The sequence below is a fragment of the Variovorax sp. Root473 genome, from assembly GCF_001426505.1.
Lineage (GTDB): Bacteria > Pseudomonadota > Gammaproteobacteria > Burkholderiales > Burkholderiaceae_C > Variovorax.
The window spans coordinates 516414-563338 of record NZ_LMEV01000017.1; the positions used below are offsets into that span (position 1 = coordinate 516414).

The window sequence follows — 46925 nt, forward strand, 5'->3', positions numbered from 1 at the left end:
CTTGGCGCCGCGTTTCGACGCGAACCTGAAGCGGTGCCGCGAGCTGGCCGCGCAAAAATAGGCCTCCGGCCTTTCGTCCTTCCTCTCATCGAACGAAGTCCCCGCGCCATGGCCGTGCGTGCGGGGCGGAGACACACGCATGGACTACACCCGCTACCAGACCCTCGCCCTCACGCGCCGCGGCGCGAACGGCGCGGTGCTCGACATCCAGATGCGCGCCGCCAACGGCAAGCTGCCCACGGCCGGGCATGACGGCCACCGCGAGCTGGCCGAGATCTGGCGCGACATCGCGGCCGACGACACGGTGCGCTGCGCCGTGCTGCGCGGCGAGGGCATGGGCTTTTCGGGCGGCGGCGACCTGGGCATGGTGCAGGACATGACCACCGACGACGCCGTGCGCCAGCGCGTCTGGAAGGAGGCGCGCGACCTGGTCTACAACCTCATCAACTGCGACAAGCCCATCGTGAGCGCCATGCACGGCCCGGCCGTGGGTGCGGGGCTGGTGGCGGGCCTGCTGGCCGACATTTCCATCGCGAGCAAGAACGCGAAGATCGTCGACGGCCACACGCGCCTGGGCGTGGCGGCGGGCGACCATGCGGCCATCGTGTGGCCGCTGTTGTGCGGCATGGCCAAGGCCAAGTACCACCTGCTGCTGTGCGAGCCGGTGAGCGGCGAGGAGGCCGAGCGCATCGGCCTGGTGTCGCTGGCCGTGGACGAGGCCGACCTGCTGCCGCGCGCCTACGAGATCGCCGACCGCCTCGCGGCCTGCAGCCAGAGCGCGATCCGCTACACCAAGTACGCGCTGAACAACTGGCTGCGCCAGGCCGGGCCGACCTTCGACGCCTCGCTGGCGCTGGAGTTCATGGGCTTCGCGGGCGCCGACGTGCGCGAAGGCGTGGCCTCGCTGCGCGAGAAGCGCGCGCCGAACTTCGGCTGAGCCGAAGCCCGCCGTCTCAGGCCTTGCTCAGCCCCTGCAACGTCTGAAGGAGCACGACGCGCGTCTGCCCCAGCACCATGCCTTTCCACTCGTCGTTGTCGCAGTAGAACGCGTCGCGCAGGCGGCGACGGATCTCGCGTTTCTGCGCTTCGGGCGCCTCGGGATGACGGCGCAGCCAGGTGTCGGCGCGCAGGCGCTCGAGCACTTCCAGGTCGGGCAGCGTGCCGAACTCCAGGCCCATGGGCGCGACGCGCGCGTTCGGGCATTCGTCGTACGCGGTCGAGATCACGGGGCCCGACACGTCGGCCGAGGCCGAGTCGCCCGCGAAGGGCGCGAACACGTCGGCGCCCCACCAGGCATGGGCCAGCGCGAGGTCTTCGGGCGTGTTGCGGCCCGGGTAGATCTTTTCGCCGTGGCCGTAGGGGCCCAGGCCCGTGTGCACGTCGATCCAGCCCAGGTGCGTGGCCGAGGCTGCATAGCCGCGCAAGATGGCGCGGATGGTGCGGTTGCTCCACGACGGCGCCGTGCCGCCGTAGAACAGGCCGTCGGGCGAGGTGTACTGCCCGCGCGTGACGGCCGCGCGGAAGGCGGTCATGCCGTGCGTGGCGATGTAGGCGGCCACCGCCGCGTCGTCGGCAGGCGTCGGCGGCCAGCTGGCGGGCAGCACCAGCGGCTCCACGTCGGCGTACTCGGCGTTCACTGGCAGCGGTGCGCTGAAGTCGATGTGGTTGCGGTTCAGGTCGATGTTGTCTTCGTTGGTGCGGTGCAGGTGCGAGAAGCCGTGCGGGTTCACCGCATGCACCAGCAGCAGCGCGACGCCCGCGCGTTCGAGGCGCGCGAGCAGGTCGGCGTCGTTCAGCGTGGCGACCTGCGTGCCCGAGCCGCAGAAGCCCTCGGGGCCGTGTGTGCCCGAGGTGACGAGCAGCACCTTCCTGGCATCGGCCGCGCCGATCAGCGCGACGTCGGTGGCGAGTTCTTCGCCGAGCGCGCCGCGGTGCGTCGGGTGCACGAACGACTCGATGGTGGCGCCGCGCGCCGCGGCGGCTTCGAGGAACTTGGCGCGGGCTTCGACGTACGTGCCCGAGAAATGGCGCGTGGCGGCGGTGGCAGGCTGGGACATGGCGGGAAGATTCCTGTGCATGAAGGCGGGAAGGAGGAAGACGGTATCAGGCCGGCGCGTGCGCGTTGGCCGCGTCAATGTCGCGGCCGGTGTGGTCGCGCAACCAAAGCAGGCCGAGCAGCGACACCAGCGTCATCGCCACCAGGTACCAGGCCGGCGCGAGCTTGCTGCCGGTGGCGTTGACCAGCCAGGTGCTGATGAAGGGCGCGAAGCCGCCGAAGAGCGCCACGCCGACGCTGTAGACCAGCGACATGCCACTCGCGCGCACGCGCTTGGGAAACATCTCCGGCAGCATCGTGATGCCCGGCACCGTCTGCACCACCAGGCCGATGCTCAGCACGCCGAGCACGGTGAACAGCACCCCGGGCGTCGGCGAGGCGTTGAGCCACAGGAAGCCTGGGTAGATCAGGATCGCCATCACGATGCGGCTCCACAGGATGAGCGTCTTGCGGCCCACGATGTCCGACCACTTGCCCACGAGCGGCGCGAGCGCGAACGACAGCAGGCCCGTGAGCGCCGCGCCGAACAGCGCCACCGAGGGCGTCAGGCCGAGTTCGCGCACCGCGTAGGTCGGCATATAGAAGGTGACCACGTACGCCGCCGTGGTGCCGCCCACCAGCGCGAGGATGGCGGCCAGCACCGTCCTGCCGTGCTGTGTGCAGACGATCTTCAGGCTGCTTTCGCGCGGCGCCTTCGCGTCTTCGGGCGCGATGTGCAGCGACTCTTCCAGGTGGCGGCGGATGTACATGCCCACCGGCGCGATCAGCATGCCGAGCACGAAGGGCACGCGCCAGCCCCAGCTTTGCATCGCCTCGGGCGTGAGCGAGAAGGTGAGCGCGCCCACCACCACGGCGCCGAGCATCACGCCCAGGCCCTGGCTCGCGAACTGCCAGCTCGCCATGTAGCCGCGGTTGGCCGGCGTGGCGTGCTCTACCAGCAGCGTGGTCGAGGCGCCCACCTCGCCGCCGGCAGAGAAGCCCTGGATCAGGCGCGCCAGCACGATCACGACCGGCGCTGCGACGCCGATGCTCGCGTAGGTCGGCGTGAAGGCGATCAGCGCGCAGCCCAGCGCCATCAGGAAGATCGTGAGCGTCATGGCCTTCTTGCGGCCCGCGCGGTCGGCGTACGCGCCGATCACGATGCCGCCGAGCGGCCGCATGATGAAGCCCACGCCGAAGCTCGCCACCGTCAGCAGCAGCTGGCCGTAGGAACTGAAGGTCGGGAAGAACAGCTTGCCGATCACCAGCGCGAGAAAGCCGTAGACCGTGAAATCGAAGAACTCCAGGCCGTTGCCGATGGTCGTGGCCACGATGGTCTGGCGCCGGCGTGCGGGCGATGAAGGCGCCAAGGCCGATGGGGCCGAGGGCTGGGAAGCGCGGGTGTTCATGTGTCTCCTGGGTGTGGCTCGATAGCGCAGGCCGTCGGGCCTGGACCGCGGCGGATGCTAGAGACTCGGTGCTGTCATGAAAAGACAATAATTGGGCGTTAACGATAACTTTTGGTTGTCACTCCAGCGATGAAGCCCAATCAGTTGCATGCCTTCGTGGCCGTGGTCGAGCAGATGAGCATCCGCGCCGCCGCGCGCGTGCTCGGCATCTCGCAACCGGCCGTGACCAAGATCGTGCGCGAGCTGGAGCGCGAGGTCGGCGCGCCGCTGGTGGAGCGCAGTGTGAAAGGCGTGCGGCTCACGCAGTTCGGCCTGGCCTTTGCGCCGCGCGCGCGGCTGCTGCTGGCCGACATGGAACGCGCCCGCGACGAGATCGCGCAGATCCGCGACGGCGCCACCGGCTCCGTCTCGCTGGCCGTGAGCGCCTCGTTCGCGCTGACGGTGCTGCCTGCCGCCTTCAAGGACTTCCACACGCGCCTGCCCGCGGTCGACGTGCAGTTCAGCGAGGCCGTGCTGCCATGGATGCTCGCGCGGCTGCGCGACGGGTACCTCGACTTTGCGGTGGCGCACATCGTGCCCGGCACGCTCGATCCGCAGTTCGAGGCGCTGGCGCTGTTTCCGGTGCAGCTCGTGGTCGGCCTGCGCGAGCGCCATCCGCTGCGCAATGCGCGCTCGCTGCAGGACCTCTATGCCGCCGAGTGGGTCCTGCCGGGCGACGACCATGGCGGCACCAACGCCGTGGCGCCGCTGTTCACGCCGCTCGGCTTGTCGCCGCCCGCGCGCGTGCTGCAGGGCCACTCGGTCACCGTGGCGCTCGCGCTGGTGGGCCACATGGACCTGATCGGCCTCTTCGTCGAGCCACTCGCAGGGCTCAGCTTCAAGCGCCACGGCATCCGGCGTGTCGAGGTGCGCGAGACGCTGCCGGTGCTGAACGTGTGCGTGGTGCGCCGGCGAGGGCAGCCGTCGACGCCGGCGGCGCAGCATTTCATTGAGTGCATCCAGCGGGCGTCGGCTGCGACGATGAAGGGATAGCGGAGGCGGAGGGGGCGGCTCGTGTTGGCAGACGACAAGAGCCTTCTCGGGAAACGTCAGCTCATCGCAGGAAAATCAGCATCGTCACGACGACGCTGACGCTCGCCAACAGCAACACAAAGCCCACGAGCCGCCGCTTTCTCATGGGCAGTCATGAATTTCCTCCCTCATTGGCGTTTCGAAATGGAACGCTCTGGAGGCGATGCCAGGGGCGTGCGCGACTGGAAACTGCTATCAAATGAGAATTTCTCTCATTGATAATCCCTGCTGCAGCCGTGATCGACGCCGAGCGCTCCGGACTTCGTTTCTTTTTCTTCTTCCTTTCGTTCCTCGTTTTCCATGGCCTTGTTGCGTCGCGTCTGGTTCCAGATCCATTGGTTCATCGGCATCACGGCGGGCAGCGTGCTGGTCGTCATCGGCCTGAGCGGCGCGACGCTGTCGTTCCGCGCCGAGATCACCGACCTGCTGAACCCGATCCCGGCGGCCTTGGCCGCGCCGCTGGCGCCGCCTGCGCTGCTCGAGCGCCTGCAGGCACAGTCGCCGGGGCGCCGCATCGCGTCGCTCACCGTGTTCACCGAGCCCGGGCGCCCCGCGCGCGTCGGCTTTGCGCCGCCGCCCGGCGAACGGCGCGGCGAGACGCGCTTCGTCGATGCCGCCACCGGCGCGCTGCTGCCCGATCCCGTGGGCGAGCACTTCTTCGAGTTCGTCGAAGAACTGCACCGCTGGCTGCTGTTGCCGCGCGACGACGGCAAGCCCATCACCGGTTCGCTGGCGGGCCTGTTGCTGCTGCTCGCGCTGTCGGGCCTGTACCTGCGCTGGCCGCGCCGACCCTTCGCGTGGCGCCAGTGGCTGCGCATCGACTTCGCGCTGCGCGGACGCGCCTTCCTGTGGAACCTGCATGCGGTGGTCGGCACGATCGCACTGCTGGCCTACGTGGTGTCGACCAGCACCGGCATGTACTGGGCCTTCGACGCGCTGCGCCAGGTGGTCGACGGCGCGGCCGGCGAGGCGCGCGTGGTGCGCACCGAACGCGCGCCGGCCGATTCCCCGGCGACGCTCGAGCTGGCGCGCGTCTGGCAAGCATTCACCGACACCACGCGCGGCGACTGGACGCAGGTCACGCTGCGGCTGCCCGCGCGCAACGGCGCGCAGGTCGAGGCCAACTACCTGCGCACGAACCCCGAGCACGAGCGCGCGCGCAACCGCCTGTACCTGCATGCCGCGACCGGCGAGACGCTGCGCCACGAACGCTACGCCGACAAGCCGCTCGCGGGCCGGCTCGTGAACAGCATCTACCCGCTGCACATGGGCACCTACTGGGGCCTGCCGGGGCGCATCGTGATGATGCTCACCAGCCTGGGGCTCGCGCTGTTCGCGGTCAGCGGCTGGATGATGTACCTTGGCCGCCGCCGCACCGCGAAGGCCGTGCGCGCCGAGCGCGCGTTGCTCGATGCGGCCGCCGTGCCCGCCACGGCGGGCGATGCGGGCCAGGTGCTGGTCGCCTTCGCGAGCCAGACCGGCCATGCCGAGCGCCTCGCGCTGCAGACGGCCAGCGCGCTGCAGGCCGCCGGTGTCGCGGCGGTGGTGCGGCCCGTGTCCGCGTTGAATGTCGATGCGCTGCTGCATTTCCGGCAGGTGCTGTGGGTGGCGAGCAGCTTCGGCGAAGGCGAGCCGCCCGACAGCGCGCGTGCCTTCGCCCGTGCGTTCGCGCGGCAAGGCGGCCCGGGCTTGCGCCATCTGCGCTACGGCCTGCTCGCGCTCGGCGACAGCCACTACGCGACCTTCTGCGGCTTCGGTCGCAAGCTCGACCACGACCTGCACAACCAGGGCGCGCAACCGCTGTTCCCGATGATCGAGGTGGACGGCGAAGACCCGCTGGCGCTCGCACGTTGGCACGACGCGCTGGGCGAGACCTTCGGGGTGCGCGAGGCCGCGTGGCCTGCGTCGATCGCACCGGCTTTCGAAGCCTGGCGGCTCGACGGCCGACGCCTGCTCAATGCGGGCAGCCAGGGCGATCCGCTGTTCGAGATTGAACTGCGGCGTGCTGAAGGTAGCGATGCGATGAACTGGGCGCCCGGCGCACTGGTCGAGATCGTACCGCGCCAGATGCACGACGACGGCGCGCCGGCGCCCGCGCCGCGCAGCTACTCGGTCGCGTCGATTCCGTCCGATGGCGCGGTCCAGTTGCTGGTGCGGCAGGCACGGCACGACAACGGCCTGGGCGTGGCCTCGGGCTGGCTCACGGTGGGCGCACCGATGGGCGCGGAACTCGCGCTGCGCCTTGTCGCCAACCCGGGCTTCGCGCTGCCCGACGATGCGCGGCCCTGCATCTTCATCGGCAACGGCTCGGGCTTCGCGGGCCTGCGCGCGCTGCTGCGCGAACGCGCACGCCGCGGGCACGGCCGCAACTGGCTGGTGTTCGGTGAGCGGCAGGCCGCGCACGACGGTTTCGGGGTGGACGAGGTCGCCGCATGGCAGGCCGGCGGCCTCGTGGCGCGCGCCGATTTCGTCTACTCGCGCGACCAGGCCCAGCGCGTGTACGTGCAGGACCGCCTGCGCGAGGCCGCCGAAGCGCTGAAGCAGTGGGTGGACGAGGACGGCGCGATCGTCTTCGTCTGCGGCAGCCTCGAAGGCATGGCCCCGGGCGTGGATGCGGCGCTGACCGAGGTGCTGGGCGAGAGCGGCATGGACGCGCTCATCGCCGAGGGCCGCTACCGGCGCGACGTGTACTGATCAGTCGGGCGGAAAGCGCACGCCCGGCTCACCCGCCTGCCAGGGCGCGTACTTGGGCATGGCGCGCGTGAACAGTTCCGACGCAGTCCAGCCCGCCAGCCAGGCCTGAAGGCGTGGCCAGGGCTGCGCGTCGAACCAGACTTGATCGACCATCGCGAACTGGCGCACGAAGGGCATGAGCGCCGCGTCGGCCAGCGTGGCGTGGGCGCCGGCCAGTTGCGCCGACATCGCCAGCCTGTCTTCGAGCCCTTGCAGGAAGCGCGCCCCGTCGTCGCGCGCCGATCCTTCCGATGCAGGGTGGCGCGCCGGGTACTTGTAGCGGTCGAGCAGCGGCTTGAAGTCGTTGTCGCAGGCGGCGACCAGTGTGAGCAGGTCGTCGAGCGTGCCGCGCTCCGGCGCGAGCCAGCGCAGCGGATCGTGGCGGTGCAGCGCCCACAGCATCACGTCCAGGCTCTGCTCCAGCACCGCCGCGCCGCCGTCGAGCACCAGCACGGGCACCGTGCCCTTGGGCGAGGCCGCGAGCATCTCGGCGGGCTTGCGCTTGAGTTCGACCTCGCGCAGTTCGCAGCGCTGTTCGCCCGCCACCAGCGCGAGCCGGGCCCGCATCGCATAGGGGCAGCGACGGAACGAATAGAGCACGGGGAGGGCGGAATCGAGCATGGGAGCGACAGGTGAGCAGGGGGAGCCGGCCGATTGTCGGCCCGTGCCCGCCGGGTCGCGCGGCGGCGGGTTTTTCCTCACAATCGACCGCCATGGCCGAACGTCTTTTCCTCCGGCTTCACGACGACCCGCTGCACGGGCCGGAGTCGGGCGTGCCCGACGGCACGCTGCAGGTGCTTCCGATCGCGCCGGCACTGCAGTCGCATGTGTCGCACCTGATGATGTACCGCGAGACCTTCGCGCCCGGCCATGAGATGCGCGAGCGGGTGCTGCCCGACGGCGCGATCCGGCTGGTCTTCAACTTCGGCGACGCGCCCTCGGCCGACGATGCGCCGGGGCAGGCGGTCGAAGCCATCGGCGCCTTCGCCGCGCCCGCCGTGGTGCGGATGCGCGACACGGTCGAAGGCCTGTCGGTGACGCTGCGCCCTGGCGCGGCGGCGGCGCTGCTCGGCGTGCCGGCCGGCGAGATCGCGGGCCGCGCGGTGCACCTCGATGAACTCTGGGGCGGCGAGGGCTCGACGCTGCTCGCGCGCATGGCCGAAGCGCGCGGCGATGTTGCACGTGCCGACCTGCTGCAGCAGGCGCTGATGAAGCGGCTGCACAAAGCCAGGGACGGCACGCCGCCGGCCGCCGCGATGCACGCCGCGCGGCTCATCGCCGCCGCCGATGGGCGCCGGGCCTTGCGCGAGGTGGCGCAGGCGGTCGGTGTGGGCGAGCGTCGGCTGCAGCAGCTTTTTCATGCGCACGTCGGGCTGTCTCCGCGCGCCTGGGGCCGGCTCGCGCGGCTGCATGCCTGCCTGCGAGCACTGCGCCAGCACAGCGCGCCGGCCTGGGCCGACATGGCGCTGGACCACGGGTTCTACGACCAGTCGCACCTCGTCAACGAGTTCCGCGCCCTGTGCGGCGTGACGCCCAGCGAGTTCCTCGGGCGCCGGGTTTCGGTTTCTTCCAAGACGGCGCGCTGAGGCCGGCCTATCGTGGCGGCTTGTCCTCGCGCTGGAAGGAGGACTCTCACCGAACGAAGGAGCAACGACACATGACAGCAGCCCCCTCCACCCCTGACGCCGCGCACCGCCCGCTGGCAGGCCGCGTGGCCGTGGTGACCGGCGCCAGCCGCGGCGCGGGCCACGGCATCGCGCAGGAACTGGGCGTGGCCGGCGCCACCGTGTACGTGACGGGACGCAGCACCCGCGCGCAGCCGGCCGATACCTACGGCCAGCTGCTCGCGCTGTCCGAGCTGGCCGCCTTGCCCGGCACCATCGACGACACCGCCGACGAGGTCACGCGGCTCGGGGGACACGGCATTGCCGTGGCCTGCGATCACACGAAGGAAGACGAGGTGGCGGCGCTGTTCGCGCGCGTCGAACGCGAGCAGGGCCGGCTCGACCTGCTCGTGAACAACGCCTGGGGCGGCCACGAAACCTTCACGGGCGTCTTCGAGGCGCCGTTCTGGGAACACCCGCTCGCCCACTGGGATTCGATGTTCGATCGCGGCGTGCGCAACCACCTCGTGGCCAGCCGCTGCGCCGCGCCGTTCATGGTGGCGCGCAAGCAGGGCCTGATCGTCACCACTACCTTCTGGGACCGCGGCCATTACCTGCGCGGCAACCTGTTCTACGACCTCGCCAAGGCCTCGATGACGCGGCTGGCTTTCGGCATCGCGCAGGAACTGCAGCCGCATGGCGTGACTTCGGTGGCCGTGTCGCCGGGCTGGATGCGCACCGAGTTCGTGCTCGCGGGCCACAAGACCGACGAGGCGCACTGGCAGGAACGTCCTGCGCTGGCACGTACTGAATCGCCGCGCTACCTGGGCCGCGCCGTGGCCGCACTGGCGGGCGATGCGCAGGTGCTCGACAAGACCGGCCAGGTGCTGCGCGTGGGCGACCTGGCGCGTGCCTACGGCTTCACCGACATCGACGGTCGGCAGGTTGCGCCGTTCGAGCTGTAGGGCGCGCTACGACAGGTCGCGCACGTCGATGCGAAAGCGCAGCTCGGGCGCGCCGCCGAGCCCGGGCTCGGTGATGAACTCTTCGAGCAGCACGCCGCCGTTGGCGCGGATCACGCGCTGCGAGGCCAGGTTGTCGGGGCTGGTCGTGATCTCGACGTGGTCCAGGCCGATGGCACGCGCATCGGGCAGCAGCGCGCGCAGCGCGGCGGTGGCATAGCCCCGGCCGCTTTTCCACGGCACCACGCCGTAGCCGATGTGGCCGAGGCAGTAGGGCGGCAGGGCGTGGGTGCCCGGCTGCCAGCGCAGCTGGATGCTGCCGCAGAACTCGCCGTCCCACAGCCAGCGCCGGTAGCCCGGCAACCGCGGCACGGTGCCGCCGTCGGGCAGCGCGATGGGCGGGCCCTTGGTTTCGCGATCGACGAGGCCGGCAAGAAAACCTTCGGGGTCGGTGCGAATCAGCGCCAGCTCTTCGCGGCCGGCTTCGGCCCGCAGGTTGTTCGGCGACCAACCGCGCTCCAGTGCGGCGATGTAGCCGGGCAAATGTTCAGGCGAGGGCCAGACGAGTTGCAGGGCGGAAAGGGACATGGGAAACGGTCCTTGTTTTCTTTGAGATCAGTACGAGCGCAAGGCGATGCCCCAGCGCCCCTCGGCCTGCACGACGATCCAGAGGTTGGCGTGTGTGCTGAGCACCGCACCGGCCGCATCGCGCCGCGTGTAGTGCACGAAGAAGTGCACCTTGTCGTGGCTCACGAGCACGGGCTCCTTCTGCTCGTACTGCGTGCGCGCCCAGCCACCGGCCTTGAGCGTGTCGAAGAAATCGGCCGGGTGCTGGCCGGGCGCGGGCCAGTCGAGCCGCTGCGCGCCCGAGAGCATCGTGTGCGGAAAGTGCAGTTCGGCGTCCATGCCGCGCGTGTCCGAGGCGTTGAAGGCGGCCGTGAAGCGGTCGAGGCAGGCCGATGCGGCGGCGACGACCGCAGCGTGCGGCGCGTCGGAGGGCGGCGGGGCGACGAAGGCGGAAAAGTCGGTCATGCGCCGGATGGTAAGGCGAGCGCGCGGCCGACAGGCGATGGCGATATAAATGCAACTCGGTTGCGACGATCCATATAATGCAACTCCATTGCATTTGAAGAACGAGTCTCCCATGGCCGATCGCCTTCCCGTCACCGTGCTGTCCGGCTTCCTGGGCGCCGGCAAGACCACGCTGCTCAACCACATCCTGCACAACCGCGAGGGCCGCCGCGTGGCGGTGATCGTCAACGACATGAGCGAGGTGAACATCGACGCCGCGCTGGTGCGCGAAGGCGGCGCCGCGCTGTCGCGCACCGACGAGAAGCTGGTCGAGATGAGCAACGGCTGCATCTGCTGCACGCTGCGCGAAGACCTGCTGATCGAGGTGAAGCGGCTCGCCCAGGAAGGGCGCTTCGATCAGCTCGTGATCGAGTCGACCGGCATCTCCGAGCCGCTGCCCGTGGCCGAGACCTTCACCTTCGCGGGCGAAGACGGCCAGAGCCTGGCCGACGTGGCGCGACTGGACACCATGGTCACGGTGGTCGATGCCTTCAACTTTCTGCGCGACTACGGCTCGCCCGACAGCCTGGGCCAGCGCGGCCAGTCGCTGGGCGACGAAGACACGCGCACGGTGGTCGACCTGCTGATCGAGCAGATCGAGTTCTGCGATGTGCTCGTGGTCAACAAGACCGACCTCGTGACGGCGGAAGAACGCGAGCGGTTGATGGCGATCCTGCGCAGCCTCAACCCGCGTGCGTGCATCGAGGAGTCGGAGTTCGGCCGCGTTGCGCTCGACCGCGTGCTGGACACGGGCCTGTTCGACTTCGAGCAGGCCGAGCAGGCACCGGGCTGGCTGGCCGAGCTGCGCGGCGAGCACGTGCCCGAGAGCGAGGCCTACGGCATCCGCAGCTTCGTCTACCGGTCGCGCCTGCCATTCCATCCGAAGCGCTTCTGGGATTTGGTGCAGAGCGAGTGGGAGGGCGTGGTGCGCTCCAAGGGCTTCTTCTGGCTCGCGAGCCGCCCGACCCGCGCGGGTGCGTGGTCGCAGGCCGGGGGCGCCTGCCGCTACGGCGTGGCGGGCCTGTGGTGGGCGGCCGTGCCGCGCGAACACTGGCCGAGCGATCCCGACGGGCTCGAACTCATCCGCAAGAACTGGGACGACGCCACCGGCGACGCGCGCCAGGAATTGGTGCTGATCGGCATCGGCATGGACGAAGCGGCGCTGCGTGCGCGGCTCGATGCCTGCCTGCTGACGCCGAACGAGATGCGCTTCGGCCCTTCGTGGTGGCAGAACCTGCCCGATCCGTTTCCGTCGTGGAACGCGTGAGCGCGCGGGCGATTCAGTCGCCGGCGCTGCCGGACTGCATCGCCTGCTGCACCAGCCGGGCCATGGCCGACGCGTTCTCGTTGCCGACAGCGGCCAGCCCCTGCACCGTGCCTTGACGGTCCTGCAAGGCTTCGTCCTGGCTGGCCTTGAGCTTGCCTACGAGGCGGTCGATGGGGATCTCGATGCCCACCACGGCGCGCGCCAGCTTGCGGATGAAGGTCTCGGGCGCGTCCGTGGTTTGCCAGGGCACGGGTTGGCCGGCCTCGTTCGCCGCGGTCAGCCGCGCGAGCAGGTCGAGCAGCCAGGCTTCGTCGTCGATGGCGCGCGCGATGCCGTGCGCATGGGCGACGGCGTAGTTCCAGGTCGGCACCACCTGGCCGTGCTCGGCCTTGCCGGGGTACCAGCCGGGCGTGATGTAGGCCTGCGGCCCCAGGAACATCACGACCGAAGGGGCCGCGGCATCGAGCTGGCGCCACACGGGATTGGCACGCGACACGTGGCCGAGCAGCGTGCCGAACGGGCCGCGCGAGCGGTCGAGCAGAAAGGGCAGGTGGTTGGCGACCAGCCCGTCGGCGCCCTGAACGACCCAGGCGCCCAGCGGATGCGCGTCGATCAGCGCGTGGCTCGCGCCGAGGTCGGGCTGGCGGTGGTGCCGGGAGACGTACACGGGCGGCCTGGTCGGCTCGGCGGCCTATCGGGCGCAGTCGCCGCACATGCCGTGCAGCGTGAGCGCCGTGTGCCGCGTGTCGATGCCCTGCTTGCGCAGCGCCTTGCCGAGCCGGCCCATCACCTTGGGCAGTTCGGGGTCGGAGGGCAGCGCCAGCACCTTGTGGCACTGGTCGCATTCGAAGGTGTTGCCCGAGGCGGTGTCGACGTGCCGTGCGAAGCGGTTGACCCGGTCGGCGGCCACGCGGCGGTCGCACAGGCCGGCTTCGACCAGCCGGTCGAGCACACGGTAGAGCGTGACGCGGTCGGGCGGCTCGCCCGTGGCGGCGGTGTAGGCGGCGGCCACTTCCTCGTGGGTCAGCGGCTGCGAGCCGTGTTCGAGCAGTTCGAGCACGGTCTGGGCGGCGCGCGTCACGCGCAGCCCGCTGCCGCGCAGCAGCGCCTCGCTGTCGAAGGCGGGGGCAGGCGACGATGTCTTCGGGGGCGGGGTGGGGGTCTTCATGCGAAACGCCATTGTGTTGCATCCGGCGCGCCCTTGCGACGGCAAGGGCGCGCAGGGAAACCCGAAGGCCCGGATGTTGCGAGGTGCAAGTCAGCCAACCGGCCGTTTCGCGGCGGCCCGGGGTGCCCGAATGCGCTAAGGTCCGGGCATTCGCATTCCTGAATACCTTCGTTGACCATGTCCCGTCCCCCCATCGAAATCGAAACCGCCCCGAACCCCACCGCCTCGGTGATCCTGATGCACGGCCTGGGTGCCGACGGCAACGACTTCGTGCCGATTGCCGGCGAACTCGACCTGTCGGCCGTGGGCCCGGTGCGCTTCGTGTTCCCCAATGCGCCGGTGATTCCGGTCACGCTGAACAACGGCTACCAGATGCCCGCGTGGTTCGACATTGCCGGGGCCGATTTCAATGTGCAGGAAGACGCCGCGGGCCTGCGCCGCTCGCAGACCGCCATCGAGACGCTGATCGCGAATGAGAAGGCCCGCGGCATTGCCGCCAGCCGCATCGTGGTGGCCGGTTTTTCGCAGGGCTGCGCCATGGCGCTGCTGACCGGGCTGCGCCATGCCGAGCGCCTGGGCGGCATCGTCGGCCTGTCGGGCTGGCTGCCGCTGGCGGCGGCCACCGCGGCCGAGCGCCATGCGGCCAACCACGGCACGCCCGTGTTCCTCGGCCATGGCCGGCAGGACCCGATGGTGCCGCTGGCACGCGCCATGCAATCGCGCGACGCGCTCGCCGCCCTGGGCTACACCGTCGAATGGCACGAGTACGCGATGGCGCATTCGGTCTGCATGGAAGAAGTGGCCGACCTGAACGCCTTTTTGCTGCGCGTGCTGCGCTGACGCACAAGCGGGCCGCTGCGGCACACCCACGAGACAGACAGAGAGAGACACAGAAGGAGACCGCCATGATCCTCGTCATCGGACACGCGCTCGCCAAGGCCGACACCCTGCAGGCGATGCTGGCCATCAGCGTGGAGCACGTGCTGCGCTCGCGCGGCGAGCCGGGCTGCATTTCGCACGACGTCACGACCGATGTGCAAGACCCGCTGCGGCTCACCTTCGTCGAGCGCTGGAGCGACATGGCGGCGCTGCAAGCGCACTTTCGCGTCGATGCGTCGCGTGCGTTCGGCAAGGCGCTCGCGGCCATGGCCGACGGCATGCCGTCGATCCATGTCTACCAGTCGGATGAGGTCGACCTGTCGGCGGGCCGCGCCCAAGTCTGAATTTCGCTGGGCCTTCCGCGCTGGAATGCGCGTGGCATTTGAGAGTGTAGCTATGGAAAAAGTAGCAAAAAACAGCATAGCCGGATGCGGGATTCCCTGCTTCAGCAGTGCCTGTCCGCCCGTGCTACCTTCCAGCCCCACAGAAGATTGATGGGTCATAAGAACATGAGCAACAGATTGCAGGAGAGGTTGGGTGCACTCCCGGCCGCGCGGTTGAAGGGCATGCGTCGCGGCATCGAGAAGGAGAGCCTGCGCGCATTGCCCGACGGCAAGCTGGCCCTCACGCCGCATCCGCTGGCACTGGGCTCCGCGCTCACGCATCCGCACATCACGACCGACTTCAGCGAGTCGCAGCTCGAACTCATCACGGGCGTGCACGCGGGCGTGGAGTCGGCGCTCGAAGAGCTCACGCGCGTGCACCAGTTCACCTACCGCGTGCTCGACCAGCTCGGCGACGAGCGCCTGTGGGTGTCGAGCATGCCCTGCGGCCTGCCGACCGACGAGACCATTCCGATCGGCCGCTACGGCTCGTCGAACGTGGGCCGCGCCAAGAGCGTGTACCGCATGGGCCTGAGCCACCGCTATGGCCGCCGCATGCAGACCATTTCGGGCATCCACTACAACTGGTCGCTGCCCGATGTGTCGAGCGAAGAATATTTCGCGCTCATCCGCAACTTCCGCCGCCACGCCTTCCTGCTGCTGTACCTGTTCGGCGCCTCGCCGACCCTGTGTTCGAGCTTTGTCGCGAGCCGCCCGCACGAACTGCAGCCACTGGGCGACGGCAGCATGTACATGCCGCACGGCACCTCGCTGCGCATGGGCCCCCTGGGCTACCAGAGCGAGGCGCAGGCGTCGCTGGCCGTGAGCTACAACAGCCTGGAAGGCTACGGCGCCTCGCTGCAGGACGCGCTCACACGTCCGTGGCCGGCCTACGAGGCCATCGGCATCCGCAACCTGGGCGGCGACTACAACCAGCTGGGCACCAGCTTGCTGCAGATCGAGAACGAGTTCTACGGCACCATCCGCCCCAAGCGCGTCATTCACCCCGGCGAGCGCCCGCTGCATGCGCTGCGCGAGCGCGGCGTGGAGTACGTCGAAGTACGCCTGATGGACCTCGACCCCTTCGAGACTGTCGGCATCAACGCGCAGACCATGCGCTTCATCGACGTGTTCCTGCTGCACTGCCTGCTGAGCGACAGCCCCGATGACACGCCGCAGGAAATCGCCGACCTGGCGCAGAACCAGCACCTCACGGCCGCGCGCGGCCGCGAGCCGGGCCTGAAGCTGCGCCGCGACGCGCGCGAGGTCGGCCTGGCCGACTGGGGCATGGAACTCATCGAGCAGTGCCTGCCCATCGCCGCCGCGCTCGACGCGGCGCAAGGCAGTACGCAGCACGTCGACGCGGTGCGCGCCGCCAAGGCTGGCCTCGAGAACCCCGACAGCCTGCCGTCGGCGCGCGTGCTCGCGGCCATCGAGCAGCAGCACGCCAACTCGTTCGTCGGCTTCGTGCGCGCCCAGTCGGAGCAGACCCGCGCCGCGCTGCTCGCGCTGCCGTTCTCCGCCGCGCAACAGGCAGCGTTCGAACGCATGACGGCCGAATCGATCCAGGAACAGAAGCGCATCGAGGCGGCCGACACCATGCCCTTCGAGATCTACCGCGAGCAGTACGTCTCGCCCGCGCGCCTGGGCATGGCGCAGGGCCGGCAGCCGGTCGCGGCCTGAGCCCGCCCCGGCCGGCGCGCGCCGACAGCGCCGCTGGCCGATGGCCTACAGGCATTGGCCTGTCCGGCTCACCGTGGCCCTGGAGGCTGCCCGGAAGATGGCGTCATGCGCAGTCAAGCTTCGGACCGGGGACATTCACGATGACGCTCAACGCCTACCTGGTCGAGGACAGTCCGGTGATTCGCGAGAACCTCGTCGGCTTTCTCGAGGACGTGGCCGATGCGCACGTCGTGGCCTCGGCGAGCACGGCCGATGAGGCGCTCAACTGGCTGAGCCATCACCAGCGCGACTGGGACCTTGCCATCGTTGATCTGTTCCTGCAGCGAGGCAATGGCCTGGCCGTGATCCATGCCTGCCGCCACCGCGCGCCGCACCAGAAGGTCGTGGTGCTCAGCAACTACGCCACCGCCGACATGCGCCTGCGCTCGCAGCAACTGGGCGCAGACGCCTTCTTCGACAAATCGGCCGAACTCGACCAGCTGGTCGCGTACTGCGCCACGGTCCAGCCGTCGCATGGGTGACTGGCGCCGGGGCTGCGCAGCGCCGGGCAGGGCAGGGAACTGAGGTAAAACGCCGGGTGGCCGCCCGCCGGCACCCCTCTTTCCAACCCCCTACAGACAGCGAGCAGAGACCTCATGAGCAACAGCACCTCCATCGACTTCCAGGGCCGTGTGGCCATCGTGACCGGCGCGGGTGGCGGCCTGGGCCGCCAGCACGCGCTGGCGCTGGCGGCGCGTGGCGCCAAAGTGGTGGTCAACGACCTGGGCGGGGCGCGCGACGGCTCGGGTGGCTCGGCGAGCGCCGCGCAGGCGGTGGTCGACGAGATCAAGGCGGCCGGGGGCGAAGCGATCGCCAACGGCGCCTCGGTGACCGACTTCGAGGCCGTGCAGGCCATGGTCCAGCAGGCGGTCGACGCCTGGGGCCGCGTCGACATCCTGATCAACAACGCCGGCATCCTGCGCGACAAGAGCTTCGCCAAGATGGAGCTGGCCGACTTCAAGCTCGTGGTCGACGTGCACCTGATGGGCGCCGTGAACTGCACCAAGGCCGTCTGGGCGCTGATGAACGAGCAAAAGTACGGCCGCATCGTGATGACCACGTCGTCGTCCGGTCTGTATGGCAACTTCGGCCAGAGCAACTACGGCGCCGCGAAGCTGGCGCTGGTCGGCCTCATGCAGACGCTGAGCATCGAAGGCGCCAAGAACGACATCCGCGTGAATTGCCTGGCGCCCACCGCTGCCACGCGCATGACGGAAGACCTGTTCCCCAAGGAAATGCTCGAAGCCTTCCGCCCCGAAGCCGTGGTGCCCGCGATGCTGGTGCTGGCCGCGCAGGACGCGCCCAACCGCACCATCCTCTGTGCCGGCGCCGGCACCTTCGAGGCCGCGCACATCACGCTCACGCAGGGCGCCTGGCTGGGCATTGCCGCCGACACGCCCGAACAGCTCGCTGCGCGCCTGTCGGAAGTGACCGCGCGCGAGGGCGAGGCCGTGCCGCAGAGCGGTGCCGCCCAGGGTGCGAACGAAGTGGCGAAGGGCATGGCCAACGCCGGCCGGGGCTGAGCCGCGCTGTGGGCCTGAAAGGGCCCGCGCTGCACGGCGGGCCCTGACGGAAGGGCCTGGCTATTCGGCGACGAAGCCTTCGCCGTCCCGGCGGATCGAGCCGCGGTCGCGGTGGTTGTTGAGGCGCCCCAGCGTGTTGTCGAGCAGTCGCTTGAGCTTGTCGGCCGCGCCGCGGAAGGCCTCGTCGAGGCTGGCTGCGTGCTGTGTCACCACGAGCGGCTGGTGGTGCGCCAGGCGCGCTTCCATCACGCAGCACTTGTCGCCGGCGCCGGCCTTGTCGTGGTTCTCGTCGCTCAGGTGTACTTCGACGCGCGTCACGTCTTCGACGAAACGGCTCAGGTGCTGCTTGATTTCGGTGTCGGCCCAGCGCTCCAGCGTGTCCTTGTTGGTGATGCCATTGCTCGTGTTGACCTGGATCTGCATTGCGTATGCCCCTGCTGGATGGTGAACGAGCCTTCACTTTGCACCCGAACGGGTGCCCCTGTACGTAGGTGCGATGCCCTTATCGGCCGAGGCATCGGACTGGCGCGTCAACTTTGGATGTACGAGGTCAGCTGTGTGATGGTCTGTTCGTGCTCGGAAATGATGTCGTCCATCAGGTCCTGAATGGAGATCATGCCGACCACCTTGTCGCCGTCGACGACGGGCAGGTGGCGGAACTTGCGCTGGCTCATGAGCGCCATGCAGGCGTGGGTCTGGGTCTGCGGGGTGACGGTCATCACGTCGGGCGTCATGATCTCGGCAACCTTCACCTCCTTGGAGTTCTTGCCCTGCAGGGCCACCTTGCGCGTGTAGTCGCGTTCGGAGAGAAAGCCCACGAGCTTCTCGCCGTCCATCACCATGAGTGCGCCCACTTCGAAGTGCGCCAGCGTGGCCAGCGCGTCGAACACGCTGGTGTGAGGCGAGGTGCGCCAGGCGGCGGAATCGTGGCGCTTGAGCAGTTCGGAGACGGGTTTCATCGCGGGCACTCCATTCAGGGGTTTCGATCCGGCCGCCGCACGCGGTGCCGTGCTTCGGACAAATCATAGGGGCGGAATCGCCCGTCGCGATGCAAAAACCTGCGGGGTGTTGCGCGTGTCACGCAGCGCACACGAACCCCGCCGGCTTTCAGAGAGTGCTCAGGGTGCGGTGGCGAGCACGCGGCTCAGCGCCACGGCGTTGCCCGCGACGGTTTTCACGAGGCCCTTCTCGTCGAAGTTCACCTGGAACTCCGACCAGCTGTCGCGCCAGTAGCGCCAGATGGGCGCGTCCAGGCTCGGGTTCTCGCTGGCCACCGGGTAGCCGATGGCCATGAGCACCTGTTCGCGCGTCATGCCGGGCATCACCTTGCCCGCGACGATGGCCGCGCCCACCGCGGGCGGGAAGCTCGCGATCTTGCGCTTCGGGTCTTCGGTGACGACATAGCGTTGGGCGAAGTCGATCAGCGTGATGTTGCGGCTGTAGTCGTTCTTGATGCGCTGCGGCTTGCCCGCGAGATCGACGTTGAAGAAGCGGAAGTCGTAGGCCGTGATGCGCGCCGGCGTGCCCACGGCCACGACGCTCGTGCCCTGCTCGTCGTAGTTGATGTCGCTGATCGAATCGCCGTACGTGCGCATGTTGCAGCACAGGAAACCGTCGGTCAGCGGGCCGGGCGGCGGCGACGGGCGCTGGGCTTGCGCCACGGTGGCGGACAGGATGCTGGTGGCCGCCAGCAGGGCGGCGGCAAGGCGCTGGACCATGAAAGGAATCTCCCTTGTTGTGACTTCTTGAAACAGCTGCGTGGCGCAGCGCGCGGATTCTAGGGGTGATCCAGGCGCCCCCAGCCGGTGAATACGCCAGTTGTTGCTATCAAAAGCGCAGCAACGAGAAATCGGTCCGCTTCCCGGTTCACAATGCGCACCCGGCCTGCGAGGCCGGCCCCCTTCCAGACAGCGCGAAAGAAAGAGCATCCATCGATGGCGATCCAGTGGTTCCCCGGTCACATGTATTCGACCCAGAAGGCCATCACCGAGCGGGTGAAGGACATCGACGTGGTGATCGAACTGCTCGACGCGCGCCTGCCCGGCTCCAGCGCCAACCCGATGCTGGCCGAGCTCACGGCCGGGCGGCCCACGCTCAAGGTGCTCAACAAGCAGGACCTGGCCGACCCCGCACGCACCGAGGCCTGGCTGGCGCACTACAACGCGCTGCCCGACACCCGCGCCATTGCGCTCGACGCCAGCCTGACCATGCCCGCGCAGCGCATCGTGCGCGCCTGCCACGAGCTGTCGCCCCACCGCGGTGGCATGGCCAAGCCGATGCGCGTGCTGATCTGCGGCATTCCGAACGTGGGCAAGTCCACCCTCATCAACACGCTCACGGGCGGGCGCAAGGCCAAGACCGGCGACGAGGCCGGCATCACCAAGCTCGAACAGCGCATCACGCTGGCCGATGACTTCTACCTGTGGGACACGCCCGGCATGCTGTGGCCGCGCATCATCGTGCCCAAGAGCGGCTACAACCTCGCGGCAAGCGGCGCGGTGGGACGCAACGCTTTCGATGAAGAAGAAGTGGCGCTGGAGCTGCTCGACTACCTCAAGTCGAACTACGCCGAGGGCCTCGTCGCGCGCTTCAAGCTCACCGAACTCGACGCGGCCACGCTGGCCGAGATGAAAGACGAGGACGTGCTCGACACCATCGGCCGCAAGCGCGGCGCGCTGCTGGGCAAGGGCAAGGTCAACCTGCAGAAGGCAGCTGAAATCGTGATGCACGAGTTCCGCGCCGGCAACCTGGGGCGCATCACGCTCGAGACGCCCGAAGAATTCGCGCAATGGCTGGCCGCCGGTCAGCGCGCCGACGCCGAGCGCGCCGCGAAGAAGGCGGCGCGGGGCAAGAAGGGCAAGCAAAAGCCCGCAACGCCAGAGGCCACGGACGCAGACAGCAACCCCACGGCGCGCGAGTGAAGGTCTTGCGCGCGGCGCGCTGAGCGCCGCGCGGGCCGCACCTATCATCGAAACATGCAACGTCTCACGCGCCAGCGCAACGCCGTTTTCTCCGCCTTCAGCGACGCCGGTCGCGTGCTGACCGCTCCCCAAATCCTTGAACACGCCCGGGCCATCGTGCCCGAGATCAGCCTGTCGACGGTGTACCGCCAGGTCTCGCTGCTGCTGGCCGACGGCGAGATCGCCAAGGTCGAGCTGCCCGGTGAACCGGCGCGCTACGAAGTGGCCTGCAAGACCGATTCGCACGACCACCCTTCGCACGAGGCAGGCGAGGGCGGCCAGGCAGGGCACCACCATCACTACTTTCATTGTTCGCACTGCGGGCAGGTGTTCCTGCTGCACGCCTGCCCGGGGCCGATGCATGACCTGGCCCCCAAGGGCTTCCAGGTGACGCACCACGAAGTCACGCTGCATGGCCTGTGCGCAGCCTGCGTCGAGGCCGGTGCGAAAGCGCCCAAGGCGCACCCGCCGCACTGACGGCAGTGCGACCCCGGAGGGCCGGGGAAGGTTGACAAAGTTATTGAGAATGAATTCGCAATAACGTATATTCGCGTGTCCGAACGAACTCCCTGGTCACGTCCATGCAAGTCCTGTCCTCGCTCAAAGAAGCCAAGAAGCGCCACCGCGATTGCCAGGTGGTGACGCGGCGCGGCCGCACGTACGTCATCTGCAAGTCCAACCCGCGCTTCAAGGCGCGGCAGGGCGGCGCGAAAAACAAGAACAAGCGCTGAGCATTCGGCGGCTCTGTCGCCGTCGCCTTCATTCCCCATTCGATGACCGCATCGGCGTGCCCACGCCGGGGCGTGCCTGCGCGCGTCTTTCCTTTCCTTCTTCCTTCCATCGGAATCCCTCCGCCATGCTCCGAGCCTCCGGCCTCACCAAACGCTACGGCGCGCACACCGCGCTCGACCGCCTCGACCTCGACATCCGCGGCGGCGATATCTACTGCCTGCTGGGCGCCAACGGCGCAGGCAAGACGACGACCATCAACCTGTTCCTGAACTTCATCGCACCGACCGACGGCACGGTGCAGATCAACGGCACCGACGTCACGCGCCATCCCGTCGCGACCAAGCAGGACGTGGCGTACATCCCCGAGCAGGTCACGCTGTACGGCACGCTCTCGGGCCTGGAAAACCTGCGCTTCTTCGCCGGCCTGGCGCTGGGCCACGAACTGCCGCGCGAACGCCTGCTCGCGCTGATGACCGAGGTGGGGCTGGACCACGCCGCCGCCGACAAGCGCGTCAGCATGTACTCGAAGGGCATGCGCCAGAAGGTGTGGATCGCGGTGGCGCTGGCCAAGCAGGCCAAGGCGCTGCTGCTCGACGAGCCCACCTCGGGGCTCGACCCGCATGCCGCGGCCGAGTTCTCCGACCTGCTGCGCCGCGCGGCCGACCGCGGCGTGGCCGTGCTCACCACCACGCACGACCTGTTCCATGCGCAGCAGACCGCCACGCGCGTCGGGATCATGAAGCGCGGCCGGCTGGTCGAGAGCCTCGACGGCGCGCAGATCGGCCAGACCGACCTGCAGTCCCTCTACCTGCAACACATGAGGGCATGACCCGATGACGATGCGCTGGATCGCCCGACGCGAATTCACCGAACGCCTGCGCGACGGCCGCCTGTACTGGGCCGGCGGGCTCGTGGCCGTGTTGCTCTTCACCGCGCTGGCCGTCGGCTGGGCGCACCAGCGCGGCGCGCATGCCGAGCAGGTCGCCGCGCAGGCCATGGACTACCGCGACTGGCTGCACCAGGACAAGCGCCACCCGCACGACGCCGCGCACCAGGGCATGCATGCCTTCAAGCCCGAGCCGCCGCTGTCGATGGTCGATGCGGGCATCAACCCCTACATCGGCAGCACCGTGTGGCTGCAGGCGCACCGCCAGAGCGAGGTCAAGTTCAATGCCGCACAAGACGCGACCGGCCTGCAGCGCTTCGGCAACCTGTCGGTGGGCTGGATCCTGCAGGTGCTCGGCCCGCTGCTGGTGATCGTGCTGGGCTTCAACGCCTTCGCGGGCGAGCGCGAGCAGGGCATCCTGCGCCAGACGCTGAGCCTGGGCGTGGCGCCGCTGCGCCTGCTGGCCGGCAAGGCGCTGGCGCTGTCGGCCTTGCTCGCGGTGCTGCTGGTGCCGGCGGCGCTCGTGGCAGTCGTTGCCGTGGCGGTGGGGGCGGAGCCGGGCGGGCGCATCGATGCGTTGCTGCGCCTGGGCGCGTGGTCGCTGGGCTACGCGGTGTACCTGGGCATCTTCGTGTGCCTGGTGCTGGGTGTGTCGGCGCTGTCGTCCACCTCGCGCATGGCGATCACCGTGCTGCTCGCGTTGTGGATCGGGCAGGCCGTGATGGCGCCGCGCGTGCTCTCCGAACTCTCGCGCACGTGGTTCCCGAGCCCGACGCGGCTCGAGTTCAACCAGGCGCTGGGCGCGGAACTCAAGGCCGTGTCGAACCAGGTCTGGCAGCAGAACTTCGGCACCACCGAGCGCTGGGGGCGCGACGTGCCGCTGAGCAAGTGGGGCATTGCGCTGCGCCTGGACGACCAGGCCTCGTACCCCGTGTACGACCGCCACTACGGCCGCCTGTGGGACACCTGGGAACAGCAGCAGAAAGTGCAGGAGTGGAGCGGCCTGCTGCTGCCGCTGCTCGCGGTGCGCAGCTTCTCGATGGGCATGGCGGGCACGGACTTCTCGCACCACCGGCGCTTCACCACGGCGGCCGAGCAGCACCGCCGCCACATCCAGGACCTGATGAGCAAGGACCTCGTCGCGCATGCCGATCCGCTCGGTGACCGTCACTTCTCTTACCAGGCCACGGCCGAGCTCTGGGCCACCGTGCCGCCCTTCGACTACCACCCGCCCGGTGCGGGATGGGCGCTGCGGCACCAGGCGCGCAGCTTCATCGTGCTGTGCGTGGGCCTGCTGCTCGCGGCGGCGTTCGCGGCCTTCGCCACCTTGCGCCAGCGCGCGCTCTGAGAGGGGATGCCACCCATGTCCATCCCTCCTCCCCAAGGCCGCCGCCTGCTGGCCGTGATGCGCCAGGAAGTCCGTTTGATGCTTGCCGAGCGCGGCCTGTGGGTCGTCGGCGCGTTGTTCCTCCTGCTCGTGGCCTATGCGCTGGGCAACGGCCTTTTGCAGACCGCCCAGCGCGACCGCGCGCAGGCAGCCGTCGCGCAGGCCGATCGCGACACCCGCACCGCGCAACGCACCTTGCTCGAAGCCATCGGGGTCGGCACCGCGCAGCCCACGCCCTTTGAAAACCCGGCCGACCCCTCGCGCATGGCGAGCAGCTACGGCGGGCAGCACGTGCTGCTGCCGACTGCGCCGCTGGGCCCGGTCGCGCTGGGGCAGAGCGACCTGTTCCCGAGCCAGTACCAGGTCACGAACCAGAGCCGCGTGGTGTTCATGAATCCGAGCGACATCGAGAACCCGTGGCACCTGCTGAGCGGGCATTTCGACCTGGCCTTCGTCATCGTCTACCTGCTGCCGCTGCTGATCTTTGCGCTCAGCTACAACCTGCTGTCGGCGGAGCGCGAGAACGGCACCTTGCGCCTGCTGCTGTCGCAACCGCTGCGGCTGCGCACGCTGCTCGCGGGCAAGCTCACGGTGCGCGCAGCCGTGCTGCTGGGGCCGGCGGTGCTGCTGCCGGTGGCGGTGCTGTGGATCGCGCGCCATGCGGGGCTCACGGCGGGCGGCGCGGGCAGCGCCACGCTGTGGTGGGCGTTGCTGGTCGGCGCCTACGCGCTGTTCTGGTTCGCGCTGGTGGTGGCGGTGAACGCCTTCGGCGCCTCGTCGGCTACGAACGCGATGGTGCTTGTCATCGCCTGGGTGCTGCTGGTGCTGGTGGCGCCCGTGCTGCTCAACCTGGCCGTCACGCAGGCGAGTCCTGCGCCCTCGCGTACCGAGCTCGCCACGCGCCAGCGCGTGGTCACGGCCGAGGCGATGAAGCGCCACCAGGACCTGCTGGGCACCGAGTACCAGCACGTCGGGCAGGGCGCGATCCTCGTGCCGCGCGACGGCAAGATCGAGATCGCCGGCCGCTCGCTGGCCAACTACCGCATCCAGCGCGAGGTCGACGAAGCGATCCGCCCCGCGCTCGCGCGCTTCGATGCACAGCAGGCGCAACAGCAGGCGCTTCTGGGCCGCTTCGGCGCGGTGTCGCCGGCGGCCGTGGCCTACGAAGGCATGACCGCGCTGGCCGGCAACGGCGCGCGCCGCCATGCGCGCTTCGACGCGCAGACCGTGGCGCACCACGAGGCCTGGAAGGCCTTCTTCTTCCCGCGCATCGACGCGCGCGATGCGCTCGTGCCGGCCGACTTCGACCGCATGCCCACCTTCGCCTGGCACGAGGAACCCGCCGACCTCGTGCGTGGGCAGGCCGCACTGGCCGTGCTGCAACTGCTGGTGCCGAGCCTGCTGCTGCTCGGCCTCGCGGCCTGGCGGCTTCGGCGCTTCTCGGTGGCTTGACGCTTTCTTCATTTCTTCTACGCACCATGACCCCGTTCACCCGCACCGCCGCCGCGCTGGCCGCGCTCACCGTCTTCCAGGTCGCATCCGCACAAGACAGCAGCAACGCCGAACTCGGCACCGTCACCATCGAAGGCAGCCGCGACGCGAACAGCCTGCACTTCGACGACACGAGCGGCACGGCCTCGCGCCTGGGCCTGTCGGTGCGCGAGACGCCGGCCTCGGTCGAGATCCTGTCGCAGGACGCGATCGCGCAGCGCGGCGCGCGCACGTTCAGCGAAGCGTTGCGCGGCATGGCGGGCCTGTCGGGCGGCGGCCCGCCGTCGTCGCCGACCACGCTGTCGCTGCGCGGCTTCACCAGCCTCATGTACCTGTACGACGGCGTGCGCAGCTCGGGCGCGGGCGTCACCAACCGCGTGCAGGACACCTGGAACTACGAGCGCATCGAAGTGCTCAAGGGCCCGGCCTCGGTGCTCGACGGCGAGGGCGCTATCGGCGGCATCGTCAACTTCGTGACCAAGCGGCCCGACCGCAGCAACCCGCACAAGGAGGCGTTGCTCTCGTACGGAAGCTATGGTTCCACGCGCGCGGCCTTCGGCTTCGGCGGCGCGCTGGACGAGGCCAGCGCCTACCGGCTCGACTACAGCCGCAACGACACGAAGGTGGGCACCATCGACCGCAACGGCGAGCGCATCGACCACTTCACGAGCGGCCTCTTGGTGGACCTGGGCGGCTCGGTGAAGCTGGACCTGTCGTTCGACTACCTGCGCGACGACAACGACGCCTACTGGGGCACGCCGCTCGTGCCGCGCAGCTTCGCCACGCAGCCGACGAACGTGGTCAGCACGCCCGACGGCCGCGTGATCGACCGGCGCATGGCGCGCACCAACTACAACGTCCACGACGACGAGAACTCTTCAGAAACCTACTGGCTGCGCGCACGCCTGACGGGGCAGGCGGGCGGCGGCTGGTCGTGGCGCAACGAGTTCTCGGCCAACCAATCGAAGCGCATGTTCCGCAATTCCGAAAGCGCGACCTTCGTGCCGCCCGCCAGCATCGCGCGCGACCAGACGCTCATCACGCACGACCAGGACTTCTGGCTCGACCGCTTCGACGCCACGCACAAGGGAAAGATCGCTGGCCTGGACAACCGCTTCGTCGTCGGCGGCGAGTACAGCGAAACACGCTTCGGCAGCCAGCGCCGCTTTTCCAACAGCAGCCCCGCCACCGCCGCGCAGCTGCGCGTGCCCGTGTTCGACCCGTACACCGGCTACTTCGACGACAACCCCGCGCTGACCACCGGCGCGGGCAACCGCGCCGACACCTTCTCGCGCGTGAAGGTCACCTCGGTCTTCGTGGAAGACGCGCTCAAGCCGATGCGCGACCTCACGCTGGTCGGCGGCCTGCGCCACGACCGCACCGAGGTCGACCGCCGCATCTGGGACCTGAACGCAGGCAGTGTCTCGCGCTTCGGTGCGAGCTACCGCGCCACCTCGGGGCGCCTCGGCGCGGTGTACGACCTGTCGCCGCAATCGAGTGTCTACGCGCAGTACACCAACGCCACGCTGCCGGTGGGTTCGCTCTTCCTTCTGTCGGCTTCCAACGCGGCGTTTCCGATGTCGCGCGGCAAGCAGGCCGAGGTGGGCTTCAAGCAGAGCCTGCCCGCGGCCAACCTGGAGTGGACCGCCGCGCTGTACAAGATCGAACTCGACAACGTGCTCTCGCGCGACCCGAACAACGCCGCCACCACCGTGAACAACGGCCGCCAGTCGTCGCGCGGCCTCGAGCTGTCGGCCGTGTGGAGGCCCACGCGCGAATGGACGCTGGCGGGCAACCTGGCGGCACTCGATGCGCGCTTCGACACGCTGGTCGAAGCCGGCAACGTCTCGCGCGTGGGCAAGACCCCGCCGAACGTGCCCGAGCGCATGGCCAATGTCTTCGCCACCTACCGGCCCGACGGCTCGAAGTTCGAGTACTTCGCCTCGCTCAATCACACCGGGCCGATGTACACCGACAACGCCAACCAGATCCGCATCAACGGCTTCACCACGGTCGACGCGGCCGTGAGCTACCGCCTGAAGAACGCGCTGCTGAGCTTTCGCGTGCGCAACCTGACGGACCGGCTCTACGCCACCTGGACCGGCCGCGCCCCGAGCCAGGTGCTGCTGGCACCGCGGCGGACCTTCGAGGTGTCGGCGAAGTTCGATTTCTAACGACGACGCCGCTGCGGTGCGCGCTCAGCGCATCTGCAGCCGGGCGTCCTTCGGATAGCCGATCGTGTAGTCCGCCGACACGCGCGCCGTCTGCCCCGCGTCCAGGTCGAAGCGCCACATCGCCAGCCCCGGCTGCTTGTTCCACGCCTGCTCGGCCGGCTGCGGCGAGAAGCGCGTGGTCACGCGCACCTGCTCGTCGACCGACACCGGCGCGGCCTCCAGCACCTGCACCGCGATCGGCGTGCGGTGGCGGTTCTCGACCACGTAGGCGCGCTGCACCTGGCGCTCGGCGCGCGAACCGGCGAAGCCGCCCGAGCCCTGGTTGTCGCGCTCCGGCTCGACCTGCACGCGCACCAGTTCGTCGCGGCCGAACGAGAGCGTGAGCTTCGCGTCGCTCGGCGCGTTCCAGCGGCCCTGGCCGACGAAGTTGCCGTCGCGGTACAGCTGCATCGGGCCGGTCGGCCAGACGCCCGAGGGCTGCGCCATCTCGGCGACCAGGAAGGCGCTCGGGTCCACGCGCGGGCTGGTGCGCGCGGCGAGCTGCGCCGTGTCTTCATGCTGGCCCAGTGCCAGGGTCACGCGCTGTCCGTTGGAAGGCACGTCGATGCTTTGCGGCACGGCGAATTCGGTGGCGAAGCTGTTGTCGAACACGCTCACGTCGAACAGCGGCTCGCGTGCGCGCTCCATGGCCATCTTGCGGTCGGCGGCAATGGGCGAGGGGGCGGCGGCCATCGGCGCGGCCATGTACGCCGACTCGGCGTTCGCGCGCGGCGGCGGCTCGATGCCGATGCGCCACGCGCCCGGCGTGCGCCCCGTGGTCTCGCGGCGCGGCTGGCCAGTGGACAGCACCAGCTTCACGCCGCGCCAGTCCTCGCCCGTGGCTTGCGCCACCAGCGCCTGGCGCTCGATGCGCACCTTGCGCGTCGTGGTGTCGAGCAGCGCGCGGTAGCTCGGCGTCCAGCCCGGGCCGGCGACCTGGTAGCTGAGCTTCACGTCGGCGTCGGCACTCGCGGCCAGCGTGACGGTGACGGCCCTCACCTGCGCGCCCTGGCCCTGCGTGCGGCCACGTTCGGCCAGCAGTGGCTTGAGTTGGCGGTCGAGGTCGGTCTGCTGGCGCTGGATCTGGTGCTGCTTGAGCAGCGCGTCCTGGCCCGAGCGGCGCATCGCCTCGGTCATGGCCGCGAGGTTGCGCGCGTCCGTCGGCGCACGCGCGCCGGGGCCCGACTCGCCGCCCGACAGCCCCTTGAGATACCCCGTGACCATGCCCAGCGCATCGGTCTCGGCCTGCAGCGCGGCCTTCTGGTCTTCGAGCTCGCGGATGCGGCCGTCGAGCGCGCTGGTCGCGCAGTGGGCCGAGAGCTCGCGCGCCTCGCTGAGCACCGAGGTCTCGCCCACGCGCACCGCCGCGCCGGCCGACACCTGCAGGCTCTGCACGTCGAGCCCGGCCGGCAGGCAGGCGAAGGTGACCGAGCGGCTGCCCGCCGCGACGCGCGCCACGCGCTCCACCGTGGCGCTGCCGGGGTAGACCTTGACCTGGGTGATGCGCGAGGCATCGGCCTGCAGCTGCGCGTGGGCGCCAGCGCCCGCGGTCAGCCAGAAAGCGGCGAGGGCTGTGGCGCGCAGGAGGGGACGGGCGGTGAACGGTATGTGCATGGAAAGCCTTCCGGAAGAAAGTCGGTGACGAATCTCCGCTTCTACGGACCAGGCAGGCGAACGGGGTTAAGGCGTTGCGAAGTTTTTTTCATGACGCCGATGTGACGCGGGTGCGCTGCTGTCGCGCAGGCATCTGCCGGCGGCGAACCGGTCTCCCAAGAGACGGTGCGCGGCGGCTCCGCTTCCTAGAGTGGGTCTCGCCTTCCATCCATTGATTCACCCTGAAAGGACACCCCCCCATGCTCGACACGATCCAGGCCATCAACCGTTCGGCCGCCTTCAATCGCTGGGCCGGCTTCGACGTCACCCAGGCCGCCGACGGGCAGGCCGAACTGCGCATGAAATGGCGCGAGGAAGACATGGGCCAGTACACCGGCTTCCTGCACGCGGGCATGATCGCCGCGCTGCTCGATACCGTGAGCGGCTTCGCGGCCGCCACCGTGGCGGGCCGCGTGCTGGCCTCGCACTTTTCGATCAACTGCATTTCGCCCGCGATAGGCGAAGCCTTCGTGGCGCGCGGGCGCGTGGTGAAGGCGGGGCGCAAGCAGGTGTTCGTCGGCGCCGAACTGTTCGCGCAACCCGAGGGCCAGGGCGAAGACAAGCTCAAGCTCGTGGCGACGGCGAACGCCATCCTGGTGCCGGTGGACGAGGCAGCGACGACGCCGAAGCCGAAGCAGGCGGCGTGACCACCGCGGGCTCGGCGTCGAACTTGCGCTTCAGCCCGAAGAGCGGCCGCAGCCAGCCGACGCGGCGGATCAGCCCATCGGTCAGCAGCCAGCAGCCGGCCATCGTCACGGCGATCAGCGCCATCGGTTCCCACACCGGACCGAGCGCGAGCGGTGCGAGCAGCGCCACGCCGGCGACGATCAGCGTCTGGTGCAGCATGTACCAGGGGTAGACCGACGCGTTGGCCCAGCGCAACCACGGCCAGGGGCGGTTCAGGTGGCGATGGCCATGGCCCAGGATCGTGGCGACCGCGAGCCACAGGTAGGCATTGCGCAGCACGTCCATCAGCAGCCCCGTGGGCGGAGCCTTGGCGCCGACGCGCAAGGCGATGAACGCGCCGATCGCCGCCACGGCCAGCAGCAGCGACATGCGGCGCAGCCGTTCGAGTTCGCGCCAGATGCCCGTGTCCACACCCATCCAGTAGCCGTAGAGGAAGACGGTGAAGTAGATGCTGTGCAGGTGGAAGTCCCACACCAGGTTGTGCGTGGCCGGAAAGTGCCGCGCCAGCAGCACCGTCCACGCCAGCAGCGGCAGTGCCGGCAGCACCAGCAGCTGCCAGCCGCGCAGCCCGTTGAAGCGCCGCCGCACCCACTGGCCGGCCGCCGAGCGCCACAGCGGCAGCGTCAGCGCGACCCCCGCCGTGTAGAGAAACAGGTAGGGCAGGTACCAGAGGTGGTTCCAGGTGATGCCGAACTCCGCCCCCGCGAACGCGCCCTTGGACCACGGTGCGCCCATCGACAGGTAGCGCAGCAGAAAGGTGCCCAAGCCCGGCGCCACCAGCCCGCGCGCCACGCCCTCGGCATACGCCTGGTAGGGCACGACCACCGCCATGCCGAAGGCCAGCGGCAGCATCAGCCGCAGGCCCCGGCCGCGCAGCAGGCCCCAGGTGCCCTGGCCGCGGCTCAGGAAGCCGAGCGACACGCCCGAGATCAGGAACACCAGGTCCATGCGCCACAGGTTCAGCACCCGCATCGGCCACGGCAGCCACTCGGCCGCGTGCGGACTCTTGAGGTGCCAGGGCCAGTCGGCCACGTAGTACATGCCCACGTGATAGAGGATGACGAGCAGGAAGGCGAGGGCGCGCAGGGCGTCGATGTCGTGGCGGCGCTGCGTCGTGGGAACGGAATCGGAGGGCATGGCGGGCTCCCGGAATGAAGAAACGGCGGTCATCGTGGCCCCCGCGCCCGCCCCCCGGGCCGTCGCGGGGACGGATCGCCCCGGATTTGTGACGAACGGTGGCCCCCGGGGATGAAATGCGGCCCCGGTTCGCGAGAATCCCCGCATGAGCGAGCCGCGCAAGAACCTCTACGAGCGCTACGAACCGATCCGGCGGTATGTCGAGGTCGGCTTCTGGATCGTGCTGATGGCGGTGCAGGCCGCGATCGGCACCGTGGTCGCGCTCATCGACGCCCGCGGCCGCGCTGTGCCGCGTGCGAACTGGGAGGTTGTGACCTGGGAGGTGTCGAGCCACGTCGCGCTGCTGGCCCTGGTGCCGGTGCTGGTGGCCGTGGAGCGCCGACTGTCGCCGCTGGCGCGCGATCACTGGGTGCGCTTTCTCGCCGGGCATCTGGTGGCCAGCGTGCTCCTGAGCCTGGCGCACGTGACGGCGATGTTCGGCCTGCGCGCCGCGGTGTACACGGCGGCCGCAGAGCCCTACGACTTCGTCGCCGCCATGGGGCGATGGGGCTACGAGTACCTGAAGGACGTGCGCGTCTACGCCACGATGGTCTTCGGCGTCTGGGCCTACCGGCTCTTCATGCTGCGGCTGCAGGGCGAGGCGCGCGTGCTCGATCCGCCGGAAGAGGGCGTGGCGCCGGTGCCCGAGGCTTTGGAGGAGAGGGAGGGAGTCGAGCCCTCGGTACAGGAACCGCCAACGCCGGTAGCGCCGCCACCGGCCCGCCCCGAGCGCTTCCTCGTGCGCAAGCTGCGCCGCGAATTCCTCATCGCCGCCACCGACATCGACTGGCTGCAGGCCGAGGGCAACTACGTCGGCCTGCACGTCAACGGCCACGACTACCTGCTGCGCGCCACGCTCACCGACTTCCTGACCCAGCTCGACCCCGCCACCTTCGTGCGCGTGCACCGCAGCCACGCGGTGAACCTGGGCCGCATCAAGGAGATCGAGCCGCTCGACGGCGGTGACGCCCGGCTGCACATGCGCGACGGCACGAGCGTGCCCTGCAGCCGGCGCTACCGAGACGCGCTGCGCGGCGGCGCCGGCTGATCGCTGCGGCCTCGCGTTCCGATCCGGTGCGCGCCCTGCGAAAACGGCCCATTCCTGGGTCGTTCTGCACCATCAAAGAGCCCTCAGGCACCATTTTTGCTTTCTTGCGCCGACGCCCCGAGCCGTTCGGGTGCGACGCACCAAATCAAACCAAAAACCTGCAAGAAGCTCTCATGGACGCACTCAAACAGGGCGCTGATGCGCTGTTCATCCTTCTCGGCGCCATCATGGTCCTGGCCATGCATGCCGGTTTTGCCTTTCTGGAACTGGGCACCGTGCGCAAGAAGAACCAGGTCAATGCGCTGGTCAAGATCCTGGTCGACTTCTCGGTGTCGACCATCGTGTACTTCCTGGTGGGCTACGGCGTGGCCTACGGCACGCATTTCTTCGTCAGCGCCACCGAACTGTCGGCAAGAAGCGGCTACGAGCTGGTGAAGTTCTTCTTCCTGCTGACCTTCGCTGCCGCCATTCCGGCCATCATCTCGGGCGGCATCGCCGAGCGCGCCAAGTTCTGGCCCCAGCTGATCGCCACGGCGGTGATCGTCGGTTTCGTCTACCCGCTGTACGAGGGCATCGCCTGGAACAAGGCTTTCGGCATCCAGGCCTGGATCGCCTCGGTCACGGGCCACGAGTTCCACGACTTCGCCGGCTCGATCGTGGTGCATGCCGTGGGCGGCTGGCTCGCGCTGCCGGCCGTGCTGCTGCTGGGCGCGCGCCGCAACCGCTACCGAGGCGACGGCTCGCTCAGCGCGCACCCGCCGTCGAACATTCCGTTCCTGGCGCTGGGCGCATGGGTGCTGTGCGTGGGCTGGTTCGGCTTCAACGTGATGAGCGCGCAGAGCATCGACAAGATCTCGGGCCTCGTCGCCGTCAACTCGCTGATGGCCATGGTCGGCGGCACGCTGGTGGCGCTGGCCATGGGCAAGAACGACCCCGGCTTTGTCTACAACGGCCCGCTCGCCGGCCTCGTGGCCGTGTGCGCCGGCTCCGACCTGATGCATCCGCTGGGCGCGCTCGTGACGGGCGGCGTGGCCGGCGCCATCTTCGTCTTCATGTTCACGCGCACCCAGAACAAATGGAAGATCGACGACGTGCTCGGCGTGTGGCCGCTGCACGGCCTGTGCGGCACCTGGGGCGGCATCGCGGCCGGCATCTTCGGCACGCAGGCGCTGGGCGGCATCGGCGGCGTGAACCTGTGGGCGCAGCTCATCGGCACCCTGATCGGCGTGGTCTGGGCGTTGATCGGCGGTGCCGTGGTGTACGGCGCGCTCAAGGCGACCATGGGGCTGCGGCTGTCGCAGGAGGAGGAATACGACGGGGCGGACCTGTCGATCCACCACATTTCGGCGACGCCGGAGCGGGAAGTGAACTGGTGAGGGCGTTGCGGCTCAGGACATGAGCCGCATCGGGGGATTTGCGGCGCACGGCACGAATTTGCCAGCTGTAGCAAACTTGCCGGCGGCCTCCGATCCCACCTGTTCACCGCCCCATGACCCAATTGCCCCCCGCCCTCGAAGTCCTCCCCCGCGACCTGTCCGCCTACCGCGAGGGCAACGTCGGCATCGACTACGTGCACCGCTTCGAGTCGGGCAAGCCCGGCCCGCACGTGCTGATCAATGCGCTGACGCACGGCAACGAGATCTGCGGCATGACCGCCGCCACGCACCTGCTCGACACCGGCGTGCGCCCGAAGATCGGCACGCTCACCATCAGCTTTGCCAATGTGGCGGCGTACGAGTCCTTCAACGAGGCGCTGCCTTTCGACAGCCGCCAGCTGGTGCACAACCTCAACCGCGTGTGGTCGCCCGAGTGGCTCGACGGCAGCGAGGACAGCCCCGAGCTGCGCCGCGCCCGCGAGCTGCGCCCGGTGGTGAGCGCGGCCGACCACATCCTCGACATCCATTCCACGAGCCAGCCGGTGATCCCGTTCTGGGTCTACCCGGCCTTCGACCGCAACGCCGAGGCCGCCATGGCCATCGGCCGCCCGTCGGTGCACCTGGTGATGCCCGACGGCCTGGGCTCCGGCACGCCGCTGATCCAGCACGGCCAGCATGGCAAGGCCGACGGCAAGGGCGTGGCACTGGTGGCCGAATGCGGCCAGCACTTCCTGCGCTCGGCCTCGGACCTGGCCACCGCCATCTCGCTCGACTTCCTGGCGCACTTCGGCCTCATCGACAAGGACCCCGCCGTGCCCGCGCCCGGCCCGCAGCGCCGCTTCGAGCTGCTGAAGACCTACGTCATCCAGTCGGAAGACTTCGCCTTCGTGCGCCCGCTGATCGGCTTCGAGACCTTTGCCCAGGGCGAACTGATCGCCACCAACGGCGACGAGGAAATCCGCGCGCTGTGCGATGACTGCACGATCTTCATGCCCGCGCAGCGCGCGATCGTGGGGCGCGAGGCGGTGTACCTGACCCGGCCGCTCTGACTCTGAGGACGGCGTCCTTCAGCAGATCAGCAGGTGCCGCGGTTTGTCCGCGGTGCTGTAGTCGGCGTGCCAGTAGTGCGGGTCGTCGCAGAGGCTGAATGCGGCTTCCTTGCCGGCGTGCCGGCCGGTGAAATGCCTGTGGAGCGTGACGTGGACCGAGCCTGCATCGGGCCAGTCGATGCCGACGTCGACCACGCGGTTGCCCGCGGCGACCTCGGCGGCGACGATCCGCTGCAGGGCGGGGTGCAAGAGGGTGTTGAGGCGGGTGAGGGCTTCGCGGCGTTCGGTGAGGGCGAACGAGGAGGCGAGGCAGGCTTCGGTGAAGAGGGGCGGCGCTTTGTCACGCATGACGGCGTTCCGGCTGGGTGCCTCAACCCGCAACGAACAACGCCGGGTCCACCATCGTCCGATTCAGCATCACGCCCCAATGCAGGTGCGGCCCCGTCACCCGCCCGGTCGCGCCCACGGCGGCCAGCGTGTCGCCGACTTTCAGCACGTCGCCCACCTTCACGTCCCAGCGGCTCAGGTGGCAGTACATCGTCAACAGGCCGCCGCCGTGGTCGAGCCAGACGGTGCCGCCGTTGAAGAAGTAGTCGCCGGTGTCGATCACCTTGCCGGCCAGCGGGGCGCGCACGGGCGTGCCGGTGCCGGCGGCAATGTCCATGCCGCTGTGCGGGTTGCGCGACTGGCCGTTGAACACGCGGCGCAGGCCGAACGAGCTGGAGCGGCGGCCGGGCACGGGCACGCGCATCTGCAGCGCGGCGTCGGGGCGCAGGTCGGTGAGCGTGGCCATCACGCCGGTCAGGTGGTCGCGCTCCTTCGTGTAGCGGGCCTCGTCTTCGGGCGACAGGTCGACCGTGCGCGGCGCCACTGTCAGGCGTTGTTCGCGGTACTGCTTCGGGGCGACGGTATAGGCGATCTGGCGCTCGGGCTTGCCCTCTGCGCGCACGCTGATGCTGGCCTCGCCGGGGGCGGTGGCGAGCGGAATGCCGACGAGCGCGGTCCATTCGATCGGATCGCCGAGCACCAGCAGGCGCACGTCGCCGGCGAAGGCCTGGGGGCGCTTGGCCGCGGGGCCGAGCGACAGGCGGGCGACGCCGCCGGGCACCAGCGAGGCGTGCGGCCAGACGTCGGGCGCTTGCGGCTTGCTGTTTTTCTTGGCCGGTGCCGCGGCCCCGGCCGGCAGGGCCAGCAAACCGAGCGCGCCGAGCACGGCGCTGCGACGGTTCAATGCCGCAAAGGGAGCGTCGGAGAAAGGGAGGTTCGTGGGCATGGACAGAATTCGAATGAAGAGTTGGTTGTGCAACGGCTCAGCCGTCGCGCTGTGCCTGCCAGGTTCCGGGTGCCAGCCCGTCGAGCGTGTAGGGCCCGATGGCGGCGCGGATGAGGCGCAGCGTTGGCAGCCCCACGGCCGCCGTCATGCGCCGCACTTGGCGGTTGCGGCCTTCGCTGATTGCCAGCTCCAGCCACGCGGTAGGAATGAGCTTGCGCTCGCGGATGGGGGGCTCGCGATGCCACACGGCGGGCGGTGGGTCGAGCAGGCGCGCCCGTGCGGGACGCGTGGGCCCGTCGTTGAGCTGCACGCCGTTGCGCAGCGCCGCCAGCGCTTCGTCGGTCGGCACGCCCTCCACCTGCACCCAGTAGGTCTTCTCCATCTTGAAGCGCGGATCGGCGATGCGCGCCTGCAGCTTGCCGTCGTCGGTGAGCAGCAGCAGGCCTTCGCTGTCGGCATCCAGGCGGCCGGCAACGTAAACACCGGGAAGGTCGATGAAGTCCTTCAGCCCGCGCCAACGGCCCTCGGGTGTGAACTGGCTGAGGACGCCGTAGGGTTTGTTGAAGCGGATCAGGCGGGAAGAAGGGCTCGGGGCGTTCATGAACCGACAGGATAGCCGGGGTCTGCAAGCGGCCGGCGCATGAAAAAAGCCGGAGCCACGACGGCCCCGGCTTTGCGCAGAGCGATAAACCGGGGCTTACTTCGCCCAGCTGTCCCGCATCCCCGCTGCGCGGTTGAACACCACCGCCTGCCCACCGGCAGCAGTGGCTTTCGCGTCGCGCACGAAGTACCCATGGCGTTCGAACTGGATGCCCACGCCGGGTTCGGCCTTGGCGAGCGACGGCTCGACGAACGCGGTGCATACCTCGAGGCTGTGCTTGTTCAGCTCTTCCAGCAGCTCGCCGCTGCCCGGGTTGGCTTCGGCAAACAGCCGCTCGTACAGCCGCACCTCGGCCTGCAAGGCATCGGCCGCGGCCACCCAGGTGATGTTGCCCTTGACCTTGATCGCGTCTGCACCCGGCGTGCCGCTCTTGGTGTCGGGCACGAGCGTGGCCTGCACTTCGACGAGCTTGCCGTCCGCATCGCGCGTGGCGCCGGTGCATTCGATGACGTGGCCGTATTTCAGGCGCACCTTGTTGCCCGGGAACAGGCGGAAGAAGCCCTTGGGCTGTACGTCCTCGTAGTCGGTGCGCTCGATCCAGACGTCGCGGCCGAGCTTGAACTCGCGCTTGCCCATTTCGGGGTGGTGCGGATGCACGGGTGCCGAGCAGTCGTCGAGTACGTTGTCGCCGCCCATCAGGTCGCCCCAGTTCGTGATGACCAGCTTCACCGGGTCGAGCACGGCCATGGCGCGCGGCGCGATCGGGTCGAGGATGTCACGCAGCGCGGCTTCGAGGCTGGCGTACTCGATCCAGCCGCCCGATTTGGTGGTGCCGCTGCGTTCACAGAACAGCTGCAGCGCGGCGGGCGTGTAGCCGCGGCGGCGCAGGCCGGCGATGGTGGGCATGCGGGGGTCGTCCCAGCCGTCGACGTGCTTTTCCTCGACGAGCTGGCGCAGCTTGCGCTTGCTGGTCATCACGTGGGTCACGTTCAGGCGGGCGAACTCGTACTGGCGCGGGTGCGGGCTGGCGACGAGGCCGCCTTCGGCCAGGCGGTCGAGCAGCCAGTCGTAGAAGGGGCGCTGGTCTTCGAATTCGAGCGTGCAGATGGAGTGGGTGATCTGCTCCAGCGCGTCTTCGATGGGGTGCGCGTAGGTGTACATCGGGTAGATGCACCACTTGTCGCCCGTGTTGTGGTGCGTGGCCCGGCGGATGCGGTACAGCGCGGGGTCGCGCATGTTGATGTTGGGGCTCGCCATGTCGATCTTCGCGCGCAGGACGGCGGCGCCGTCGTCGAGCTTGCCGTCGCGCATCTCGCGAAAGCGCGCGAGGTTTTCTTCGGGCGTGCGGGTGCGAAAGCGGCTGTCGGTACCGGGCGTGTTGAAGTCGCCGCGGTTGGCGCGCATTTCGTCGGGCGTCTGCTCGTCGACATACGCCAGGCCGGCGCCGATGAGGTACTCGGCGGCTTCGTACATGAAGTCGAAGTAGTTGCTGGCGAAGTACTCGTGCTCCTGCAAGGTGCCGGGCGCACTGGGACGGTCGGCCAGGCAGGTTTCGTAGCCGAGCCACTTCACGGCGTCGCGGATGGAGTCGACGTACTCCTGCTCTTCCTTTTCGGGGTTGGTGTCGTCGAAGCGCAGGTGGCACACGCCGCCGTATTCCTTGGCCAGCTCGAAGTTCAGCCAGATGCTCTTGGCGTGGCCGATGTGCAGGTAGCCGTTGGGCTCGGGCGGAAAGCGCATGCGCACCTTGGCGGGGTCGGGCATGCCCTGGGCATGGTGGGCGGCGTCGCCCGGGGAGCCGCCCCAGGTGCGGCCTGCGTAGGCACCCTGTGCGAGGTCGTTCTCGATCACGTGGCGCAGGAAATTGCTCGGTGCAGCGGTCGTTTTGGTGCCGCTTTTGTCGGTCGGGGAGGTCATCGTGTCATTCTAGAGGGGGGTCTGCCGGGGTTACTTTTGGCAACGCTCTTCACATTGCAGCGTCCACCCGCTTTGCAATTGGGGCGTTCAATACACACATGGGCGCACAACGCCCTCTCAACAAGGAGATCCACATCATGAGCGTCACACGTTCTACCTTCTTCAAATGGGCCGCTGCCGGTGCGGTGGCCTTCGGTGCCCTGTTTGCGGCCACCTCGGCAAGCGCCCGGGGCGACGTGAGCTGGTCGATCGGCGTCGGCGTGCCCGGCGTGGCGGTCGGCGTGGGCGGCCCGGCCTACTACCCGGCGCCGGTCTATGCACCGCCGGCCCCGGTGTACTACGCGCCGCCGCCCCCGGTTTACTACCGTCCGCCGCCGCCGGTGTACTACCGTCCGGCACCCGTGTACTACGCACCGCCGGCCTATTACGGTCCGCGCTACTACGGTCGCGGCTATCACCGCGGTCATGGCCACGGGCACTGGCGCTGATTCGCAACGCCATTCGTGACTGAATGAAAAAAGCCGGCCCCGAAAAGGCCGGCTTTTTGCTGCGCGCGGCGCGCAGATTTCACATGGCGCGAAACAGGTGGGCGTAGAGCCGGCTGACCGGGATCTTCTCGGTCCGCCCGCGCAGCGCGAGATGCAGCTTGCCGGCTTCGTCGCGGTGCACCGCCTCGATGGCCTCGCTGCGCACCACCACCGCGCGGTGCACCTGCCAGAAGGCGCCGGGGTCCAGCTGGGGCAGCAGTTGCTTGAGCGGCGTGCGGATCAGGTACTCCTGCGTGGCGGTGAGCACGCGCAGGTATTTGTCGGCCGCCTCGAAATACAGCACTTCGTCGATCGGCACCATGCGCACGGTGGCGCCGCCCGCATCGCTGGCGGCAATCATGCGCAGGGGCGTTGACGACGACGATGCCGTCGGGGCCGCACTGGCCGCACCGGCGGCGCCCAGCACCTGCCGCCACTGGGCAAGGGTGCGCTCCAGCACCTCCTCGGGCGGGACGGGCGGCGTCATCGACGGCGCGGCCGCCGCCAATGCCTGCTGCAGCCGCGCCACGGTCTTGCGCAGGCGCTCGGACTGCACGGGCTTGAGCACGTAGTCGATGGCTTCGGCCTCGAAGGCGCGCGCGGCGTACTCGTCGTAGGCGGTCACGAACACCAGCTGCGGCATGGGCGCTTCGTCGGTGGGCCAGCTGTCGGCCAATTCGGCGGCGGCGCCCAGGCCGTCGAGGCCGGGCATGCGGATGTCGAAGAACAGCACCTGCGGCAGCAGCCGCAACGCCTCGCGCACGGCGCTGTGGCCGTCGCGGGCGGTGGCGACCACGCGCAGTTCGGGCCAGGCGGCGGCCAGTTCGGCCTGCAGGGCCTGGGCGAGCAGCGGTTCGTCTTCGGCGATGAGGGCGGTGAGTGGCATCGTCTTCCTGTCGTCGTCGTTGGGCCTGTTCAGGCGGGCAGCGGAAGGTGCAGCGTGACGCGCGTACCGCCGCCCGTGACCGCGGGGCGCAGGCTCAGCCGGCCTTGTTCACCGTACACGGTGGCCAGCCGTTCGCGCACCTGTTCGAGCCCGAAACCGCCGCCTTCTTGCGAGGGCTGGCGAGGTGCCGCATCGAGCCCGACACCGGTGTCGCTCACCTCGATGACCAACTGGTCGGCCTCCTTGCGCGCGCGCACGGCGATCTCGCCGCCTTCGACCTGGGGCTCGAGCCCGTGGCGGATGCTGTTCTCGACCAGCGGCTGCAGCAGCAGCGGCGGCACCGGCGTGTCGCGCAGGTCGTCGGGCAGGTCGAGCGTGTAGTGCAGGCGCTCGCCCATGCGCACCGACATCAGTTCGAGGTAGTCGCCGAGCCGGTCGAACTCCGCCGACAGCGGATGCGACAGCGCGCGCGAGCCGCTGAGCGTCATGCGCAGGTAGCTGTTGAGCCGGTCGAGCATGGCCACGGCGCGCGGCGGGTCGACGGTGATGAGTGCGCGCAGGTTGGCCAGCGTGTTGAAGAGCATGTGCGGCTCGAGCTGGGTTTCGAGCAGCTTCAGGCGCGCCTCGGTGGCGTTGCGCTGTGCCAGGTCGATCTGGCGTTGCATGTGCTTGCTGCGCCCCAGGCTGTAGAAGAGGTAGCACATGCCGATGGTGGCCGCCAGCGTGATGACGATGGTGGAGGCCATCCGGTGCCGGGCGAAGCCGCTGAAGTCGAACAGCGGCCGGCCGACCCAGGCATCGCCGATGGCGCCGCCGCCGAGGAAGCCCAGCACGACGCCGAAGGCCACCAGCACGAAGCCCCAGGGGCCGTGCGGCCAGAGCACGTTCTGGTGGCCGCTGATGAACAGGCGCCCGGTGTCGATGACCAGCCAGCTGATCGTTCCGATCGACAGCGAATACACCATCTGCGAACTCCAGCTGCCCACGCCCGAGACCGCCAGCGCCGCCGCGATGACGCAGCAGAAGGTGACCGTGATCAGGCCGTGCCGCAGGATGTCCCGCAGGTTCTCGGCGCGAAAGCGCGAGGGGCGGGCGGTGTCCGCCGCTGCCGTCATCAACGGTCCTCGGCGCCCAGGGTGCGGCGCTCGCGCGCCACCAGCCGGTCGTAGAAGCCGCCGCCGGGTGCCAGGAACCAGACCACCGCGCCGTGAATCAGCAGGCCCAGACCCCAGCCCATCAGCGGGTAGACGGCCCACGTGTGGCCGCGCGAGGCGGCCAGACCGACCAGGCCGAGGTTGACGATCACGTAGACGAAGGCGTGGATGTACCAGCCCATCTTGGCGCCGGCGCGGCGACGGGCGCGCTTTTCGAGGTCGGCGTCGGCAGGGTTCGAAGGGGTGGATGTGTTCATGGCAGTTCTCCTTGGACAGGCAGGTCAGGATGGGTGGATGGGGGATGCGTTCGAACTCGGTCCTGACTGTTCTGGCCGCAAGGGTCGGAACGGGACCGGAATCTTAGGCCGCGCGGGCGCCACTGACCATCGCGCCCGACGCGGCGGCCAGCCGCCACAGGCGCGCGGCACGGGCCGCGAAGACGCCGCTGAAGGCGCCGTACAGCGCCGGCACGCCCAGGGCGAAGGCCGCGTGGTGGCGCAGCTGCGGGTGCAGGGCCAGCGACACGCCCACCACGTACTTGGTGAAGAAGATGCCCATCATGAGCATCAGCGGCACGGCGGTGCCGGCCACCTCGAACTGGCGCGCCGCCGCGTCGTAGCGCGTGGTCGGCGGCAGCGGACGGCGCAGCACCAGCACCATGAGCACCAGCGCGGCCACGGCCCAGCCGAGCAGCGCGCCGGCCGAGTCGCCGAACACCGACACCACGCCCCAGAACGAGAGGCCGGCCATCGCGACCGGCATCACCAGCACGCGGTTCAGGCCGATGCGGTTGGCCACGAGCTGGCGGCCGCCGAGCCAGGCCAGCAGGACGAACACGGCGAACACCCACTTCGGGGTGTGAAGAAGGATCTGCATCAGCATGGGAGGCTCCGTTCGGTTGGAAGAAGAAGGCAAAGAGGACAGCGAATCGATGGAGCGGACTGTGCCGATGCCGTCCGGCCCCCGCCACCGCCCTGCGACGAAATGCGGATGGGCGGCGTGAAGTGCCGGCCGCCGGCGTGAATGGCGGGCGGGCGGGGGGCGCGGCGGATGTCGCTCGGAAGCTTTACCGTCGCTTTACGGCACGTAAAACTTGGGGAGTGATATTTCGCGCTGTACTCTAGGCCGCCTCCCTTCAGGTCGCTCTTTCGCACCCCTTCGCACGCACCGCCCATGGATTCCCACACGCCCCCCGAGCCCCTGCCACCCATCGTGTCGCCGACCCATCCTCCGGCGCGCCGGCGCCGCTGGTTCGGGAGCCTGATGGCCCTGATTCTCTTGGTGGCCCTCGGGGGCGGTGCCTGGTACCTCATCCAGCGTTCCAAATCACCGGCGCCCGGCGCGGGTGGACCTGGCCAGGGGCGTCCCGGCGGCGGTGGGCCGGGCGGGCGCGCGGGTGGTGGCGGGCCGGCCTCCAGCACCGTCGGCACCGCCGTCGCGCGGCAGGCCGACATTCCGGTGCAGCTCGAAGCACTCGGCACGGTCACGCCGCTGGCCAACGTGACGGTGCAGCCGCAGGTGTCGGGCGTGCTCACGGCCGTGCTGTTCAAGGAAGGCCAGATGGTCAAGAAGGGCGACGTGCTCGCCACCATCGACCCGCAGCCCTTCGAGAACGCGCTGGCGCAGGCCGCCGGTGCGCGCCAGCGCGACGAGGCACAGCTGGCCGCGGCGCGCGTCACGCTGCAGCGCTACCAGACGCTGCTTGGGCAAGACTCGATCGCCCGCCAGGACGTCGACACCCAGGCCGCCTTGGTCAAGCAGCTCGAAGGCACCGTGGCCATCGACCGCGCCAACGAGAACACCGCCAAGCTCAACCTGGCCTGGAGCCGCATCACGGCGCCGGTGAGCGGACGCATCGGCCTGCGGCCGGTGGACGCGGGCAACTACATCTCGACCGGCACCACGGGCGGCGTGGCCACCATCACGCAGATTGCGCCCATCGATGTCGAGTTCTCCATTCCGCAAGACCGCGTGCCCGAGGTGCAGGAGCGACTGGGCCAAGGCGCCACGCTCGCCACCACCGCCTTCGACCGCACACGCACGCGCCGGCTGGCCGAGGGCACTTTTTCCACGCTCGACAACATGGTCGACACGCAGACCGGCACCGTGAAGGCCAAGGCGCGCTTCACCAACGCCGACGGCGCCCTGTTTCCGAACCAGTTCGTCAACCTGCGATTGCTGCTGCGTACCGTGAGCAGCGCGGTGGTGGTGCCGGTCACGGCGCTGCGCCACGGGCCGAACGGCGACTACGTGTACGTGGTGACAGCCGAGAACACGGCCTCGCAGCGGCCGGTGACGCGTGGCGAATCGAGCGTCGATTTCGCCTCCATCACCAAGGGCCTGCAGGCCGGAGAAACCGTGGTGACCGAAGGCGGCGACCGGCTGAAGGACGGCGCGCGCGTGCAGACCACGGTCGACCGGCCGGCCGGTGCGGCCTCCGGCGCGGCAGCGCCGGGTGGACGGCGTGGAGGACGTCGGCAGGAAGGTGGCGGTGGTGCGGGCGGTGCCCAAGGTGGCGGTCGCCCGGCCGAAGCGGCGGCGCCGGCTGCAGCGCCAGCGGCAGCAACGCCTGCACCTGCCGCAGCCCCTGCCGCCACGCCCGCCAAGCTCCCCACCGCCGAGCAGCGCCAGCGCATGCTTGACGCGGCCAAGGACGAGCCCGAACAACTCGAGCGCCGCAAGCGTTTCCTCGAAGCGCTCGACCGCGGCGACCCGGCCGCACTGGAGCGCTGGCAGCGCATGGCCGAGCGTGGCGGTGGCGGCGGTGGCGAACGCGGCGATGAGGGGCGGCGCAGCCCATGAGCGCCGCGCAGGGCCGCCCCAAGCAAGCTCGCACCGCAGTGCAAAGCACGAAGGTATATCCATGAGTCCGTCGCGCCCGTTCATCCTGCGGCCGGTCGCCACCTCGCTGCTGATGCTGGCCATCGTGCTGGCCGGCCTGGTGGCATTTCGCTTCCTGCCGCTGGCGGCGCTGCCGCAGGTCGACTATCCGACGATCCAGGTCCAGACGCTCTACCCCGGGGCCAGCCCCGAGGTCATGAGCAACACCGTCACCGCGCCACTGGAGCGCCAGTTCGGCCAGATGTCGGGCCTGGACCGCATGAGCTCGACCAGCGCCGCGGGCGTGTCGATCATCACGCTGCAGTTCTCGCTGGGCCAGACGCTGGACGTCGCCGAGCAGGAAGTGCAGGCCGCCATCAACGCCGGCGGTTCGCTGCTGCCGGCCGACCTGCCCGCGCCGCCGGTGTACGCCAAGGTCAATCCGGCCGACGCGCCGGTGCTCACGCTGGCCATCACCTCCGACACGCTGCCGCTCACCGAGGTGCAGAACCTCGTGAACACCCGGCTCGCGCAGAAGATCAGCCAGGTCTCCGGCGTGGGCCTCGTGTCGCTCAGCGGCGGGCAGCGCCCGGCCGTGCGCATCCAGGCCAACACGCAGGCGCTCGCGGCCAACGGCATCGGGCTCGATACGCTGCGCACCGCCATCAGCGCAGCCAATTCCAACGGCGCCAAGGGCAGCTTCGACGGCCCCAAGCGCGCGTACACGATCAACTCCAACGACCAGCTGCTTACCGTCGAGGACTACAAGAACCTCATCGTCAGCTACAAGAACGGCGCGCCGATCCGCATGGTCGACGTGGCGCGCGTGGTCAACAGCGCCGAGAACGCACAGCTGGGCGCCTGGTCCGGCCGCAAGGTCGATGGCGGGGTGCAACTCACGCCGGCCATCATCCTGAACGTGCAGCGCCAGCCCGGCGCCAACGTGATCGCCACCGTCAACGCCATCAAGAAACAGTTGCCCGAGTTGCAGGCCGGCCTGCCCGCGGGCCTGCAGATCGAAGTGCTGAGCGACCGCACCGCCGGCATCCGCTCGTCGGTGCAGCACGTCGAGATGGAACTGGTGCTGGCCGTGGTGCTGGTGGTGCTCGTGATCTTCGCCTTCCTGGGCAGCCTGCGCGCCACCGTCATCGCGAGCATCGCGGTGCCGATCTCGCTGATCGGCAGCTTCGGCCTGATGTACCTGCTGGGCTACAGCCTGAACAACCTGAGCCTGATGGCGCTGACCATCGCCACCGGCTTCGTGGTGGACGACGCGATCGTCATGATCGAGAACATCGCGCGCTACATCGAGGAAGGCGAGAAGCCGCTGCAGGCCGCGTTCAAGGGTGCGGCGCAGATCGGCTTCACCATCATCTCGCTGACCGTGTCGCTCATCGCGGTGCTGATCCCGCTGCTGTTCATGGGCGACGTGGTGGGCCGCCTGTTCCGCGAGTTCGCCGTGACGCTGGCGATCACCATCCTGATCTCGGGCGTGGTCTCGCTCACGCTGGTACCGATGATGTCGGCGCGCTGGCTCAAGCACGAACCGAAGAAGGATGCGACGGGCACCGGTTTCGGCGCGCGCGCCCAGCGTTTCTTCGACGGCGTGATGGTGCGCTACGACCGCTCGCTGCACTGGGTGATTGCGCACCAGCCGCTCACGCTGCTGGTGGCGCTGCTCACCATGGTGCTGACCGTGCTGCTGTACCTCACCATTCCGAAGGGTTTGTTCCCCACGCAGGACACCGGCCAGCTGCAGGCCCGGGTGCAGGCCGCGCAGGACGTGTCCTTCGAGCGCATGGCGCAGCTGCAGCAGCAGGCGGCGCGCGCCATTCTTGAAGACCCCGACGTCGAGAACCTGAGTTCGTTCGTCGGCGTGGACGCGGCCAACAACACGATGCTGCACACCGGCAGCATGCTCATCAACCTGACGAAGAGCCACGACGACCAGCAGGAGGTGATGGACCGCCTGCGCGAGCGCGTGCAGAAGGTGGCGGGCCTCACGCTGTACCTGCAGCCCACGCAGGACCTGACCATCGATGCCGAGACCGGTCCGACCGAATACCGCGTGTCGCTCGAAGGCGTGAACAGCGCACTGGTCACCGAGTGGATGCAGAAGCTCGTGGCGAAGCTGCAGGAGTCGGACAAGGTGCGCAATGTGAGCAGCGATGCCGGCGCGCAGGGCCTGGCCGCGTACGTGAACGTGAACCGCGACACGGCTTCGCGGCTGTCGATCACCGCGAGCTCGGTGGACGACGCGCTGTACAGCGCCTTCGGCCAGCGCATCGTCTCGACCATCTTCACGGAGACGAACCAGTACCGCGTGATCCTCGAGGCCCAGCCTGGCATGGTGAATACGCCGCAGACGCTGGGGCAGCTGAACCTCATTGCGGGGTCTGGCACGGCGACGCCGCTGTCGGCCTTTGCGGAGATCAGCGAGCAGCAGGCGCCGCTGCAGATCACGCACGTGGCGCAATACCCGGCGAGCACATTGAACTTCGATACGGCCCCGGGGGTGTCACTCGGCGGGTCGGTGGCGGCGATTCGTGCGGCTGCGAAAGAGATCGGGTTGCCGGGCAGCGTGACGATGACTTTTCTGGGAGCTTCGGGGGCTTATGAGAAGTCTTTGTCGAATCAGCTGTGGTTGATTCTGGCGGCGGTGGTGTGCGTGTACATCGTGCTGGGAGTGCTGTACGAGAGCTATGTGCATCCGCTGACGATCTTGTCTACGTTGCCTTCTGCGGGGGTGGGGGCTTTGCTGGCCTTGATGATCACTGGCAATGACCTGGGGGTGATCGGGATCATCGGGATCATTCTGCTGATCGGCATCGTGAAGAAGAACGCGATCATGATGATCGACTTTGCGATCGATGCGGAGCGGACGCAGGGGAAGTCGGCTCGTGAGGCGATTCATCAGGCTGCTTTGCTGCGGTTTCGGCCGATCTTGATGACTACGTTGGCTGCGCTGTTTGCTGCTGTTCCCTTGATGTTCAGTTTTGGGGACGGGGCTGAGTTGAGGCGTCCTCTCGGGCTTGCGATCTTTGGGGGGTTGATCGTTAGTCAGTTGCTGACTTTGTTCACTACGCCGGTTATTTATCTGGCGTTTGATCGGTTGGGTGGGGGGAGTGCTCGGGCTTCTTCTTCGGAGCTTGAGGAGGAGGCGGCTTGATCTGTCTGTACTCCTGTTGCTTGTTTGCTCCCCGGGGCCGGGAGTTCCGCCCGGCGGCGGACTCACTTTCTTTTGCTTCGCCAAAAGAAAGTA

Annotated in this window: 46 protein-coding genes (1 of these 46 only partly in view); 26 read left to right on the forward strand and 20 right to left on the reverse strand. The window is 69.1% G+C overall.

Annotated features, from left to right (window positions below; genetic code table 11):
* Positions 1-61, forward strand: partial view of a hypothetical protein gene (locus tag ASD34_RS15755; RefSeq protein WP_235510089.1) — the 3' end only. The gene continues 374 nt to the left of window position 1, outside the view; the window shows 61 of its 435 coding nt (coding positions 375-435); its start codon lies off the left edge, out of view; it ends in the stop codon at positions 59-61.
* Positions 62-139: 78 nt separating this feature from the next.
* Complete coding sequence (locus ASD34_RS15760; protein WP_056579311.1) at positions 140-937, forward strand: enoyl-CoA hydratase/isomerase family protein; 798 nt, start codon at positions 140-142, stop codon at positions 935-937.
* Between the two features lie 16 nt (positions 938-953).
* Here the strand turns inward: ASD34_RS15760 and ASD34_RS15765 are convergent, their stop codons facing one another.
* Complete coding sequence (locus tag ASD34_RS15765; protein WP_056579312.1) at positions 954-2057, reverse strand: M14 family metallopeptidase; 1104 nt, start codon at positions 2055-2057, stop codon at positions 954-956.
* 46 nt (positions 2058-2103) lie between these two features.
* A complete protein-coding gene (locus ASD34_RS15770) occupies positions 2104-3444 on the reverse strand; it encodes an MFS transporter (RefSeq protein ID WP_056579314.1) in 1341 nt (446 codons plus the stop codon).
* A gap of 129 nt (positions 3445-3573) precedes the next feature.
* Between ASD34_RS15770 and ASD34_RS15775 the strand changes: the two genes are divergently transcribed.
* On the forward strand, positions 3574-4476 hold the full coding sequence (locus ASD34_RS15775) for a LysR substrate-binding domain-containing protein (RefSeq protein ID WP_056579316.1): 903 nt from the start codon (positions 3574-3576) through the stop codon (positions 4474-4476).
* A 339-nt stretch (positions 4477-4815) separates the two neighbouring features.
* Positions 4816-7209 carry a PepSY domain-containing protein gene (locus tag ASD34_RS15780; RefSeq protein ID WP_056579318.1) on the forward strand — a complete coding sequence of 798 codons (2394 nt, stop codon included), beginning with the start codon at positions 4816-4818 and terminating at the stop codon, positions 7207-7209.
* Here ASD34_RS15780 and ASD34_RS15785 read toward each other — a convergent pair whose 3' ends face one another.
* A complete protein-coding gene (locus ASD34_RS15785; RefSeq protein WP_056579320.1) occupies positions 7210-7869 on the reverse strand; it encodes a glutathione S-transferase in 660 nt (219 codons plus the stop codon).
* A 92-nt stretch (positions 7870-7961) separates the two neighbouring features.
* Between ASD34_RS15785 and ASD34_RS15790 the strand changes: the two genes are divergently transcribed.
* Positions 7962-8834, forward strand: coding sequence for a helix-turn-helix transcriptional regulator (locus ASD34_RS15790; RefSeq protein ID WP_056579322.1), 873 nt, complete (start codon positions 7962-7964; stop codon positions 8832-8834).
* A gap of 71 nt (positions 8835-8905) precedes the next feature.
* Positions 8906-9817, forward strand: coding sequence for an SDR family oxidoreductase (locus ASD34_RS15795; protein WP_056579324.1), 912 nt, complete (start codon positions 8906-8908; stop codon positions 9815-9817).
* Between the two features lie 6 nt (positions 9818-9823).
* On the opposite strand, the gene ASD34_RS15800 is transcribed toward ASD34_RS15795, so the two are convergent.
* Together ASD34_RS15800 and ASD34_RS15805 are read right to left on the reverse strand one after the other, a co-directional pair.
* Positions 9824-10402 (reverse strand): GNAT family N-acetyltransferase, encoded by a 579-nt coding sequence (locus ASD34_RS15800; RefSeq protein WP_056579326.1) that lies wholly within the window; start codon positions 10400-10402, stop codon positions 9824-9826.
* Positions 10403-10429: 27 nt separating this feature from the next.
* Complete coding sequence (locus tag ASD34_RS15805) at positions 10430-10846, reverse strand: hypothetical protein (RefSeq protein WP_056579328.1); 417 nt, start codon at positions 10844-10846, stop codon at positions 10430-10432.
* A 112-nt stretch (positions 10847-10958) separates the two neighbouring features.
* Between ASD34_RS15805 and zigA the strand changes: the two genes are divergently transcribed.
* Positions 10959-12152, forward strand: a complete 1194-nt coding sequence (zigA, locus tag ASD34_RS15810) for a zinc metallochaperone GTPase ZigA (RefSeq protein ID WP_056579330.1) — start codon at positions 10959-10961, stop codon at positions 12150-12152.
* A gap of 13 nt (positions 12153-12165) precedes the next feature.
* Here zigA and ASD34_RS15815 read toward each other — a convergent pair whose 3' ends face one another.
* Both ASD34_RS15815 and ASD34_RS15820 read right to left on the reverse strand, forming a co-directional pair.
* Positions 12166-12819 carry an FMN-binding negative transcriptional regulator gene (locus ASD34_RS15815; protein WP_056579333.1) on the reverse strand — a complete coding sequence of 218 codons (654 nt, stop codon included), beginning with the start codon at positions 12817-12819 and terminating at the stop codon, positions 12166-12168.
* Positions 12820-12843: 24 nt separating this feature from the next.
* Positions 12844-13320, reverse strand: coding sequence for a Fur family transcriptional regulator (locus ASD34_RS15820; protein WP_056582403.1), 477 nt, complete (start codon positions 13318-13320; stop codon positions 12844-12846).
* A gap of 177 nt (positions 13321-13497) precedes the next feature.
* Here ASD34_RS15820 and ASD34_RS15825 point away from each other — a divergent pair, with 177 nt between their 5' ends.
* The 5 genes from ASD34_RS15825 (at position 13498) to ASD34_RS15845 (ending at position 17827) form a co-directional block, all read left to right on the forward strand.
* Positions 13498-14160 carry an alpha/beta hydrolase gene (locus ASD34_RS15825; RefSeq protein ID WP_056582405.1) on the forward strand — a complete coding sequence of 221 codons (663 nt, stop codon included), beginning with the start codon at positions 13498-13500 and terminating at the stop codon, positions 14158-14160.
* A 65-nt stretch (positions 14161-14225) separates the two neighbouring features.
* A complete protein-coding gene (locus ASD34_RS15830) occupies positions 14226-14543 on the forward strand; it encodes a putative quinol monooxygenase (protein ID WP_056579335.1) in 318 nt (105 codons plus the stop codon).
* Positions 14544-14708: 165 nt separating this feature from the next.
* Positions 14709-16265 (forward strand): glutamate--cysteine ligase, encoded by a 1557-nt coding sequence (gshA, locus tag ASD34_RS15835; protein WP_056579336.1) that lies wholly within the window; start codon positions 14709-14711, stop codon positions 16263-16265.
* A gap of 140 nt (positions 16266-16405) precedes the next feature.
* Complete coding sequence (locus ASD34_RS15840; protein WP_056579338.1) at positions 16406-16786, forward strand: response regulator transcription factor; 381 nt, start codon at positions 16406-16408, stop codon at positions 16784-16786.
* A 114-nt stretch (positions 16787-16900) separates the two neighbouring features.
* Positions 16901-17827, forward strand: coding sequence for an SDR family NAD(P)-dependent oxidoreductase (locus ASD34_RS15845; RefSeq protein WP_056579340.1), 927 nt, complete (start codon positions 16901-16903; stop codon positions 17825-17827).
* A 60-nt stretch (positions 17828-17887) separates the two neighbouring features.
* Here ASD34_RS15845 and ASD34_RS15850 read toward each other — a convergent pair whose 3' ends face one another.
* The 3 genes from ASD34_RS15850 to ASD34_RS15860 all read right to left on the reverse strand — a co-directional run bounded on the left by ASD34_RS15850 (position 17888) and on the right by ASD34_RS15860 (position 19545).
* Entirely contained in the window at positions 17888-18250 is a 363-nt protein-coding gene (locus tag ASD34_RS15850; RefSeq protein ID WP_056579342.1) for an HPF/RaiA family ribosome-associated protein, read from the reverse strand.
* A 107-nt stretch (positions 18251-18357) separates the two neighbouring features.
* Complete coding sequence (locus ASD34_RS15855) at positions 18358-18786, reverse strand: CBS domain-containing protein (RefSeq protein ID WP_056579344.1); 429 nt, start codon at positions 18784-18786, stop codon at positions 18358-18360.
* 159 nt (positions 18787-18945) lie between these two features.
* The gene (locus tag ASD34_RS15860) at positions 18946-19545 is read right to left on the reverse strand and encodes a hypothetical protein (protein ID WP_056579346.1); all 600 of its coding nucleotides are present in this window, start codon (positions 19543-19545) and stop codon (positions 18946-18948) included.
* Positions 19546-19761: 216 nt separating this feature from the next.
* Between ASD34_RS15860 and ylqF the strand changes: the two genes are divergently transcribed.
* From ylqF to ASD34_RS15895, 7 genes are all read left to right on the forward strand, one after another.
* The gene (gene ylqF / locus ASD34_RS15865) at positions 19762-20748 is read left to right on the forward strand and encodes a ribosome biogenesis GTPase YlqF (protein ID WP_056579348.1); all 987 of its coding nucleotides are present in this window, start codon (positions 19762-19764) and stop codon (positions 20746-20748) included.
* A 54-nt stretch (positions 20749-20802) separates the two neighbouring features.
* Positions 20803-21264, forward strand: coding sequence for a Fur family transcriptional regulator (locus tag ASD34_RS15870; RefSeq protein ID WP_056579350.1), 462 nt, complete (start codon positions 20803-20805; stop codon positions 21262-21264).
* Between the two features lie 104 nt (positions 21265-21368).
* Positions 21369-21518: a type B 50S ribosomal protein L36 gene (ykgO, locus tag ASD34_RS15875; protein ID WP_013542562.1), complete on the forward strand. Its 150-nt coding sequence runs from the start codon at positions 21369-21371 to the stop codon at positions 21516-21518.
* Between the two features lie 125 nt (positions 21519-21643).
* Positions 21644-22348 carry an ABC transporter ATP-binding protein gene (locus tag ASD34_RS15880; protein WP_056579352.1) on the forward strand — a complete coding sequence of 235 codons (705 nt, stop codon included), beginning with the start codon at positions 21644-21646 and terminating at the stop codon, positions 22346-22348.
* A gap of 4 nt (positions 22349-22352) precedes the next feature.
* Positions 22353-23753 (forward strand): ABC transporter permease subunit, encoded by a 1401-nt coding sequence (locus ASD34_RS15885; RefSeq protein ID WP_056579355.1) that lies wholly within the window; start codon positions 22353-22355, stop codon positions 23751-23753.
* Positions 23754-23768: 15 nt separating this feature from the next.
* A complete protein-coding gene (locus ASD34_RS15890; RefSeq protein ID WP_056579357.1) occupies positions 23769-25244 on the forward strand; it encodes an ABC transporter permease subunit in 1476 nt (491 codons plus the stop codon).
* A gap of 26 nt (positions 25245-25270) precedes the next feature.
* Positions 25271-27457, forward strand: a complete 2187-nt coding sequence (locus ASD34_RS15895; RefSeq protein ID WP_056579359.1) for a TonB-dependent receptor — start codon at positions 25271-25273, stop codon at positions 27455-27457.
* A gap of 24 nt (positions 27458-27481) precedes the next feature.
* Here the strand turns inward: ASD34_RS15895 and ASD34_RS15900 are convergent, their stop codons facing one another.
* Positions 27482-29110 carry a DUF4139 domain-containing protein gene (locus ASD34_RS15900; RefSeq protein WP_056579361.1) on the reverse strand — a complete coding sequence of 543 codons (1629 nt, stop codon included), beginning with the start codon at positions 29108-29110 and terminating at the stop codon, positions 27482-27484.
* A 239-nt stretch (positions 29111-29349) separates the two neighbouring features.
* Here ASD34_RS15900 and ASD34_RS15905 point away from each other — a divergent pair, with 239 nt between their 5' ends.
* Positions 29350-29796 carry a PaaI family thioesterase gene (locus tag ASD34_RS15905; protein ID WP_056579363.1) on the forward strand — a complete coding sequence of 149 codons (447 nt, stop codon included), beginning with the start codon at positions 29350-29352 and terminating at the stop codon, positions 29794-29796.
* On the opposite strand, the gene ASD34_RS15910 is transcribed toward ASD34_RS15905, so the two are convergent.
* The gene (locus ASD34_RS15910) at positions 29714-30973 is read right to left on the reverse strand and encodes an acyltransferase family protein (RefSeq protein ID WP_056579365.1); all 1260 of its coding nucleotides are present in this window, start codon (positions 30971-30973) and stop codon (positions 29714-29716) included. The two genes, ASD34_RS15905 and ASD34_RS15910, sit on opposite strands and share 83 nt — an antisense overlap.
* Before the next feature lie 145 nt (positions 30974-31118).
* Here ASD34_RS15910 and ASD34_RS15915 point away from each other — a divergent pair, with 145 nt between their 5' ends.
* The 3 genes from ASD34_RS15915 to ASD34_RS15925 all read left to right on the forward strand — a co-directional run bounded on the left by ASD34_RS15915 (position 31119) and on the right by ASD34_RS15925 (position 34485).
* Complete coding sequence (locus ASD34_RS15915; RefSeq protein ID WP_056579367.1) at positions 31119-32060, forward strand: LytTR family DNA-binding domain-containing protein; 942 nt, start codon at positions 31119-31121, stop codon at positions 32058-32060.
* A gap of 173 nt (positions 32061-32233) precedes the next feature.
* Positions 32234-33436 carry an ammonium transporter gene (locus tag ASD34_RS15920; RefSeq protein ID WP_056579370.1) on the forward strand — a complete coding sequence of 401 codons (1203 nt, stop codon included), beginning with the start codon at positions 32234-32236 and terminating at the stop codon, positions 33434-33436.
* 113 nt (positions 33437-33549) lie between these two features.
* Positions 33550-34485, forward strand: a complete 936-nt coding sequence (locus tag ASD34_RS15925) for a succinylglutamate desuccinylase/aspartoacylase domain-containing protein (RefSeq protein ID WP_056579371.1) — start codon at positions 33550-33552, stop codon at positions 34483-34485.
* Positions 34486-34503: 18 nt separating this feature from the next.
* On the opposite strand, the gene ASD34_RS15930 is transcribed toward ASD34_RS15925, so the two are convergent.
* The 4 genes from ASD34_RS15930 to ASD34_RS15945 all read right to left on the reverse strand — a co-directional run bounded on the left by ASD34_RS15930 (position 34504) and on the right by ASD34_RS15945 (position 38276).
* Entirely contained in the window at positions 34504-34833 is a 330-nt protein-coding gene (locus tag ASD34_RS15930) for a hypothetical protein (protein ID WP_056579374.1), read from the reverse strand.
* Positions 34834-34855: 22 nt separating this feature from the next.
* A complete protein-coding gene (locus ASD34_RS15935; protein WP_056582407.1) occupies positions 34856-35758 on the reverse strand; it encodes a M23 family metallopeptidase in 903 nt (300 codons plus the stop codon).
* 37 nt (positions 35759-35795) lie between these two features.
* Positions 35796-36359, reverse strand: a complete 564-nt coding sequence (locus tag ASD34_RS15940) for a pseudouridine synthase (RefSeq protein ID WP_056579375.1) — start codon at positions 36357-36359, stop codon at positions 35796-35798.
* Between the two features lie 96 nt (positions 36360-36455).
* On the reverse strand, positions 36456-38276 hold the full coding sequence (locus tag ASD34_RS15945) for a glutamine--tRNA ligase/YqeY domain fusion protein (RefSeq protein ID WP_056579377.1): 1821 nt from the start codon (positions 38274-38276) through the stop codon (positions 36456-36458).
* Between the two features lie 137 nt (positions 38277-38413).
* Here ASD34_RS15945 and ASD34_RS15950 point away from each other — a divergent pair, with 137 nt between their 5' ends.
* Positions 38414-38764: a hypothetical protein gene (locus ASD34_RS15950; RefSeq protein WP_056579379.1), complete on the forward strand. Its 351-nt coding sequence runs from the start codon at positions 38414-38416 to the stop codon at positions 38762-38764.
* Between the two features lie 79 nt (positions 38765-38843).
* On the opposite strand, the gene ASD34_RS15955 is transcribed toward ASD34_RS15950, so the two are convergent.
* From ASD34_RS15955 to ASD34_RS15970, 4 genes are all read right to left on the reverse strand, one after another.
* Complete coding sequence (locus ASD34_RS15955; RefSeq protein WP_056579381.1) at positions 38844-39689, reverse strand: LytR/AlgR family response regulator transcription factor; 846 nt, start codon at positions 39687-39689, stop codon at positions 38844-38846.
* Positions 39690-39718: 29 nt separating this feature from the next.
* The gene (locus tag ASD34_RS15960; RefSeq protein WP_056579383.1) at positions 39719-40804 is read right to left on the reverse strand and encodes a sensor histidine kinase; all 1086 of its coding nucleotides are present in this window, start codon (positions 40802-40804) and stop codon (positions 39719-39721) included.
* Positions 40804-41100: a 2TM domain-containing protein gene (locus ASD34_RS15965; protein ID WP_056579384.1), complete on the reverse strand. Its 297-nt coding sequence runs from the start codon at positions 41098-41100 to the stop codon at positions 40804-40806. The genes ASD34_RS15960 and ASD34_RS15965 overlap by 1 nt, the downstream gene beginning before the upstream one ends.
* Before the next feature lie 103 nt (positions 41101-41203).
* Complete coding sequence (locus ASD34_RS15970; RefSeq protein ID WP_056579386.1) at positions 41204-41725, reverse strand: DUF6622 family protein; 522 nt, start codon at positions 41723-41725, stop codon at positions 41204-41206.
* A 291-nt stretch (positions 41726-42016) separates the two neighbouring features.
* Here ASD34_RS15970 and ASD34_RS15975 point away from each other — a divergent pair, with 291 nt between their 5' ends.
* Together ASD34_RS15975 and ASD34_RS15980 are read left to right on the forward strand one after the other, a co-directional pair.
* Positions 42017-43645, forward strand: coding sequence for an efflux RND transporter periplasmic adaptor subunit (locus ASD34_RS15975; protein ID WP_056579388.1), 1629 nt, complete (start codon positions 42017-42019; stop codon positions 43643-43645).
* A gap of 61 nt (positions 43646-43706) precedes the next feature.
* Positions 43707-46832 carry an efflux RND transporter permease subunit gene (locus ASD34_RS15980; RefSeq protein ID WP_056579389.1) on the forward strand — a complete coding sequence of 1042 codons (3126 nt, stop codon included), beginning with the start codon at positions 43707-43709 and terminating at the stop codon, positions 46830-46832.
* Positions 46833-46925: the final 93 nt, after the last annotated feature.

Coding starts and splice junctions, on each gene's coding strand:
- ASD34_RS15760 (WP_056579311.1), top strand. CDS start 140: ATGGACTACACCCGCTACCAGACCCTCGCCCTCACGCGCCGCGGCGCG.
- ASD34_RS15765 (WP_056579312.1), bottom strand. CDS start 2,057: ATGTCCCAGCCTGCCACCGCCGCCACGCGCCATTTCTCGGGCACGTAC.
- ASD34_RS15770 (WP_056579314.1), bottom strand. CDS start 3,444: ATGAACACCCGCGCTTCCCAGCCCTCGGCCCCATCGGCCTTGGCGCCT.
- ASD34_RS15775 (WP_056579316.1), top strand. CDS start 3,574: ATGAAGCCCAATCAGTTGCATGCCTTCGTGGCCGTGGTCGAGCAGATG.
- ASD34_RS15780 (WP_056579318.1), top strand. CDS start 4,816: ATGGCCTTGTTGCGTCGCGTCTGGTTCCAGATCCATTGGTTCATCGGC.
- ASD34_RS15785 (WP_056579320.1), bottom strand. CDS start 7,869: ATGCTCGATTCCGCCCTCCCCGTGCTCTATTCGTTCCGTCGCTGCCCC.
- ASD34_RS15790 (WP_056579322.1), top strand. CDS start 7,962: ATGGCCGAACGTCTTTTCCTCCGGCTTCACGACGACCCGCTGCACGGG.
- ASD34_RS15795 (WP_056579324.1), top strand. CDS start 8,906: ATGACAGCAGCCCCCTCCACCCCTGACGCCGCGCACCGCCCGCTGGCA.
- ASD34_RS15800 (WP_056579326.1), bottom strand. CDS start 10,402: ATGTCCCTTTCCGCCCTGCAACTCGTCTGGCCCTCGCCTGAACATTTG.
- ASD34_RS15805 (WP_056579328.1), bottom strand. CDS start 10,846: ATGACCGACTTTTCCGCCTTCGTCGCCCCGCCGCCCTCCGACGCGCCG.
- zigA (WP_056579330.1), top strand. CDS start 10,959: ATGGCCGATCGCCTTCCCGTCACCGTGCTGTCCGGCTTCCTGGGCGCC.
- ASD34_RS15820 (WP_056582403.1), bottom strand. CDS start 13,320: ATGAAGACCCCCACCCCGCCCCCGAAGACATCGTCGCCTGCCCCCGCC.
- ASD34_RS15825 (WP_056582405.1), top strand. CDS start 13,498: ATGTCCCGTCCCCCCATCGAAATCGAAACCGCCCCGAACCCCACCGCC.
- ASD34_RS15830 (WP_056579335.1), top strand. CDS start 14,226: ATGATCCTCGTCATCGGACACGCGCTCGCCAAGGCCGACACCCTGCAG.
- gshA (WP_056579336.1), top strand. CDS start 14,709: ATGAGCAACAGATTGCAGGAGAGGTTGGGTGCACTCCCGGCCGCGCGG.
- ASD34_RS15840 (WP_056579338.1), top strand. CDS start 16,406: ATGACGCTCAACGCCTACCTGGTCGAGGACAGTCCGGTGATTCGCGAG.
- ASD34_RS15845 (WP_056579340.1), top strand. CDS start 16,901: ATGAGCAACAGCACCTCCATCGACTTCCAGGGCCGTGTGGCCATCGTG.
- ASD34_RS15850 (WP_056579342.1), bottom strand. CDS start 18,250: ATGCAGATCCAGGTCAACACGAGCAATGGCATCACCAACAAGGACACG.
- ASD34_RS15855 (WP_056579344.1), bottom strand. CDS start 18,786: ATGAAACCCGTCTCCGAACTGCTCAAGCGCCACGATTCCGCCGCCTGG.
- ASD34_RS15860 (WP_056579346.1), bottom strand. CDS start 19,545: ATGGTCCAGCGCCTTGCCGCCGCCCTGCTGGCGGCCACCAGCATCCTG.
- ylqF (WP_056579348.1), top strand. CDS start 19,762: ATGGCGATCCAGTGGTTCCCCGGTCACATGTATTCGACCCAGAAGGCC.
- ASD34_RS15870 (WP_056579350.1), top strand. CDS start 20,803: ATGCAACGTCTCACGCGCCAGCGCAACGCCGTTTTCTCCGCCTTCAGC.
- ykgO (WP_013542562.1), top strand. CDS start 21,369: ATGCAAGTCCTGTCCTCGCTCAAAGAAGCCAAGAAGCGCCACCGCGAT.
- ASD34_RS15880 (WP_056579352.1), top strand. CDS start 21,644: ATGCTCCGAGCCTCCGGCCTCACCAAACGCTACGGCGCGCACACCGCG.
- ASD34_RS15885 (WP_056579355.1), top strand. CDS start 22,353: ATGACGATGCGCTGGATCGCCCGACGCGAATTCACCGAACGCCTGCGC.
- ASD34_RS15890 (WP_056579357.1), top strand. CDS start 23,769: ATGTCCATCCCTCCTCCCCAAGGCCGCCGCCTGCTGGCCGTGATGCGC.
- ASD34_RS15895 (WP_056579359.1), top strand. CDS start 25,271: ATGACCCCGTTCACCCGCACCGCCGCCGCGCTGGCCGCGCTCACCGTC.
- ASD34_RS15900 (WP_056579361.1), bottom strand. CDS start 29,110: ATGCACATACCGTTCACCGCCCGTCCCCTCCTGCGCGCCACAGCCCTC.
- ASD34_RS15905 (WP_056579363.1), top strand. CDS start 29,350: ATGCTCGACACGATCCAGGCCATCAACCGTTCGGCCGCCTTCAATCGC.
- ASD34_RS15910 (WP_056579365.1), bottom strand. CDS start 30,973: ATGCCCTCCGATTCCGTTCCCACGACGCAGCGCCGCCACGACATCGAC.
- ASD34_RS15915 (WP_056579367.1), top strand. CDS start 31,119: ATGAGCGAGCCGCGCAAGAACCTCTACGAGCGCTACGAACCGATCCGG.
- ASD34_RS15920 (WP_056579370.1), top strand. CDS start 32,234: ATGGACGCACTCAAACAGGGCGCTGATGCGCTGTTCATCCTTCTCGGC.
- ASD34_RS15925 (WP_056579371.1), top strand. CDS start 33,550: ATGACCCAATTGCCCCCCGCCCTCGAAGTCCTCCCCCGCGACCTGTCC.
- ASD34_RS15930 (WP_056579374.1), bottom strand. CDS start 34,833: ATGCGTGACAAAGCGCCGCCCCTCTTCACCGAAGCCTGCCTCGCCTCC.
- ASD34_RS15935 (WP_056582407.1), bottom strand. CDS start 35,758: ATGCCCACGAACCTCCCTTTCTCCGACGCTCCCTTTGCGGCATTGAAC.
- ASD34_RS15940 (WP_056579375.1), bottom strand. CDS start 36,359: ATGAACGCCCCGAGCCCTTCTTCCCGCCTGATCCGCTTCAACAAACCC.
- ASD34_RS15945 (WP_056579377.1), bottom strand. CDS start 38,276: ATGACCTCCCCGACCGACAAAAGCGGCACCAAAACGACCGCTGCACCG.
- ASD34_RS15950 (WP_056579379.1), top strand. CDS start 38,414: ATGAGCGTCACACGTTCTACCTTCTTCAAATGGGCCGCTGCCGGTGCG.
- ASD34_RS15955 (WP_056579381.1), bottom strand. CDS start 39,689: ATGCCACTCACCGCCCTCATCGCCGAAGACGAACCGCTGCTCGCCCAG.
- ASD34_RS15960 (WP_056579383.1), bottom strand. CDS start 40,804: ATGACGGCAGCGGCGGACACCGCCCGCCCCTCGCGCTTTCGCGCCGAG.
- ASD34_RS15965 (WP_056579384.1), bottom strand. CDS start 41,100: ATGAACACATCCACCCCTTCGAACCCTGCCGACGCCGACCTCGAAAAG.
- ASD34_RS15970 (WP_056579386.1), bottom strand. CDS start 41,725: ATGCTGATGCAGATCCTTCTTCACACCCCGAAGTGGGTGTTCGCCGTG.
- ASD34_RS15975 (WP_056579388.1), top strand. CDS start 42,017: ATGGATTCCCACACGCCCCCCGAGCCCCTGCCACCCATCGTGTCGCCG.
- ASD34_RS15980 (WP_056579389.1), top strand. CDS start 43,707: ATGAGTCCGTCGCGCCCGTTCATCCTGCGGCCGGTCGCCACCTCGCTG.